44 protein-coding genes (1 of these 44 cut by a window edge) are annotated in these 40,483 nt (G+C 66.3%); 15 read left to right on the top strand and 29 right to left on the bottom strand.

The window, feature by feature from the left end; genetic code table 11:
* The coding region (locus ACQR2C_RS29730; protein ID WP_434882711.1) for a hypothetical protein at nucleotides 1-313 on the top strand (313 nt) is incomplete at its 5' end.
* 89 nt (nucleotides 314-402) lie between these two features.
* Here ACQR2C_RS29730 and ACQR2C_RS29725 read toward each other — a convergent pair.
* On the bottom strand, nucleotides 403-693 hold the full coding sequence (locus tag ACQR2C_RS29725) for a hypothetical protein (protein ID WP_410051985.1): 291 nt from the start codon (nucleotides 691-693) through the stop codon (nucleotides 403-405).
* 208 nt (nucleotides 694-901) lie between these two features.
* On the opposite strand from ACQR2C_RS29725, the gene ACQR2C_RS29720 reads away from it, so the two are divergent.
* A complete protein-coding gene (locus ACQR2C_RS29720; protein WP_434882710.1) occupies nucleotides 902-1,249 on the top strand; it encodes a hypothetical protein in 348 nt (115 codons plus the stop codon).
* Between the two features lie 62 nt (nucleotides 1,250-1,311).
* Here ACQR2C_RS29720 and ACQR2C_RS29715 read toward each other — a convergent pair whose 3' ends face one another.
* Nucleotides 1,312-1,491: a hypothetical protein gene (locus ACQR2C_RS29715; RefSeq protein WP_434882709.1), complete on the bottom strand. Its 180-nt coding sequence runs from the start codon at nucleotides 1,489-1,491 to the stop codon at nucleotides 1,312-1,314.
* A 316-nt stretch (nucleotides 1,492-1,807) separates the two neighbouring features.
* Here ACQR2C_RS29715 and ACQR2C_RS29710 point away from each other — a divergent pair, with 316 nt between their 5' ends.
* On the top strand, nucleotides 1,808-2,227 hold the full coding sequence (locus ACQR2C_RS29710; RefSeq protein WP_434882708.1) for an NUDIX hydrolase: 420 nt from the start codon (nucleotides 1,808-1,810) through the stop codon (nucleotides 2,225-2,227).
* A 51-nt stretch (nucleotides 2,228-2,278) separates the two neighbouring features.
* Here ACQR2C_RS29710 and ACQR2C_RS29705 read toward each other — a convergent pair whose 3' ends face one another.
* A complete protein-coding gene (locus ACQR2C_RS29705) occupies nucleotides 2,279-2,488 on the bottom strand; it encodes a PRC-barrel domain containing protein (protein WP_315805163.1) in 210 nt (69 codons plus the stop codon).
* Between the two features lie 140 nt (nucleotides 2,489-2,628).
* Entirely contained in the window at nucleotides 2,629-4,296 is a 1,668-nt protein-coding gene (locus tag ACQR2C_RS29700) for a tannase/feruloyl esterase family alpha/beta hydrolase (RefSeq protein ID WP_434882707.1), read from the bottom strand.
* Between the two features lie 210 nt (nucleotides 4,297-4,506).
* Here ACQR2C_RS29700 and ACQR2C_RS29695 point away from each other — a divergent pair, with 210 nt between their 5' ends.
* Nucleotides 4,507-5,865, top strand: coding sequence for an LLM class flavin-dependent oxidoreductase (locus ACQR2C_RS29695; RefSeq protein ID WP_434882706.1), 1,359 nt, complete (start codon nucleotides 4,507-4,509; stop codon nucleotides 5,863-5,865).
* Between the two features lie 19 nt (nucleotides 5,866-5,884).
* On the opposite strand, the gene ACQR2C_RS29690 is transcribed toward ACQR2C_RS29695, so the two are convergent.
* The gene (locus tag ACQR2C_RS29690; RefSeq protein ID WP_434882705.1) at nucleotides 5,885-6,535 is read right to left on the bottom strand and encodes an aspartate/glutamate racemase family protein; all 651 of its coding nucleotides are present in this window, start codon (nucleotides 6,533-6,535) and stop codon (nucleotides 5,885-5,887) included.
* A gap of 115 nt (nucleotides 6,536-6,650) precedes the next feature.
* Nucleotides 6,651-7,313, bottom strand: coding sequence for an O-methyltransferase (locus tag ACQR2C_RS29685; protein WP_434882704.1), 663 nt, complete (start codon nucleotides 7,311-7,313; stop codon nucleotides 6,651-6,653).
* 92 nt (nucleotides 7,314-7,405) lie between these two features.
* On the opposite strand from ACQR2C_RS29685, the gene ACQR2C_RS29680 reads away from it, so the two are divergent.
* Complete coding sequence (locus tag ACQR2C_RS29680) at nucleotides 7,406-8,056, top strand: TetR family transcriptional regulator (RefSeq protein WP_316238627.1); 651 nt, start codon at nucleotides 7,406-7,408, stop codon at nucleotides 8,054-8,056.
* A 313-nt stretch (nucleotides 8,057-8,369) separates the two neighbouring features.
* Here the strand turns inward: ACQR2C_RS29680 and ACQR2C_RS29675 are convergent, their stop codons facing one another.
* Nucleotides 8,370-10,205 (bottom strand): hypothetical protein, encoded by a 1,836-nt coding sequence (locus ACQR2C_RS29675; protein WP_316238628.1) that lies wholly within the window; start codon nucleotides 10,203-10,205, stop codon nucleotides 8,370-8,372.
* Between the two features lie 1,153 nt (nucleotides 10,206-11,358).
* Here ACQR2C_RS29675 and ACQR2C_RS29670 point away from each other — a divergent pair.
* The 6 genes from ACQR2C_RS29670 to ACQR2C_RS29645 all read left to right on the top strand — a co-directional run bounded on the left by ACQR2C_RS29670 (nucleotide 11,359) and on the right by ACQR2C_RS29645 (nucleotide 16,435).
* Nucleotides 11,359-12,357: an aliphatic sulfonate ABC transporter substrate-binding protein gene (locus ACQR2C_RS29670; RefSeq protein WP_434882703.1), complete on the top strand. Its 999-nt coding sequence runs from the start codon at nucleotides 11,359-11,361 to the stop codon at nucleotides 12,355-12,357.
* An 81-nt stretch (nucleotides 12,358-12,438) separates the two neighbouring features.
* Nucleotides 12,439-13,059, top strand: a complete 621-nt coding sequence (locus ACQR2C_RS29665) for a nitroreductase family protein (RefSeq protein WP_315805157.1) — start codon at nucleotides 12,439-12,441, stop codon at nucleotides 13,057-13,059.
* Between the two features lie 92 nt (nucleotides 13,060-13,151).
* Nucleotides 13,152-14,447 carry an O-acetylhomoserine aminocarboxypropyltransferase gene (locus tag ACQR2C_RS29660; protein WP_315805156.1) on the top strand — a complete coding sequence of 432 codons (1,296 nt, stop codon included), beginning with the start codon at nucleotides 13,152-13,154 and terminating at the stop codon, nucleotides 14,445-14,447.
* A 3-nt stretch (nucleotides 14,448-14,450) separates the two neighbouring features.
* Nucleotides 14,451-15,233: an alpha/beta fold hydrolase gene (locus ACQR2C_RS29655; protein WP_434882702.1), complete on the top strand. Its 783-nt coding sequence runs from the start codon at nucleotides 14,451-14,453 to the stop codon at nucleotides 15,231-15,233.
* 123 nt (nucleotides 15,234-15,356) lie between these two features.
* Entirely contained in the window at nucleotides 15,357-15,755 is a 399-nt protein-coding gene (locus tag ACQR2C_RS29650) for a BA14K family protein (RefSeq protein ID WP_434882701.1), read from the top strand.
* Nucleotides 15,756-15,895: 140 nt separating this feature from the next.
* Nucleotides 15,896-16,435: a hypothetical protein gene (locus ACQR2C_RS29645; protein WP_434882700.1), complete on the top strand. Its 540-nt coding sequence runs from the start codon at nucleotides 15,896-15,898 to the stop codon at nucleotides 16,433-16,435.
* A 316-nt stretch (nucleotides 16,436-16,751) separates the two neighbouring features.
* Here the strand turns inward: ACQR2C_RS29645 and ACQR2C_RS29640 are convergent, their stop codons facing one another.
* The 12 genes from ACQR2C_RS29640 to ACQR2C_RS29585 form a co-directional block, all read right to left on the bottom strand.
* On the bottom strand, nucleotides 16,752-17,660 hold the full coding sequence (locus ACQR2C_RS29640; protein WP_315805152.1) for a flagellin: 909 nt from the start codon (nucleotides 17,658-17,660) through the stop codon (nucleotides 16,752-16,754).
* 15 nt (nucleotides 17,661-17,675) lie between these two features.
* Complete coding sequence (flgK, locus tag ACQR2C_RS29635) at nucleotides 17,676-19,433, bottom strand: flagellar hook-associated protein FlgK (RefSeq protein ID WP_434882699.1); 1,758 nt, start codon at nucleotides 19,431-19,433, stop codon at nucleotides 17,676-17,678.
* A 27-nt stretch (nucleotides 19,434-19,460) separates the two neighbouring features.
* A complete protein-coding gene (locus tag ACQR2C_RS29630) occupies nucleotides 19,461-19,913 on the bottom strand; it encodes a flagellar protein FlgN (protein WP_315805150.1) in 453 nt (150 codons plus the stop codon).
* A gap of 15 nt (nucleotides 19,914-19,928) precedes the next feature.
* Nucleotides 19,929-20,198, bottom strand: coding sequence for a hypothetical protein (locus ACQR2C_RS29625; protein ID WP_316218470.1), 270 nt, complete (start codon nucleotides 20,196-20,198; stop codon nucleotides 19,929-19,931).
* Between the two features lie 2 nt (nucleotides 20,199-20,200).
* On the bottom strand, nucleotides 20,201-21,439 hold the full coding sequence (gene flgE, locus ACQR2C_RS29620; RefSeq protein ID WP_315805148.1) for a flagellar hook protein FlgE: 1,239 nt from the start codon (nucleotides 21,437-21,439) through the stop codon (nucleotides 20,201-20,203).
* 22 nt (nucleotides 21,440-21,461) lie between these two features.
* The gene (locus ACQR2C_RS29615; RefSeq protein WP_316218472.1) at nucleotides 21,462-22,127 is read right to left on the bottom strand and encodes a flagellar hook assembly protein FlgD; all 666 of its coding nucleotides are present in this window, start codon (nucleotides 22,125-22,127) and stop codon (nucleotides 21,462-21,464) included.
* Nucleotides 22,128-22,492: 365 nt separating this feature from the next.
* Nucleotides 22,493-22,765, bottom strand: a complete 273-nt coding sequence (locus ACQR2C_RS29610; RefSeq protein WP_315805146.1) for a hypothetical protein — start codon at nucleotides 22,763-22,765, stop codon at nucleotides 22,493-22,495.
* Nucleotides 22,766-22,997: 232 nt separating this feature from the next.
* Entirely contained in the window at nucleotides 22,998-23,423 is a 426-nt protein-coding gene (gene fliS, locus ACQR2C_RS29605) for a flagellar export chaperone FliS (protein WP_316182785.1), read from the bottom strand.
* On the bottom strand, nucleotides 23,423-25,135 hold the full coding sequence (gene fliD, locus ACQR2C_RS29600; RefSeq protein WP_316218473.1) for a flagellar filament capping protein FliD: 1,713 nt from the start codon (nucleotides 25,133-25,135) through the stop codon (nucleotides 23,423-23,425). Before fliD ends, fliS begins: the two co-directional genes overlap by 1 nt.
* A gap of 61 nt (nucleotides 25,136-25,196) precedes the next feature.
* Nucleotides 25,197-26,021, bottom strand: coding sequence for a flagellin (locus tag ACQR2C_RS29595; protein WP_315756400.1), 825 nt, complete (start codon nucleotides 26,019-26,021; stop codon nucleotides 25,197-25,199).
* Between the two features lie 138 nt (nucleotides 26,022-26,159).
* A complete protein-coding gene (locus tag ACQR2C_RS29590; RefSeq protein ID WP_315805142.1) occupies nucleotides 26,160-26,867 on the bottom strand; it encodes an RNA polymerase sigma factor in 708 nt (235 codons plus the stop codon).
* The gene (locus ACQR2C_RS29585) at nucleotides 26,864-27,073 is read right to left on the bottom strand and encodes a hypothetical protein (RefSeq protein ID WP_316182783.1); all 210 of its coding nucleotides are present in this window, start codon (nucleotides 27,071-27,073) and stop codon (nucleotides 26,864-26,866) included. The genes ACQR2C_RS29590 and ACQR2C_RS29585 overlap by 4 nt, the downstream gene beginning before the upstream one ends.
* 734 nt (nucleotides 27,074-27,807) lie before the next feature.
* Here ACQR2C_RS29585 and ACQR2C_RS29580 point away from each other — a divergent pair.
* Both ACQR2C_RS29580 and ACQR2C_RS29575 read left to right on the top strand, forming a co-directional pair.
* The gene (locus ACQR2C_RS29580) at nucleotides 27,808-29,139 is read left to right on the top strand and encodes a hypothetical protein (protein ID WP_434882698.1); all 1,332 of its coding nucleotides are present in this window, start codon (nucleotides 27,808-27,810) and stop codon (nucleotides 29,137-29,139) included.
* An 18-nt stretch (nucleotides 29,140-29,157) separates the two neighbouring features.
* Complete coding sequence (locus tag ACQR2C_RS29575) at nucleotides 29,158-29,883, top strand: formyltransferase family protein (RefSeq protein WP_434882697.1); 726 nt, start codon at nucleotides 29,158-29,160, stop codon at nucleotides 29,881-29,883.
* A 64-nt stretch (nucleotides 29,884-29,947) separates the two neighbouring features.
* On the opposite strand, the gene bluB is transcribed toward ACQR2C_RS29575, so the two are convergent.
* Nucleotides 29,948-30,604 carry a 5,6-dimethylbenzimidazole synthase gene (bluB, locus tag ACQR2C_RS29570; protein WP_316182780.1) on the bottom strand — a complete coding sequence of 219 codons (657 nt, stop codon included), beginning with the start codon at nucleotides 30,602-30,604 and terminating at the stop codon, nucleotides 29,948-29,950.
* Nucleotides 30,601-31,941 (bottom strand): cobyrinate a,c-diamide synthase, encoded by a 1,341-nt coding sequence (locus ACQR2C_RS29565; RefSeq protein WP_434882696.1) that lies wholly within the window; start codon nucleotides 31,939-31,941, stop codon nucleotides 30,601-30,603. Before ACQR2C_RS29565 ends, bluB begins: the two co-directional genes overlap by 4 nt.
* Nucleotides 31,942-31,988: 47 nt before the next feature.
* Between ACQR2C_RS29565 and ACQR2C_RS29560 the strand changes: the two genes are divergently transcribed.
* Complete coding sequence (locus tag ACQR2C_RS29560) at nucleotides 31,989-33,119, top strand: cobalt-precorrin-5B (C(1))-methyltransferase (protein ID WP_434847700.1); 1,131 nt, start codon at nucleotides 31,989-31,991, stop codon at nucleotides 33,117-33,119.
* On the opposite strand, the gene cobM is transcribed toward ACQR2C_RS29560, so the two are convergent.
* The 3 genes from cobM to cbiE are packed head-to-tail and all read right to left on the bottom strand — an operon-like array spanning nucleotide 33,089 to nucleotide 35,483.
* Complete coding sequence (gene cobM / locus ACQR2C_RS29555; protein ID WP_316218478.1) at nucleotides 33,089-33,850, bottom strand: precorrin-4 C(11)-methyltransferase; 762 nt, start codon at nucleotides 33,848-33,850, stop codon at nucleotides 33,089-33,091. The two genes, ACQR2C_RS29560 and cobM, sit on opposite strands and share 31 nt — an antisense overlap.
* Complete coding sequence (locus ACQR2C_RS29550; RefSeq protein WP_316238640.1) at nucleotides 33,847-34,251, bottom strand: cobalamin biosynthesis protein; 405 nt, start codon at nucleotides 34,249-34,251, stop codon at nucleotides 33,847-33,849. The genes cobM and ACQR2C_RS29550 overlap by 4 nt, the downstream gene beginning before the upstream one ends.
* Nucleotides 34,248-35,483: a precorrin-6y C5,15-methyltransferase (decarboxylating) subunit CbiE gene (gene cbiE, locus ACQR2C_RS29545; protein WP_434882695.1), complete on the bottom strand. Its 1,236-nt coding sequence runs from the start codon at nucleotides 35,481-35,483 to the stop codon at nucleotides 34,248-34,250. Before cbiE ends, ACQR2C_RS29550 begins: the two co-directional genes overlap by 4 nt.
* A 14-nt stretch (nucleotides 35,484-35,497) precedes the next feature.
* Here cbiE and ACQR2C_RS29540 point away from each other — a divergent pair, with 14 nt between their 5' ends.
* Nucleotides 35,498-36,271, top strand: a complete 774-nt coding sequence (locus ACQR2C_RS29540) for a cobalt-precorrin-6A reductase (RefSeq protein ID WP_316238642.1) — start codon at nucleotides 35,498-35,500, stop codon at nucleotides 36,269-36,271.
* Here ACQR2C_RS29540 and cobJ read toward each other — a convergent pair.
* The 5 genes in view from cobJ to cobN are tightly spaced (each overlapping or abutting the next) and all read right to left on the bottom strand, a layout consistent with a single transcriptional unit that may run on beyond the window.
* The gene (cobJ, locus tag ACQR2C_RS29535; RefSeq protein ID WP_434882694.1) at nucleotides 36,235-37,002 is read right to left on the bottom strand and encodes a precorrin-3B C(17)-methyltransferase; all 768 of its coding nucleotides are present in this window, start codon (nucleotides 37,000-37,002) and stop codon (nucleotides 36,235-36,237) included. The genes ACQR2C_RS29540 and cobJ overlap by 37 nt on opposite strands.
* Complete coding sequence (locus ACQR2C_RS29530; protein WP_315805130.1) at nucleotides 36,999-37,757, bottom strand: precorrin-2 C(20)-methyltransferase; 759 nt, start codon at nucleotides 37,755-37,757, stop codon at nucleotides 36,999-37,001. Before ACQR2C_RS29530 ends, cobJ begins: the two co-directional genes overlap by 4 nt.
* Nucleotides 37,754-38,386, bottom strand: a complete 633-nt coding sequence (locus tag ACQR2C_RS29525; protein ID WP_315805129.1) for a precorrin-8X methylmutase — start codon at nucleotides 38,384-38,386, stop codon at nucleotides 37,754-37,756. Before ACQR2C_RS29525 ends, ACQR2C_RS29530 begins: the two co-directional genes overlap by 4 nt.
* Nucleotides 38,379-39,650, bottom strand: a complete 1,272-nt coding sequence (gene cobG, locus ACQR2C_RS29520; RefSeq protein ID WP_434882693.1) for a precorrin-3B synthase — start codon at nucleotides 39,648-39,650, stop codon at nucleotides 38,379-38,381. The genes ACQR2C_RS29525 and cobG overlap by 8 nt, the downstream gene beginning before the upstream one ends.
* Nucleotides 39,647-40,483, bottom strand: the 3' portion of a protein-coding gene (cobN, locus tag ACQR2C_RS29515) for a cobaltochelatase subunit CobN (protein ID WP_434882692.1). The gene runs 2,586 nt beyond the window's last position; the window shows 837 of its 3,423 coding nt (coding positions 2,587-3,423); its start codon lies off the right edge, out of view; its stop codon occupies nucleotides 39,647-39,649. The genes cobG and cobN overlap by 4 nt, the downstream gene beginning before the upstream one ends.

Below are 40,483 nucleotides of genomic sequence, written 5' to 3'. Positions count from 1 at the left end.
CTCAGAACCAAAAGCCGAAGCTCTCAACCCCGAGACCCGCAAGGACTCCGCCGTCCACGTTTCTCTTTCTTCATCTTCACTTGTCAAACAGCCCGCACTTGTTAGTTCGCTCGAACTACTTAGTGCATCATCTTCGATCGTCTGTTTCGCCGAAGAAGTCCCGATGTCCGGGGCGCTTCACATAGCCGATTTTCAGAGACCGTCAAGAGCATTTCTTGAAGAAAAACTCAGGAGCCAGTCAGACGAAAAGCAACGTCGGTCCCGAAAGTCGGGGGCCTCAGTCATCAGTGATGTCCGGCTGGCGTGGTGGTGAGATAGTGCGATGCCGCATCCCGCGCAAGAACTTTTTGCGACGGCTGTGCAGAAATGTGGATAGCGCTGTCGCCCCCACGCTCGAACCCCTCACACGCGGTTTCCGTTCCATTTTGGAACGGTGGGCGCGCGCAGCGTCGGGAATTGCCCGCCTTCGGTTGCACCGGCGCACGATACGAGCGCGGCATGGGCATGCAGGACGACATCCTTCCGCCGGACAAGGTTGGTCGAACAGACGCTGTCGAGATTGCGGGTGTCGATTTCGACGGTCGCGATACCCTCCCCGCCTGCGACGATCGCGGCGCGGACGCGGAAACGCCAATGGTTCCGCACCGAACACGCCGCTGAGCCCGGGATCGAAATTCGCGGCGTCGCACGCATTTGCGAATGCGAACTGGCATTGCTCTCGCCACCGCGAACACCGAAGTGACGCCGGTGATACGGATCGGCGATATCCGCAAAGCCTGGCGGTGACGCGGCCGGGAATTGGCTCGCCGTCTCGGCCGGATTCGGTCAGCCCTGTTGCCGCAAGCTCCGGAAATACCACCAGCCCGGCGCTCTCGCCTTCGCGGCCGCAGCCAGATCAGCGATGCGCGCGACGACGCCGGACGGAGACGGTCGTCGAGAGCCTCCCCAACGCGACACGTCGTCCGTCCCGCGTCCCAAAAAAACGCCCGTCGGCCGTGAAGCCGAGGGCGCCCTCGCCACCAACCAAACATTCTTCAATCCGCGCGGCCTTGGAAATGGTTTGATCGTGCTCGCGTCTCTGGACTGCCTTGCCCAACGCATGGTCGTTGCGGTCGCTCAGGACGTCGATCCTGTCGAGCGCGTTGCTGCAGCGATGCCTGCATCAATTCGAGTCCGCATGCCGCAAAAGCAGCCGCGGCATTGTGGCTCGCTCAACATTTGTTGCTCGGTCGACATTGCTGCTTGGTGACCTGCTGCGGGGTGACCTCCGCGGCGCCGCGCCACGTCGTCCGAGGCCGGCGCGAGACGGCGTCAACGCGATCGCGGCGGCGTGCTGCGTGCTGGAGCCGTCAGGAAGCGATCGAGCTCGACGATCGCTTCGGCCTCGCGGGCGCGCCGCAGCTGCCTGGCCTGCTCGATGCCCGGAGGCAGACGTTTCGCCCTGTCTCGCGCCTCGCGCGCCATCTCCAGCAACCGCTCACCCAGCGACATCGTCTGCTTGACACGCCGGCGCCGCTTCTTTTGACCTTCTAATTCCATGCGGGATTGCATCCAGTTTCATTGATGCGCATCGACAACTCTAGATCAGGCGATGCCGCGCGCATCAACATAGGTGAATCGGCCGTGACCAACGTCGTCCCGGACGGCAGACCAGCAGCGGCCGGCCGCGCCGGGAGCATCGACGGTAGCCGCGGCGCCGGCCCGCTCTCGGATCATTTGATATGCAGCGGCCCAGGTTTTCCGGCAGCTCTCTCAGGAACCAATCGAGCCGGTGTATGGTTCAAGGCATTCGACGAAAGGGGGTCTCATGAAAAACAAGCAATTCGCCGCCCTGCCCTTTCGTATCGAGGCCGCGCAGCTCAGCATCCTGCTGATCACCACCCGGCGCAAGCAGCGCTGGTCGGTGCCGAAGGGCTCGCCGATCCTTCGCAAGGATCCGCATCGGGTCGCGGCGATCGAGGCGTATGAAGAGGCAGGCTTGCGCGGCAAGATCGGCCGCCAGCCGCTCGGCCGTTTCAAGCACAGCAAGCGCAAAGGCAAGCGGAAGATCCCGTGCGAGGTCAAGCTCTACCCGCTGAAGGTGACCAAGCAGCATGGACGCTATCCCGAACGCGGGCAGCGGAAGCCGGCCTGGCTGCCCGCCGCGGAAGCCGCACGTCGCGTGCACCGGGCCAAGCTGCGGCGCCTCATGGAGAGCTTTGCCAGCGGGCACGCCAAGCAGCGTTGATCGAGCCGCTCGATCGCTTGAGCGCTCCAGATCCGAGACCAACGCCGCCGCTCAGGATTGCGTGAACTTGATGGTCGACACCGGCCAGCGCCCGTCATGACCGCTGAGGGTGATGCGCAACCCATGCAGCTCGTCGAGATACACCTGCTCGACGGTTCCCGCCTTGCCGTCGCTCAAGGCCACGCATTTCCCGATCAGCTCGGTCTGGGCGTGCTCGAACTCGCACAGAATGGTGAAGGCTCGCGTCTTGACGGCAACCATGATTGAACGGTCTGAGGGCTGATGGGAGCCGCAACGCTGCGGAGACAGGCCGGCGCTGGCGGATAGATCGGCTCGTCCCCGTCCCGGGTCAACCGCTCATCAAGTGATCGTGCACCGCGCAGACGACATGCACGACCGGTTCAGCGGCACTCGAAATTCGCCGCATCCTCGAGGCTGCCGCTGCCCTTGTAGGTCAGCACCTTCGGGAACGCGCAGAGATCGCGTGTGCGCCCGGGCCATGGCACATCGGGCGCGCGCCGCGCGGTGGCCCGGATCGCCTCGGGCGCCGCGGCCGTGCCCTCCACCCATCGGTCCAGCGCGGTCAGCAAGTCGAACTGATCGGTGGCGGGTCCGCCGCCGCAATGGTTCATGCCGGGAACCAGGAACAGCCGCGCGAAGCCGTCGGCATCAGGGCCGTATCTGGTCTTGAGCTGATCAAGATAGTCGACGGTGTCCAGCGCCGAGAAGATCGGGTCGGCGGTGCCGTGATAGAACAGCATCTTGCCGCCCTTCGCCTTGAACGCGTCGAGATCGGTCGAGGTCGCGGCCTCATATTCCATGCCGGCGTCGAAGCCGCCGGCGCCCTTCATCACCTTCCGCGGATCGCGGTCGAGATCGAAATTGCGCACCCAGGCGACGAGATCCTCCGGCGTCTCCGGCGGGCTCATGAAATCATAGGCGACGCCGCCGGGAATGAGCGTGAGGTTGCGCGCATTGGGCGGACTCGCTTTGGGCGTACCGAGCTTCCAGGCGCGCCAGCCGGGCGCGGCGAGCCCGGGATCATACGGCCAGCGCGCATAGATCAATCCGCCCATGGAATTGCGGCTGCCGTCGAACATCAGCTTGACGGCCTTCAGCTTGGGAGCGGACAGGCATTGCGCGCTCTCGCCCTCCTTGCAGGCGAGCACGGCCGGATCGAAGCGGCAGGCCATGACATCCTGCACCATGCCGTCCTTGGCGCCGTCGGCGCCGTCGCAAGAGGCGGTCACGGCATCGGCGACGAGCTTCAGGTCGTCGTCGGTCAGCGCGCTGCCCACATCGGCCTTGCCGTCAGGTCCCGGAGGCGCGATCGCCAGCAGCGCCTGCTCCTGCGCGATCACGTCGATGCCGGCCAACGGCACGCGATAGGCCGGCGCGCCGGCGATGACGCCGTCGAACAGCTCGGGGAAGCGCTGCGTCACCGCCATCGCCTGGCGGCCGCCGTTGGAGCAGCCGGCGAAGTAGGACCGGCGCGGTGCCTTGCCGTACAGCTTCTCGGCCGCGGCCTTCGCCGCCGCGGCCACCGGCGGGATCGAGCTGTAGCCCTTGTCCCGCCGCGCCTGCGGATCGAGGCCGAACAGATACGGCCCGAGCGGCCCCGGCTCCTCGAGATGGCCCGAGTCGGTCGAGGCGACGGCATAGCCGTTCGAGAGTCCGTTGGGCGGCGTCGCGCCGGTGAGCAGGCCGAGTGCCGGGCGCAGCACGCCGTCGACGCCGCCGCCGCCCTGGAAGACGAACTTGCCGTTCCACGTCGCGGGCAGTCGCAGCTCGTAGCCAACAGCGTAGGGCTTGCCGTCGATGCCGGTACGCTCGTTGATCTTGCCCCGGATCAGGCAGTGATCCGGCGCGGGTGCGGTCGCGCCCGCAGGCGCGGGCGGCGCCAGTTGCACACCGCCTGCAGCGACGAATTCCGCCGTGACGATGCGGCCGCTGCCGGAGAAGCCTTGCGCCAGCGTGGCGCAGCTCGCCTTGAACTCCTCCGCCTGCGCGGCCGCCATGGCGGACGTCGTCAGCAAGACCGCGGTCAGCGCCGTCACACGGATCGTCATCACGGTCGTCCTCACGATCGTCCTCACAGTCGTCCCCACACCTGCGGGCCAAAGCCCGTCACGCATCGTCGTTGCTTCGCGGCGCGCTCGATCGCTTCCGACCATAGCCAAGCCTGCGCCCGCCGCAAGCGGCCGTGCGCAGGGGTGCGATTGAAAACGTCGGCCGAAGCGTGCCATCTGATGGGCGTCGAGGAAGCGCCGAGGGACATCATGGCTGCGGACATCAGGTTGAATGCGTTTGCGATGAACTGCGTGGGGCACCAGTCGCCCGGCCTGTGGCGGCATCCGCGCGACCGGTCCTCCGACTACAATCGCCTGCCCTATTGGCTCGACCTCGCCAAGACCTTGGAGCGCGGCCGCTTCGACGGACTGTTTCTCGCCGATGTGCTCGGCGTCTACGATGTCTATGGCGGCAACCCCGACGCGGCGCTCCGTCACGCCATCCAGGTGCCGGTGAACGATCCGATGATGCTGATCTCGGCCATGGCCGCCGTGACCGAGCATCTCGGCTTCGGCGTCACCTGCACGCTGTCCTATGAGCCGCCCTACCCGTTCGCGCGGCGGATGTCGACGCTCGATCATCTGACCGAAGGCCGCATCGGCTGGAACATCGTCACCGGCTATCTCGACAGTGCCGCGCGTGGCATGGGCAAGGACCGCCAGACCGCGCATGACGACCGCTACGACGTCGCCGACGAGTACATGGAGGTGGTCTACAGACTGTGGGAAGGCAGCTGGGAGGACGACGCCGTCAAGCGCGACCGGACCAGCGGCGTGTTCACCGATCCCACGAAGGTTCACCGCGTCAGCCATCGCGGCGAGAACTACCAGCTCGACGCCATCCATCTCTGCGAGCCGTCGCCGCAGCGGACGCCGGTGCTGTATCAGGCCGGCACCTCGCCGCGCGGCCGCGTGTTCGCCGGCCGGCATGCCGAATGCGTGTTCATGTCCGGCCCGTCGGCCAAGATCATCGCGCCGCGCGTCGCCGCGATCCGCCAGGCCGCCGCCGACGCGGGTCGCGCGGGCAGCGACATCGTCATCTTCAGCATCGCCACCGTCGTGCTCGGCGAAACCGATGCGGCGGCCGAGGCGAAGTTCGCCGACTATCGCCGCTACATCGACCACGAGGCGTCGCTGACCCTGATGTCGGGCTGGACCGGCGTCGACTTCTCGACCTACGACCTCGACCAGCAGGTCCGCCACGTGCTCAACGATGCCGGCCGCAGCGCGATGGACAACGTCACGCGGGCCGATCCGGACCGGGTGTGGACCGTGCGCGAGGTTGCCGAGCATGTCGGCATCGGCGGCATCGGCCCGGTGTTCGTCGGCTCGCCGGCAAAGGTCGCCGATCTCATCGAGAGTTGGATCGAGCAGACCGGGGTCGACGGTCTCAACCTCGCCTTTGCGCTGTCACCAGAGAGTTTTGCCGATGTCGCCGACATGCTGGTGCCGGAGCTGACCAGACGCGGCCGCTACAAGAAGGCCTACCAGCCGGGGACGCTGCGCGAAAAGCTGTTCGGCCGTGCCCGGCTCGCGGTCCCGCATCCCGCGGCAGGCTACCGGCCATAGCACAGCGGCATTGGACTGCTCACGCGGACAGCCGCTGCAGCAATTGCGAAACCGCTGCCGCGATCGGCTTGATGATCGGCACGGCGAATTGCGGCTGCAGCTGATCGGCCGCCTGCGCCAGCGGTCCGCCGCCGATGATCACGGCCTGCGCACCGTCCTCCGCGATGCTGGCGCGCGTGGCTGCGGCCAGAGCCGACGCAAGCCGCGCCGGGTCGGCGGCGAGCGCGGCCGGATCGCCCTCGATCAGCCGCGTCCCGGTGAACTGCGCCGACAGCCCGAGTCTCTCTGCGAGACCCGCGATGCTCGCGACCAGCGCCGGGGTCACCGTGGCGACGCCGAAGCGCCGCCCGCCTTGCGCAGCCTCGCGCATCGACGCCTCGCCGATCCCGGCCACCGGCATCGGGCAGAGCCCGCGCAGCTCCGCGGCGCCGGGATCGCCGAACGCCGCAACGATGATGCCATCGCAAGCATCGCGATGCGCGCAGCCGATGTCGACCACCTCCGCAGCCGATGCCGCCAGCGCCTCGGCATCGACGATCATGGCCGGCGCCCGCATCGCGGTCGCGCCGACCACCTCTGCCCGGCCGGCGCAGCAGGCGGCCGCAATCGACACCATCATCGCGGTGGTCGCGGCCGAGCTGTTGGGATTGATCAGGAGGATACGAAGCATGCAGGTCGGTCGCTCACGATGAGGGGACTTCCTCGTGACCAATCGCCGGTGGAACGTCAACTCCCGATCCCCTCGTTTTTGAGGACGACAGGCATCGCCGTTCGTCGCGCGCCGCTCACCCAAGCCGCATCGACAGCTCGACATCGTCGCCGAACGGCACCGAGAGGTAGCCGTTGGCCGGCGAACGGATGTAGGCGAGATAATCCGGGCTGTCGTCGGCGTTGTCGGCCATGATGAACGCGCCCGCCCTGAGCCGGCTCTCGAGCAGCGCCAGGATATCGCCGTACAGCGGCTTGGCACCGTCGAGCAGCACCAGATCGATCGTCTCCGGAAGATCGGTGCTGAGCGTCCGCAGCGCGTCGCCTTCGCGGATCTCGACGAGATCGAGCAGACCGCCGGCGGCCAGATTGCCGCGCGCACGCGCGATCTTCGACGGCTCGAACTCGGTGGTGATCAGCCGGCCGCCGCCATTGTCGCGCAGCGCCGCGGCGAGGAACAGGGTCGAGATGCCGAACGAGGTGCCGAACTCGACGACGGTGCGGACCTCGAAGCTGCGCGCCAGCATGTAAAGCAGCACGCCGGTCTCGCGCGAGACAGGAAGCGGAAAGTCCTTCAGCTGCGTGTACAGCTCGACATGGCCGGACTTGCTGCGCATCAGCTGCTCGCCGCGTTCGGTCATGCCGGCAAACATCGGGCTCGTCTCCGGCCGCAGCAGCGTGGCCTCGGCGAGCAGGCGATCCAGCAGCGATGCCACTGGTTGGGTGGTGAGGGTGATCATGTTCGTTCTCCGTCCTCTGAGGTGGGTCGTTTGCGTCCAGGTCAAAATACGACTAATCATTCGCATTCGCTAATCGCATTCCGGACCACGCCATGGCCCCTGCTCGAAAAGCCCAGATTTCCGCGAGAAAACAGCCGCAACAGGCGCGCTCGGCCGACCTCGTCGCGGCCATTCTGCAGGCCGCCGTTCAGGTTTTGACAACCGAGGGCGCGCAGCGCTTTACCACCGCGCGCGTCGCCGAGAAGGCCGGCGTCAGCATCGGCTCGCTGTATCAGTATTTCCCGAACAAGGCGGCGATCCTGTTCCGGCTGCAGAGCGACGAGTGGCAGCAGACGACGCAGCTGCTGCACGGCATTCTGGAGGACACCAGCCGTCCGCCCTTGACGCGATTGCGCGCCCTCGTTCACGCGTTCCTGCAATCGGAGTGCGACGAAGCCGCGGTGCGTGGCGCGCTCGACGACGCCGCCCCGCTCTATCGCGATGCGCCCGAGGCGCGCCGGGCCAGGACAAGCGGCCACCGCGCCATGCTCGCTTTCATGCGCGAGGTGCTGCCCGATTCCGGCCAGGCGGAACGCGTGCGGGCCGCCGACCTGATCAAGACGACGCTCAGCCAGGTGGGCAAGCACTTCTCGGAAACGCCGCGCAGCCGGGCCGAGATATCAGCCTATGCCGATGCGATGGCGGACATGTTCTGTGCGTATCTTTCCACCGCGAATAAGCCTCCCAGACGTAAGGCCGGGTAGTCCCGCAGCCGGCGCGTCTCCGCCTCTCCTTAGCGAAACTGAGTACCTCTGCACGACCACGGGCTGCCGCGACGCGACGTTGACGTGATGCCGCCGTATCCCAGATACGCCGCTGACTTGATGCAGCGCCGCAAGTCGGCAGCCGCAGCCAACGACAGACCTCCAGAGTCCGGGAGTGCCTGTAAAGGAGATCTCGGGACATGACAGAGGCGCCCGACCGTGTCGCGAAATACCTAACCGGAAAGTCGCGCAAAACAAGAGAATGGGGTGATCTCGTGCAATGTGTTCATATACCGATCGCGGACCTGCAAGTTCAGTTCGATAGTCGGCTCGCAATCTTCACGAGGGCATCGGCCGTCGTGTTCTTGTAAGGCTGCGCGTACGCGATCTGCATGGCCTCGGCGAAGCTCGCCAGAGCATCGGCCATGAGGCCCGCCTTCGCCTGCGCGCCGCCGATTGACGCTAGGGCTTCGACCTGATCGCGCCCCCAGGTGACGTGTTGCGTCACCTGCTTCGCCTGGTCGATCCTGCCGGCTTCAGCCATGGCCTTGGCAATCGATGCGAGCAGCTCGGAGCGACGATGGAGATTGTCCTCGGCCGCGGCGGCATCGATCGCTTCGGCGATCCGTCCAGCCTCGGCGAGTTCTTCGGCGACGACGCCGAGCCCTGGGGAAATGATATCAGGACCCAGCCTGAGCGCCGACGCGTTCTGAAAGGCGTCCACCGTCCTGCCGGCTCTTGCTTGCGCCTTGGCGATCGCGCGCAGTGCATAGCGACGGTCATAGTCGACGTTGGCGAGCTTGCCATCGCTCATGACCTTTGCGACAGATCCCGCCGTAGCCATGGTACCGCCGATCAGTCGGGTGACATGGAGGGCTTCATCGATCTGATCGGCATCCGCTTGTGAGACGGCGATTTTCGACAAAATCCCGTCGTTCGGTTGGAACGACAACGCAGCCTGGACGGCCCGGTCGAAGGACGCGATCGATTGTGTGGCCATGCCTGCCTTCGCTTGCGCCTTGGCAATGGCGTGCCAAGCGAAGGCGCGTGGTTTGTCCTGATCGATTGGCTCCGCGAGCGCGATGGCTTCGTCCAGGCGGCCGTTGTTCGCCAACGTCATCGCGATAAGGCAGAGCACGGTGGCACGCTGCTCGCGATCTGTGAAGGCGGCGACGAAATCCCGGACCTTGTTAGGGACCTCCGCTTTCACAGGCGAGCCGGACGTAGTCGCCTCATCGGCGATGAGATCGGGCGTCAGCCGAGGCTCGAGAATGTACCCGAGCACGATGCCGCGCTCCCAGCGGTCGTCGATCGATCGCGCAACTTCCAAGGCCGAACCGACCGCACCGGCCCGCGCTAGCGCGACGCCAATGGCTGCAAACGTCTGGGCGCGCTCCATCGAGCGCGAGACCAGTCTCGCAACCCGCATGGCGTCGGTGACTTTTCCCGCGCGGGCCTGCGCTTGCGCGATGATGGCGAGCGCCGGGATGAATTCCGAGGGGTGATGAACGCCCGTAATCACTATGGGCGGCGGATACCGCTGTTCGACCGCTAGCACTGTTTGAAGCGCGGCCACGATCTTGTCGTCCTCTCCCCGCGCCACTGCGCTGGCGCGCAGCTCCCAGGTCACCCGGCGTATGATGAGGGCACGATCCGGCAAGTCCTCGATCGCCTGCACCCGTCGAAGCGCATCTTCCAGCCGGCCGGCGTTCCCCTCTGCAATAGCGATCGCCCCGAACGCCGCGGCCTGTACGTGGCGGTTCTCGATCGATTTGGCGGTCTCCAGCGCGTCGGCGAGCTTGCCGGCCTGCGCCTGAACCTGCGTGATGGTCTCGAGTGCGTCGTCGCGATCATAGCTATCCTTGGCGATCGACTTCGCGACCTGCAAAGCCAGATCGATCGTCGTGGCGGCCTCAGTGAACAGGCCGGCCTTCAACTGTGCCTTGGCAATCTCGCCGAGTTCGCGCGCAGACAAATGCGGGTCGCCGATGGTGCCGGCGACTTCTGCGGCCTCACGTAGGACGCAGGCCCGTCTCGGGGCTATGAGGCATTTATCCCAACTGGCGTCGGACGCGTTCGCGACCGATTGAGCGGCTGCACCGCATGCCAAGGCGAGGATAAACGGGCGGATGATGATCGTCCAGATCATGACGTTCCTGACTCCTGCCGCACTTTTGCACCATCGTGCTGTGGCCGGGAAATGGCAATGACTGGATGAGTTCCTGATGTCCGGTCAGTCGGTGTGCTCGACTTCTCCTTTGGGCTGAATCGGACGCCGCTGACTCGGTCGCTGAGGTTTGCTTTAGTCACGGCTGTCCTCCGAATGCGCCTGCTCCGCGGCTACTGCCCCCAATGGCTGCCGGTTTGCTGCACGGAGCAAGTCGCAGACGTCAGGCCAAATCCGCTCATGAGCTCCCGCGCTTCATTTCGGCCGGCAGTTGTAGGGACGTTCGATCGGACAACCCGCCCAAACCTCCGCGGAGAGTTACCAAAGATGGCCGGGACGACGCCCGGCCATGACGTGGAGGCAGAGGGGCACAAGCCGATTGTCATACGCCGAAGCTCCAGATCTTGCGTGACGAGCCTATTGCTTCTCCTCGCGCTTGCGCGAAAAAACGAAATTCGCCCGCATTCTCAGGCTGATTTGCCCTGTCCAGTCCCGCGACGAAAAATATTCTTGTTTCTTTTTTTCAGAATTCATGATTGAATAGCGCCATCCCGCCCGATCGAGAGGGGCGCTTCGCGAACGTCACGAAACGTTGGTGTGGGATGCGATGGCCGGTTCTCGTCGCAGCGTGCGTCAAGCGCGCGGACGAACGAGGGGAGCCGGACGGCGAAATCGCGTGGTCCTGATACTCCGACGCTAGTATCAAGTTCGCGAAGATGCTTGCGTGTCTCGCGGATGACGGTGGCCAGAAAGCCCGGCGCACCGGGGAGATCGCGTATAAGCCGTAAGCCCATTGCGCAGGGAAGGCCGGATGTCCGGCTGATCCTGTGGTAACCGCCGCGTGCTTCCTTTTTGCACGCGGGCCATGGGTGTCAGTCGACGCCCGGCCTTCCCTGTGCCCTCTCATCGAAAGAGGGACAAACGGCAGACACATCTCGGACGCCATGCGCGCCGCGAGGATGCGAGCGGCTGTCCACCGGGTCTCTCACGCGCCAAGAAAACAAACTTCTCGCGACGCGGCCACATGAAGAACTTTCCTCTCCATCCGAACCGATCTGCAAAATTGCGCAACACTCCCGATCCTGCGAATGATCCGGGACAAGTGCACGCCATCGCCTGTTTGGGAGATTTCCGAATGACCCCGTCCTTCAGCGGACTGCGCCGCGCGCGATCCTCGCATCTCGCCCGCCGCGGCGTCCTGGTGATGGCGCTCGCCCTGCTCGGCGCGCTCGCCACGCCGCGAGCCGACGCCGCCGAGACGCTGCGCATCGGCTATCAGAAGTCCTCGACCCTGATTGCTCTCCTCAAGAGCAATGGCGAGCTGGAGACGGTGCTGGCGCCGCTCGGCATCAAGGTGTCCTGGCACGAATTCTCCAGCGGCCTGCCGCTGCTGGAAGCGATCAACATCGGCAGCATCGATTTCGGCGCCGATGTTGCCGACACCGTCCCGGTGTTTGCGCAGGCCGCGGGCGCGAAGCTCGCCTATGTCGCGGAGGAAGCCGCCTCGCCGTCGGCGCAGGCGATCCTCGTGGCGACGGCATCGCCGACCAGGACGCTGGCCGATCTGAAAGGCAAGAAGATCGCGGTCACCAAGGGCGCGGGGAGCCACTATTTGCTGCTGTCGGCGCTCGCCAAGGCTGGTCTGACCTTCAAGGACATCACCCCGGCCTATCTGCCACCCGCCGACGGCCGCACCGCTTTCGTCAGCAACAATGTGGACGCCTGGGTGGCGTGGGATCCGTTCCTGACCAGCACCATCCGCCAGTCCGGGGCGCGCGTGCTCGCCGACGGTAGCGACGGGCTTGCCAGCTACAAGCGCTATTATCTCGCCGCTGCCGACTACGCTGCCAAGCATGGCGACGCGCTCGACGTCATCTATGGCAAGCTGGTCGAGACCGGCAAATGGGTGAAGGCCAATCCGGCCGCCGCGGCCGGCCAGCTCGCGGCGCTCTGGGGCATCGATGCCGCCACCGTCGAGGAGGCCAACAGCCACCGCTCCTACCAGGTCGGCGCGGTCACCGCGGCCGGCCTCTCGGAGCAGCAGAAGATCGCGGACGCTTTCCTTGCCGAGCGCGTGCTGCCGGTCAAGGTGGACACATCTGCGTTGGCGATCTGGACTCCCAAGGCGCCGTGAGCCACACAGGGGCCGAGGATTGTGCTCCGCAGCGAGGCGCGGCACGAGGCCCGACGACGGGCCTGAACGAAGGAGACCACCGTGACTGCCCATCTTCCCCCGCCGACCGATCGCATCACCGAGCATCCGGCGCATCGCATCTTCGTCGATCGCTGGTCGCCGCGCGGCTTCAGCGACGAGGCGCTGCCCGAAACGGAGCTCCTGACCTTCATCGAGGCGGCGCGCTGGGCCCCCTCCTCCTACAACTCGCAGCCCTGGCGCTTCCTCTACGCGCTGCGCGGCTCGGCCGAGTTCGACACCTTCCTGGCGCCGCTGGTCGAGTTCAATCGCGGCTGGGCGCAGCATGCCGCGGCGATCGTCTACGTGCTGTCGAAGAAGACCTTCATCCCGGCGGGCAAGACCGAGCCGGCACCGACGCGGACGCATTCCTTCGATGCCGGCGCGGCCTGGGCCAATTTCGCCAACCAGGCGGCGGTGTCCGGCTGGGTCACCCACGGCATGAGCGGGTTCGACGTCGCCGCCGCGCAGACGGCGCTCGGCGTCCCCGACGGTTTCGCCGTGGAGATCGCGATCGCGGTCGGCCGCAAGGGCGATGGCGACAAGCTGCCGGCCATGCTCAAGGAGCGCGAGAAGCCGAGCGCACGTCTCTCCATCGCCGAGATCGCCTCGGCTGGCCTTTTCCCGCAGCGCTTCGCCGGCTGATCGATGCGTCAGGGGCGGCGTGCCGCGCCGCCCCTGACGGACGGCGAAATCTGTGGCAGAAGACGCGTTCTGCTTGAGGAGAGTTGATCCGCATGCCGCCGCCGAAACCGCCCGCCTTCGAGACCCTGAGCCTGCACGCGGGCCAGCACCCGGATCCCGCAACCGGCGCCCGCGCAGTGCCGATCTACCAGACCACGTCCTACGTGTTCGACGACACCGAGCACGCCGCGGCGCTGTTCAATCTCGAGCGCGCCGGCCACATCTATACCCGCATCTCCAACCCGACCACGGCCGTGCTCGAGGAGCGGCTTGCCGCGCTCGAGGGCGGCGTCGGCGCCGTCTGCACCGCGAGCGGCCAGGCGGCGCTGCATCTCGCCATTGCCACGCTCTTGAATGCGGGCGATCACATCGTCGCCTCCTCCTCGCTCTATGGCGGCACCATCAATCTGCTCGCCCACACGCTGCCGCGCTTCGGCATCACCACGAGCTTCGTCAAGCCCAGGGATCACGACGGTTTCCGCGCCGCGATCAAGCCGAACACGCGGCTGCTGATCGGCGAGACATTGGGCAACCCCGGCCTCGAGGTACTGGACATTCCCAAGGTCTCGGCGATCGCGCACGCGTCCGGCGTGCCGCTCCTGATCGACAACACCTTCGCGACGCCCTTTCTCAGCCAGCCGATCACCCAAGGCGCCGACATCGTGATGCACTCCGCCACCAAATGGCTCGGCGGCCATGGCATCGCGATCGGCGGCGCGATCATCGATGGCGGCCGGTTCGACTGGCGCGCCTCGGCCAAGTTCCCGCAGCTCACCGAGCCCTATGCCGGCTATCACGGCATCGTCTTCGACGAGCAGTTCGGCGCAGCCGCCTTCATCATGCGCGCGCGCACCGAGGGCCTGCGCGATTTCGGCGCCTGCCTGTCGCCGACCAACGCGTTCCACCTGCTTCAGGGCGTCGAGACCTTGCATCTGCGCATGGAGCGGCATGTTGCCAACACCGCCGCGGTGCTGGCGGCGCTGACGGCCAACAAGGCCGTCGACTGGGTGCTGCATCCCTCGCTGGAGACGCATCCGGACCATGCGCTCGCCAAGGCGCTGTTGCCGCGCGGCGCCGGCTCGATCATCTCGTTCGGCATCAAGGGCGGACGTCCCGCAGGACGCAAGTTCATCGAGAGCCTGAAGCTGATCAGCCATCTCGCCAATGTCGGCGACGCCAAGACGCTGGTGATCCATCCCGCCTCGACCACGCATCAGCAGATGGACGCAGCCCAGCTCGCCGCGGCAGGGATCGGCGAGGAGCTGATCCGGCTCTCCGTCGGCATCGAGGCGGCCGGCGACATCATCGACGATCTCGGACAGGCGCTGCGCGCCTCGCAGAAGGTGTGAGCCATGCAGCTGTCGATCGGAGATCATGAGGTCTTCGCCGCCACGGGCGGCCGCGAGTTCGATTCGTCCTTGCCCGCCGTCGTCTTCATCCATGGCGCCGGCTTCGATCATTCGGTCTGGGCGCTGCACAGCCGCTGGTTCGCCCATCACGGCTTTGCCGTGCTGGCGCCCGACCTGCCGGGCCACGGCCGCTCGGCCGGCCCGGCGCTGCCGACCATTGCTGCGATGGCCGACTGGATCGTCGCGCTCTTGCAGGCGGTGCACGCCAAGCCTGCGCACCTGATCGGCCACTCGATGGGCTCGCTGATCGCGCTCGATGCCGCGGCCCGCCATCCCGATCGCGTGTCGGCGCTGAGCCTGATCGGCACCGCGGCCACGATGACAGTCGGGCCTGACCTCCTGAACGCCGCCGAAGCCAATGATCACGCCGCCATCGACATGGTCTCGATCTGGGGCCTCGGTTTTGCCGCCGAGCTCGGCGGCAGCCGCGCGCCGGGGCTGTGGATGCATGGCGGCGCGCAGGCGACCCTGGAGCGCTGCGCGCCAGGCGTGCTGTTCAACGATCTCTCCGCCTGCAACGCCTATCAGGATGCGCTGGCGGCGGCGGCCAAGATCAAGGTGCCGGCGCGGCTGATCCTCGGCGAGAAGGACATGATGACGCCGCTGAAAGCCGGCAAGGCGCTGGCGGCTGCGATCGCGCAATCGCGCACCATCGTGCTGCCCGGTGCGGGGCATACGATGATGACAGAATGTCCGGATGCGCTGCTCGATGCGCTGATCGCGTAGCTTGCGGTCACGGTTCCCCTCTGGGATGCGACCTCGTGCCGCCGACATGCTCCGTCGCGGCGCGGAACGGAGGACGGCGGCGAGCCGTTGCCCTCCGCATAACGAACAGAAAGGAGCACGCAGATGGATCTGCGCAAACTTTTCACGGTCGCCACCATCGGAACGATGACGCTCGCGACCGCATCGCCGCTCGCCGCCGCGCCGTTGCTTCCGAACCATCCGGCGCCGGCCGCCGCCACGCAGAACGCGACCGAGCTGCAGCAGGTGCAGTATCGCCACTGGCGCGGCGGCTACGGTCATCACCACGGCTATTACGGCCATCGCTATGGCGGGCACGGCTACGGTGCGGGTGCCGCGGCCCTGGGCGGTCTGGCGGCCGGCGCGATCATCGGTGGCGCGATCGCCAACAGCCGCGCCGAGGCAGCCAATGCCCAGGCCTATTGCGCCCAGCGCTTCCGGTCCTACGACCCGGCCTCCGGCACCTATCTCGGCAATGACGGCCTGCGCCATTCCTGCCCGTAACGACACCAGGGTCGATGCCGGTCCCCGGCATCGACCGCCCCCTGGACCAATGGCGCGCGACAAAACGTCCGTCGCGACGACTGCAACGAAGATCGTCTCTTCCGGTTGAGCATGACCCAGAATCAACGGGAGACACCAGGATGGTCACCTTCAAAGCCGCCGCGACGCTCGCCATCGCCGGCGCACTTTCTCTGTCCACGCTGCACTCGGTCTCGGCTGCGCCGCTGACGTCGCTGTCAGCAGCCGCCAAACCGGGCGCCGAAAGCGCGCATGCCGTCCAGGTCCGCTACGGCGGCTGGCATGGCGGCTGGGGCGGCGGTGCCGCGATCGGCGCGGGGCTGCTGGCGGGGGCCGTGATCGGATCAGCGATCGCCGCGCCCTCCTATTATGGCGGCTACGCGCCCTATCCCTATTACGGCGGGTATCGCTACGCCGCCTATCCCTACGGCTATGGCGGCTACTACCCGGCCTACCGCCCCTATTACGGCGGCTATGGCTACAGCTACGCGCCCCGCCCGATCTATCGCAGCTACGGCTATTCCTATGGCCCGCGGCCGTGGCGGCACAGCTACGGCTATTACCGCGGTCCGGGTTGGGGTCATCATCATGGCTGGCACGGCGGTCGTCATTTTGGACACGGCCACGGCCATGGCGTGATCCGCACCCATCATCGCTGGTGACGTGAGTTCGCCGGTGCGTGGGGATCGCCCGACGCACCGGCACGTCAATGCGCAACCTCCGCCGCGCGGATGACGGACTCGTCATGATCGCGCCACGGCAAATGCTGCCAATGCCTCATTGCGCCGAGCGCCATCACCCACCAGATCTGCTCGAGACCCATGACCGTGGCGACGAAGTCGCAGACGACTCCGGCGCGGAATTCCTCGGCAGCTCGACGTCCGGATCATCCTCTTCCCGCAGATGGAGCTGCTGAACTTTCGCGTTTTCCTTGATCCGCCCATGCCCATCCCGCCGACCGCAATCGGTGCCGCTGTCTCAGCGCAGGTAACTGGCGAGGTTCAGGCTCTGGATCTTGGAGATGGCGGTATAGCTCGCCGTGAGCTGGGCCTGATATGTCGAGAGCTGGGCGGTGACCGCAGCGACGTCTACGCTGGTCAGGTCGGTCGCCAGGCTCTCGGCATAGCTCTTGTAATCGGTCTGCTGCGACTTCGCGCTCTCGATCCGGGACGCCGCATCGGAGAGCTTGGCCTGCACCGTCGCGACGTCGTCCACCGCCTGATCGGCAAGCGTCAATGCGGAGGTGACGTCGGTTCCGGAGAGGGTCGAGCTGTTGGCGACGAACTTCAGGACCCGCATGACCTCCTCAAACGCCGGGTTGTCGGCGGTGACGCCATAGGTGACCGACTGCCCATCGGAAACCCGGACCGAGGCCAGCTCGCCGTCGCCCCGATAGTAGCTGCTATCCGTCGTGGTCAGCGATCCCGTGCCGGAGGCGAAGCTCGACGTGTCGACCGCCGCCGTCGCGGTTCGTCCGCCGCCGAACAGATACTGCCCGTCATACTGGGTGTTCAGAATGCCCGCCATCTGCTGCAGCAACTGCTGCGCGCTGCTGATCGCGGACGTGGTTCCCGTGCTGCTGCCGGAGCTCGCAGCACTCAGCGCCGTGCGCAGCTGACTGACGATGTCCGACACCTGTCCCACGGCGGAATACATCACCTGCACCTTGCTGTCGGCCAGGGTCGCGGCATCGATATAGGACTGCGCCCGCGTGACCGACACCTGCAGATTGACGACGTGCTGGGTGTCGGCGCCATAACCGGCGAGATACTCGGTCTTCAGCCCCGAGGCCTCCTGCACCTGGAGGTTGGCCATGGTCGCCTGCGTCCGCAGCGCGCTCGCGATCATCTGGTCGGAGTTCGAGAATGTCGCAATCCGCATCGTCATGATAGGCGCTCCGGACTAGGTCGACTGCACGGCAGTGAGCAACGACGAGAACATGCTGTTGATCACGGAGATCAGCTGCGAGGCGGCAGCGTATTTGTTCTGCAGCGAGCTCAGCCGCGCCGTCTCCTCGTCGAGGTTGACGCCCGACTGCGAGGACAGCGAGCTCGCATAGCTCGACTGGGCCGTCGATTTCGCGGTGTAGGCCGTCGCGGCCTGCGACGCCTTGCTGGCCACATTGGCGACGATCGCCGCGGCATAGTCGGCAAACGAACCGCTCGTTGCGCTCAGGCCGCCGGCCGAGGCGAAGCTGGTCGAGCCGGTCAGCTTGTCGATGAGCGCGTTGATGACCGTCGCCGAGCCGGCCGTCAGCACCTGGCTGCCGGTCGTCAGGGTCGCGGAGCCGTCGAGCGTGCCGGTCGGAAGACCCGCAGCGCCGCTCAGGATGCTACTGTTGACGGCAAAATTGGCCGCGCTCGTGCCGGTGACGAGGTCATTCATGCCGAAATAGCCGGCGAAGCCGCTGCCGCCGATCGCGCTGGTCATGTCGTTGATCGCGATGCCGTTCGACGACGACGTGGCGCTGATCGACAGGTGCCCGCTGGAATCGATCGAGGCGGAGACGCCGGAGATGCCGTTGAGCGCTGTGACCAGATCGCCCACCGTCGCATAGGACGACAGGTCGAGATCCTGATACGAAACGAGATTGCCGCTCTGGTCAGCCACGGCGATGCGGACCGTTCCGGATGCCGCCAGGGCCGTCGTGCTGCTGACGCTCGCCGATCCGGTCAGGGTAGTCGGAGGTGGAACGGCCGACGCGCTATCAGTGATCGAATTCAGCGCCGATTTCAGCTGCGTGGCCAGTTGATCGAGCTGGGTCTGCGCGGCCGGCAGGGTTTCGTCCCGCAACGTGACCAGCGAGCCGATCTTGCCCGACGTGATCTGGGACGTGACGTCGACGCCGTCGACCGTGATGCCGCTGAAGCCGCCGGACGCATAGCTCGACGCCGCCGAGACATTCGCCGAGGCCGTATAGCTCAGTGTGTGCGCCGAGCTGTCGACCAGAGCCCGCCCCGACGAGGTATAGACCTGAAGATCGCCGTTCGACGCCGTGTAGTAGCTGACGTTCATGTAGGACGACAGGTCCTGCAGCGCCGCGTTGCGCTCGTCCTCGAGATCCGCGGTCGATTGGCCGGACGCCGCCATCTTCCGGATCTCGACGTTGAGATCGGCGACCTGCTGCAGGTCGTCGTTGACGCTCTGGACCGACGACGCGATGTCCTTGTCGGCATTGGCGCGCAGCGTCTGCACGCCGCTCGACGTGCTGCGCAGCTGGCTGGCGAAATCGTCCAGCGCGCTGACCACGGCCGATTGCAGCGACACGCTGCTGGGCGAGCTCGCCAGCGACGACAAAGCGGACTCCAGCGAGGCCAGCGAGTTTGCCAGCGACGTTCCCGTCGTCGAGGTGCCGGACGTGGACGCGCTGCCGAACAACTGCTGGAGTTGCGTCAGGTAATTGTTCGTGGTGTCGGCCGCGCCGAGCTCGGAGTTGGCTCCGATCAGGGATTTCAGCAGCAGCTTGTCGACATTGCTTGAAATGCCGGTAATGGAAACGCCGGTTCCAACTCCCCCGGTCACGTTCGTGACCTGGTTGGCCGTCTTCTGCGTATACCCCTTCGTGTCGGCGTTCGAGATGTTCGACGACGCCACGCTGATCTGCAGCTCCGTGGCCGAGATGCCGCTGAAGGCGACCAACCGTGCTATGTCGAGCGACATTGCCCTACTCCCGCTGCTGGCTGGCCATCACGCCCTCACATTGGTTCCGCACGATGTCGCACGCGCGGTACGACGTCCACCGGCTCCATAGGGGGAGGCATTTGCGATTTGCTCGCGGATCGCCTGCATGACCGCCTCGATGCGACGATTGCTGGCTTCGATCGCGGCCCGCAGCCGCACGAGGTTCTCATCCATCGCGCCACGCAGGTTGAGGATGTGCTCCATGAGCTGCTCGCGCAGGACGCGGTCGCGGACGTCGAGGCTTGCCGTCTGCCTGGCGCATTCGGCCACCCGCTGCTCGAACAACCCGGCCAACCGGTTCTTGTCGTCGAGCTGCTTCGAGCGCGAGGCCGGCAATCCCTTGGCGAGCTCCACATTCTCCTCCGACACCACCGCGATGAGTTCGTCGATCAGCGCGATCAAGGTCCGCACCTCGTCCTCGCTTGCGGGCCGTCGATCGGCCTGAATTGCGTGTTTCATCCTGTCGCTCCCCTCTTACTGTTCACGCTGCGGTCGGCGACTGATCTGCGCGACGCGGGCATAGGTATTCAGCGCCGTCACCCTCACGGTGGCGACCTTGAGTTCCTCGTCGAGCAGCGCACATTCGCGAAGCAGCTTTCGTCGGACCGTTTCGATATCGTCGATCAAGGCCAACAGTTGCACGCGGTCGTCCTTGCCGGCGGTCGCGGCGCGCAGTCTCAGCCGCCGCAGCTTCTTCAGCAGAACCTCGCCCTCGCCGAGCCGCTCCCTCTTGAGGTCGACCATGATCACCTCATCGACGAGATCAGGGTGTCGTACATCTTGTTGACGGCCGAGATCACCTGCGACGCCGCCGAATAGGCCTGCTGAGCCGAGATCATGCTGCTGAACTGGCCCGTGGTATCGGTCGTGCTCGACTCCAGCTCGCTACCGTAAATGGTCCCTGCACCATTCTCGCCGGATGCCTGCAGGGTCGCGTTGCCCGATGTCGCCGTCGACGTGTACATGCCGCTGCTATGCGCCACGAGGCCATTGGGATCGGCGAAGGTCGCCACCGCGATCTTGTAGATCGGAACCGTCTGGCCGTTGGAATAGGTCGCCTCGACAAGACCGTTCTTGCCGACCGAAATGCTGCTCAGCGTTCCGAACGAGATGCCGTCGGAATTGGCGCTGAAATTGGAGACGCTCGGCGTCGTGCTGCCGGACGACAATTGGGTCAGACCGTCGGTGCCGCCGCCGGTGGTGCCGAAGCTGAGCGTGATCGAGCTCGCCGCGGCGCCGTTGTTCCAGGTGATGCCGAGATTGGTCGAGGAGACCGTGCTCAGCGAGCCGTCAGAGTTGAAATCGATCGTATAGGTGCCGCTCGTCACGGTGCCGTCCGACGCCGTGGCAGGCGCGACATCGGCAGTCCATTCGTTCGCCGTCGCCGACTTGGTCCAGGTCACATTGAGCGTATGCGACTGGCCAAGCGAATCGTACACCGTCATCGAGCTGCTGAAGGTGTCTCCGCTCGCAGCATCGGCCGGCAGGTTGGCCGCAAGCGACGTCTTGGTCGTCGCCCCACCATTCGTCAGCGCCACCTTGGTATTGACCGGCTCGAGGCCGTTGCCGACCACGTTGCCGCTCGCATCTGTGCGCCAGCCTTCGAGATAGTAGCCGTCGTTCTCGAGATAGCCGGCATTGTCGGTCGTGAACGCGCCGTTGCGCGTGTAGAAGGTCTCGCCTCCGGCCGAAGTCGAGTTGGTCGCGACGAAGAAGCCCGAGCCCTGGATGGCGACGTCGGTCGCGTTGGTGGTGGCGGCCAGCAGCCCCTGCTGCGTGATGTTGGCACGGCCGGAGACCGAGACGCCCCCCGAGGAATAGGCTTTCGAGCTGCTCGATGCCGTCACCAGCTGCTCGAACAGGCCGGACGTGGTCTTGTATCCGGTCGTATCGGCGTTGGAGATGTTGTCGCTGATCATGGCGAGCGACGAGCTCTGCGCGTTGAGCGCCGAGATCGCCGATGACAGGGCTCCAGAAAGACTCATGATTGTACTCCGGGTAATGCGGTCAGGAGGTGACGCCGATGATGTTGCTGGCGCTGACAGGAACGCCGCCGACGGTGAGCGACGGCGTGCTGGTCGAGGTGTCGATGCCGGTTACGGTCCCGATGACCGTCGTGTAGTTGAGGACCGAGGTGCCCGCGGAGTCCGTCGCCGTCACGGAGATCGTGTACTGGCCGCCATTGCTGAGCTGATTGCCGCTGGAATCGGTGCCGTCCCAGGTGATCGAATTGGCGCCCTTGTTGCCGGTCCCGGTGCCTGTCCAGACCGTGCTTCCGGAGGAATCCTTGATCGAGATCGAAACGTTTGACGCTGCTGACGACAGCGAATAGCCGAACGTCGCCGAGCCGTTCGAGAGGACGGCAGTGTCACTCTTGGCCTCGACGGTGTGGCCGATGTAGTTCACCGAATTCAGCGTCACCAGGCTCGAGAACGAGCCGGCCAGCGAGGTCATGCTGCTGTTGAGCGACTGCTGCGAGGTGAAATTGGCGTAGGACGTCATCTGGTTGATGAAGTCGGTCACGCTGGTCGCGTTGAGCGGATCCTGGTTCTGCAGTTCGCTCACCAGCAGCTGAAGAAAGTCGGTCGAGCTGAGCGTCGTACGCGATGTGTCGCTGGACGATGATGTCGATGAGGTGGTCGCGGTCGACGAACTCGCGGCGGTGACGGTCATGGCAGAACTCCGGCTCGCGCCGCGAGCGGCGGCGGGACACAGCACGACCACGCGGTCGTGAAGGCGTTTGCTGATCAAACGGCCAGAGCGCCGATTCCAGGCGCACAATTAGTCGATCGAATTAGTTGATCCGACGGCAGAATTTGCCGCCGCGCTGTTGCGCAGAGGCGGCAAAAATCGCCTGGTGCGAGGCCCCGATCTGCATCGGCGCCACGGCTCGCCGTCGTCGCACTCGGGCGCCCTCGATTCGCGCGCAAGCGAGCTCAAGAAACTGAGCGAGATGACAGTTGCGATGGTGTTGCGGTTCCAGCGGCGAGGTCCGACCGGCCGAAGCGCAGCCGCGCAAGCGCGGTCCTGGCTAAGGCTCAGCCGGGCTGATGGGCGTCAGCCGGCGGGGTTGCCGCTTCCTCTTGGGCCAGGCGATGGGCCGCAGCAAGGATACGCGACGTCAGGCCGGCGGGTGCACGAACCGGCGGCGACGACAGCGCCTCACGAACGAGACGTGCCTCGGATAGCAATCGATCGGCTTCGGGGGAGGACGCAAGCAGATCAGCAGCGGATTGACGCTGCTCCGCCGGCCAGCGCGAGAGGTCCTCACCCAGCCTGCCGATCAGATCCTCGAATTCCCTGACGTCCATCGTCCGCCCAATCCAGCGCTTCCAGCTTGGTCATAAAGCATTCAGCCCGCGAACGAAATTGATATCGGCAATTGTGACGATCGACCGCAACCAAGCTCTGGAAACTCCGTACTTTTCGGGAGTCGTATGCACGCGAGGCCGCACTGGATACCGAAACGGGAGACAATGCAGCCCATTTCTGATCGATTTCTCAAGATTTCCGCAGCGCGGCGAGTGCCCGATTCGGCGAGATCTACCGACGGTTGGCCGAATCAGCAGCCGCTCGCTTTCCCCGGGCCGCCACATCGACAGCCTCCCACGCCTGCCGCAGTTCCAGCAGGCTTTCGGTGATCCGCTGGAAATTCTCGCGCATGTGAGGTCGACCATAGGCCCGCAGCGCGGCCACGATCAGGGCGTTGTAGGTTCCGAACAACTGGTCGGCGACCGGTCCGCCGCGCGTGGAATCGAGGTGCAAGCTCAACCCGCGCAGGATCGCCGTTGCCCGGGTCAGGTGGGCATGCCCCTCCTCGAAGCGACGCACCTCCTGCGCTTGCACGGATTTCTGCAGGCAGGTGACCGCGCCGTTGAGCAGCATGATCACGGCCCGCAGCGGCGGAACCGCGACGGCCGTGCCGCGGTAGGCCTGACTTGCAAATTGCGCCATCGAACTCTGGGTCATCAGTTACTCGAACTCGAATTGAGGAGGGCTTTCAGATAGGTCAGCGTATTGTTGGCGCTCTCGATCGCGGCCTGGTACTTGGCGTATTGCGCCGTGAGCTGGGTCTGGAACGTCGCAGCCGAGCTCTTGATGTCGTTGACCTTGGCCTGCATCGTCTCGTCCTGGGACGTCAGATTGTCGATCAAAGTCTGCAACGAGCCGGTGCTGGACGATGCGGTCTTGGCGATCTGGTAGATCTGGGTTGCAAGCCCCTGGGTCGAGGTCACCGTGATCGATTGCGAGGTCGAGCCGGTATAGGTGAAAGCCATGCCGGCATAGATCGTCCCGGAATTGCCCACGATCGTGTTGCCGCTGACCGTGAACAGCGAACTGTCGCCACCGACGGATGCGGCCGAGAGATTCCCCGAGGCATCCACCGTCAGATCCAGGGTGAACGACTGCGGCGACGACCCGGTATTGACGACGCTGAGCTGGCTCGACGAGGTCTTGGTCTGCGCCGACAACAACGTCGTCACACCGCTCAAATTGGTGCTCAGGATCGTCGACAGCGTGCCCGTATCGAGTTCGAGTTCGTTCTTTTCGTTGAACGAGAGACCAAGGTCCGCCATCGTCAGCCCGCCGACGGACGTTCCGAGCACGGCCTGAAGCGAGTTCATGATGTCGCGCATGGTGCCGTCGCCGAACAGCACCGAGCTGGATGAGGCGGTTCCGTCGGAGTTGGTGGTCTGCTGCGCAATCACGGCATCGCGGAGCGCATTGTAGTCGGTGACGAAGGTCTGCAGCGCCGACGAGATCTGGCTCGTATCGGCGCCGATGGTGACGGTCAGCGTCGTTCCGGAGGGTGTCGCCTGCAGCAGATCGAACGTGACGCCGCTGAGCACGTCGGTGATGTCGTTTGTGTTGCGGGTCAGGCTGATCCCATCGAGCGTGAACTCCGCGGCCTGGGCCGTCTGCAGCACCGTCGCGAAGGCTCCCGAGCTGTCGGTCACCCCGAGCTTGTTGAGGATGTCGTCCCCGGACGAGCTTGCATAGGTGATGTCGGCGGCATCCTGGGTCCCCGTCAGCACCAGTTGATAGGACCCGCTCGATACCTGGACGATCGACGCCTCGACATCGGTCGTGGAGGTCTGCGCGTTGATCGCGTCGACGACATCCTGCAGCGACATGCCGCTGGTGATGGTGATGTCGGCCGTGCTGCCTCCGGACAGGCCGAGCGAGAACGTGCCGGAATAGCCGAGGGCCGCGGTCTGGCTCGACTGCGTCGTGCCCGTCACCTTGTGCGCCGTGGCGACCTGGCCGATCGTCAGCGTGTGGCTGCCGGTCGCGGCTCCATTGCTCACCGACATCGACAGCGCCGATGAGGCGCTGACGTCGCCGGTCGCGCTGATGGTGGCGGCCCGCGTGGCGAAGGCGTTGGTCGCAAGCGAGTTCACCATCGATGTCGCCAGCGACGACAATCCCGATGACAGTGTCTTCAGTGCGGTCTGCAGCGTCTGGTACGCCGTGATCTTGGCTTCATTGGCGGTGATCTTGGTCGAGATCTGGGTCGCCTGGGTGAGCTTGGCATTGACGGCGGACTCGATCAGCGCGGTCCAGTCGATCGTGCTCGTGGTGCTCGTTCCCGACGTCGTGAGCGAGCTGCTCGAACTCGTCGATGATGAAGAAGACGATGTCGTGCTGCTCGTGCTCGAGGTTGCGCTGCTCACCGTCATCCGTCGTCGTCCTCCGAGGAAAAAGCCGGACCGGCGAGGCGCCGGCCCGGCAGATCACGGCTCAGCCCAGCAGCTTCAGGAGGTACTGCGGGATCTGGTTGGCGGCGGCTTCCGCCGATACCGCGGCCTGGGTCTTCACCTGCGCCGACGACAGCTTCGCCTGCTCCGAGGCGATGTCGACGTCCTTGATGGCGGAATTGGCCGATTGCAGGTTCTGCGTCTGCGTCGAGATCGAATCGGCCGAGAAGTTGAAGCGCGACTCCTGCGCGCCGATGTCGGCACGCGCCTTCGACACGGTGTCGATCGCGGTGTCGAGAGCGGTCAAGGCTGCGGTCGCGCCGGTCTGGGTGCTGACGTCGAGCGACGAGACGCCGAGCGTGCTCGCGGTGAGATCCGACAGCGTGATGTTGATGGTGTCGGACGCGGACGATCCGACCAGAACCGAGACGCCCGACGAGAACGTGCTGGTGCCGTCGAGCAGGCTCTGACCGCTGTAGCGCGTTCCGGTCGCGATCGACGAGATTTCGCTGATGAGCTGCGAGAATTCCGACTGGATGTAGGTGCGGCTGGTTCCGACCGTGGTGCCCGATGCGGACTCGGAGGCCAGCGACTTCATGCGCGCCAGGATGTCGCTGATGTTCGACGCGCCGCCATCCGCGGTCTGCAGGATCGACGTCGCCTGGGCGGCGTTGGTCGCGGCCTGCTGCAGCGTGGTGATGTCCGAGGAGATGCGCGTGGAAATGGCGAGACCGGCCGCGTCGTCCGAGGCCGACGTGATGCGCGAACCGCTCGACAGCTTGGAGAGCGAGCTCGTCTCCTGGTTGGAGTTGATGTTCAAGTAGCGGACGGCGGAGTTGGCGGCGATGTTGGTGGAAATTGCGGGCACGGTGAGGACTCCTGAGTGATCGGCAAAGCACGCCGCATCGTGGAAGGACTGACGGTGCGGATCGGCCCCGTCTGACCGATCAAACGGAAGCGCCTGCGGGAATCAGGCGGGAATTCTCCCGCGCCGGGAATTTTATGGTTAGCAATCGGTGAAGGCGCCGCGAATGTCGCGCTCGTGACGCCGCAGCATGTCGCGCAGATGCTGGCGACCCCGCTTCAACAGCGACTCCACGGCGGCCACTGTCGTGTCCATCACCTCGGCGATTTCGCCGTTGCTCATGTTCTCGTGATACGACAGGATCACGGCGATCCGTTGCTGCTCCGGAAGCCGCTGCATCGCTCCTTCCAGGAGGTCGCTGAGCTCCGCACGCTCGATGACGCTCACGGCATCCGGCTTGCCGTCCGCAACCTCGGGCACCACATCGACATTCTCGGTCCGCGGCTTGCGGCGGATGTCGATGCAGCGGTTGCTGACGACGCGATAGAGCCAGGTCGAGAATTTGGCACGGCCGTGCTGCCACCGCCCGCGATGAGTCCAGACCTTCAGCATCGTATCCTGAACGACGTCCTCGGCGTCGGCGGCATTGCCGACGATGCGCAACGCAATCGCATAGGCGCGGTCGATGTGGCGCTCGACGAGAAGGCGAAATGCGAGCTCCTCTCCGGTGGCCAGCCGGTCGAGCAGATCCTTGTCCTCGTCGAAGACCATGGTCTCGCCCGGCGGCGCAGAGTCTGGAACGGTGCTGACCGACTCGCTCGACGGCAGCACCACCGCGACGTCCGGGGACCCCGGCTCCTTCGAAGATACGCCATCGGCCGGGGCCCAGACGTCCAGCGCGTAGCTCATTTCCGCATCTCCAACCCGCAATGCCGAATGCGGTATTCGCAGACGGCTTCCGATCGTTGAACGCTGTGATCGAGAGAAGCAGGCGAAGATTCTTCGTGATTTTTCAGGTAGTTAGATGGAATGTTTTGCCTAGGGACAGGCAAATTCTGCCGCACGCGGATCGAGCGCTCGACGATCATTGAGAAGGAGAGGCCGATGTTCGGCATGGCGCGGGTTCATTCCGGAAGACGAGTTCAGCAGAAAACGCGGGCTGCAACGCTTACTAACAGCATCCCTGGATACGGACCGCGCACACCAAATCTGCGGTCGCTCAAGATCCGGAGTTCTTGCGAAACGATCATCTCGCCCGGCAATTTTTTCCGAATCACCTCGACGAAATTATCGCATTTTTCGACTCTGTCAGTTTCCGCAGACGCGATTTTTGAATCTCATGACGATTTTTGCGACAAGGCGCGCCTGATCTGTCGTGCTCGTACGTTGTAGTTGCTGATGGAACGACAAATGAAGCGATCGACGTGATGCGTCGCGCGCCGACGACGCACGCGTAGGTGTCAATCGATGTCTGTAGCGTCACCGAATGTTGCTCAATGTTTCGATCGACGTCGACTTTCGTGAGTATCGTCGCGTTCGATATCTCAGCGCGAAGCGCGCGATCCGCGCCCGCGACTGCTTTTTAATGCCCGATTTCGTACTTCGGCGTCGACCAAGCGCTATCAGATCGAAAGCGAATGCCCGTACGTCTTCTTACGCATCCACGATGTTGATTCATCTGTGCGGGCTTCGCGCGGCGCGCCGGCAACATTGCGAAACGAAGTTCGCGTTTTCCGTGTCGAGAGCTTCGTCCTGCTCGCATCATCGCAAGTGACCGACGCCGGCGCATGCGTGATCGACGCGCCTGATTGGCCGACGTGGTCCGTTTGATTGTGCAGGAGGACCCGGCATGATGCGACAAGACCCGAAAGCCATCGACGACGACCCGACGCAAGCCTTGCGCGCTCGAGGCGTCAAGCTCGGTCAGCAGCAAGGTCTTCGTCTGCAGTGGCTGTCGCGGACATTCGGGCCGCTGGTTCACTGCGACGAACGTCCATCGCCTGGCCGCGGCCGCACGATCGTCCTGCTCGATCCGCCAACCGGCGCGGGTGCGGAGCTGCTGTACGGCACGCTGACCTCGCACGATGCCGTGGCGATCCCTTTCGGCGAAAACCCCGCGTTCGATTTCCTGAAATCCAAGTTGACGGCGTTCGGCACCGTCGGCACCTCGGCCGACGGTCCGCATGAATTGTGGTGGGGCGGCCGCGACTGGCCTGCTCCGGAGACGGCACCCGCAACTACGATGCGTGTCGTGTCCTGCCATCCGACGACGGTCGGCGACTTGCACGTCTATCATCTCAGACGCTCGCTGCAGCGGCTCGGGCTCCCATTCGACATCGAGGCGATCGATTGCCGCCCCGGCGAACGCCTGAGCGCTGCCGACAAGGCCGACTTCGTCGCGCGGATGTGGCAGCGGCACCGCGAGCCGCTGTTGTACGTCGAGGCGGACGTGATGTTTCAAGCCGCCCCGGGCCTTCCTCATCTGGCCGGCTGCGACTTCGCCGTCCATAAGTGGAACGGCTGGGAGATGTCGCCGCGCACTCTCTATTTCGGCCGCTCCAAGGCGGCCGAGACCATGCTGACGACCTGGCGCGAGATTGCCTCGTCATATCCCGATGTCTGGGACGGCTATCTGATCGACCAGGCCTGGAGTGCGGTGACGTCCCAGATCGCACTCGATACGGTCTGGCTTCCCCGCAGCTACCATGCCGTTGCAGGGGAAGCCGGAGTCGGCAACGCGACGATCGTCCACAATCTGAAGCCGACAAACGCTGATCTCGGCCCCGACCCGGACTTCGCCGAAGTGGCACGCTCGCCGCGGCGGGCGGGGCGCGTCGGCGCGCTGGAGTCGCTGCTCGTGGTGCGCTCGAAAGTAAAATCTGGCCGGGGCGTCACGGTCATCCTGCGCGATGTCGAAGGTAGCAGCGCGCGCGCAACGGCCGACAGCATCGAGCGGCTGACGAGCGCCTTCGTCGCCGATTGCGGCGGCTTTGGCCGCCTCGAGCTTTCGCTGTGCTCGTGGGCGCCGGAGGTTCGCATGGCGCGGCAGGCCGCTTTGCTGGCCGACAACATGGTACTCGAGATCGTCCCCGGTCAGGAGCTGCCGGCCGATCTGTTCGCCGCCACCGCCGCCTCGGAAGCCATGCGCCGGCCCGCCAGCTTCAACGCCCATCGCCACTGACGCCAGCCAGGACAAATCATGTTCGACACCATCATTCTTCTCACCGGCAGCCGTGACCAGCAGCTCGCGTTGTCCGAGCTCCTGCGGGCGCACAACCCTGCCCTCGCATTCCGTTGCGCGGTCAGCCTGCAGGACCTCGAAGCCATCGAACGCGACGTGCTCGGCAGATCCCGCCTGCTTGCGTTCACGACCGGCGTCGTCGTGCCTGCCGCCATCCTTCAGGCGCTCGGTTACGGCGCCTACAATTTTCATCCGGGCCCACCGGATTATCCCGGCTGGGCGCCGGCCCATTTCGCAATGTACGACGGTACGAAGCGCTTCGGCGCGACGGCCCACGCGATGGAGACCCGGGTCGACTGCGGCGCGATCGTCGGTGTCGAGCCGTTCGACATCCCCCAAGGCGTGGATGTCCGCGGCCTGGAGCAGATGGCGTTCGTGCGGCTCGCCTATCTGTTCTGGCGGATGTCGCGCGACCTCGCCTGCCATGCCGGCCCGCTGCCGGCGCTCGGCACCGCTTGGAGCGGCCCGAAGAGCACGAGGCAGATGTACGCCGCCCTATGCGACATGCCCGCCGACATCGATCCCAGCGAAATGGCACGCCGCATCCGCGCTTTTCACGACGACTTCCGCGGCATCCCACTGACCGTCAACCTGCGAGGCACACGGTTTCAGCTCATGCGCGCCGAGGCCCCGGTCGGCGAGCCGATGACGGTTGACGCGCCGGCGCTGGCGTCGGCGTCGTGACATCATCTCTTTGTGTGAGCATGATCTCATCGGAAAGCCGGTTTCCACTTTTCCGGATCATGCTCTAACGCTTGAGCGGCTTGATCACGGTCTGGTCGAGCCGCGTTTCCCAGCCGTGACGTTCCAGCTCGGGATCGTCATGCTCCTCCTGCGGCCAGCCGACGCAGAGATACGCAATCAGGCTCCAGTCCGACGGCAATTCGAGCGCGCGACAGACAGCCTCCGGGTCCAGGATCGACACCCAGCCAACGCCGAGACCTTCCGCGCGCGCCGCCAGCCAGAACGTCTGGATCGCTGCGACCACCGAGTAGCGGAGCGTTTCCGGCATCGTGGCGCGGCCGAGACGATGCCCGGTGGCAGCGCCTTCGTCGGCACAGACGGCGAGATGGACCGGCGCCTGCGTCAAGCCTTCCAGCTTGAGGCTTGCATAGAGCGCGCGCCGCTCACCATCATAGCCGGCGAGCGCCGCCTGGTTCGCATGCTGGAAGTTCTCGATCACCGTCGCGCGGCGTTCGGCGCTCTCGACGAGCACGAACCGCCAAGGCTGGCAGAAGCCGACGGACGGCGCGTAGGACGCGAGAGCGAGCAACTGCTCGATCAGCTCAAGGGAGACCGGATCGGCGCGGAAACGGCGGACGTCGCGACGCCAGCGCACCAGCTCGGCAAAGCGCTGCCGGAATGTCGCGTCGAACTGCGGAGGGCTTCGGCCTGGCTCGCTCATGCGCCCTCCCCGCTCAGGACGTGCAGGAACGATCCGGTCACCGACCCGCGCCGGGCGCCGCGCTCGGCGATGACGCCGCCCGACGCATCGCGGCACGCGATCAGCGGATCGTCTGCCTCGCTCAGGATGGTCGCATAGTGGAATTCGTGGCCGCGAACGACAGCCCCTCTCGGGCCGAGGCTGCAGTCGGCCGCCAAGGTCGCATGACGATAGCCGAGATGCAGGCGGCGTCGCGCGAACGACGTTTCCAGTGACAGCAGCCCAGCCATCGCATGCCGGACACCATGGGCATCTTCGAGTCCCGCGCCTAGCGTCATGTAGCCGCCGCACTCGCCGTGGATCGGCACGCCGCGCGAGGCCATCGCGCGCAACGCGTCGAGGAACGACCGCGCCGAGGCCAGCCGTCCCGCATGCAATTCGGGATAGCCGCCTGGCAGCCACACCGCGTCGGCTGCTGGATCAGGAGCCTCGTCGTTCAACGGCGAGAACGGGATGGTCTCCGCGCCCTGAGCGCGCCAGTGCCGCAGCAGATGCGGATAGCTGAACGAGAAGGCCGCATCTGATGCGAGCGCGATGCGCTGTCCGGGCGGTTTGATGCCGAGGCTGGAGCTCAGCGCGGCGAGGCCAGGCGCCCGAATCGGATTTGCGAGAGCAAGCACCGCGTCGAGATCGACCGACCCGGACACGCTTGCCGCAAGACGCTCGAGATGGGCCTCGATGGCCGTGATCTCCTGGGCCTGGACCAGCCCGAGATGGCGTTCGGGCAAGGTCAGTTGCGCGTCCCGCGCCAGCGCGCCGAGCACCTCGATTCCGACGGTCGCAAACGCCGGCTCGATGAGCGCCCGGTGCCGCTCGCTCGCGACCCGATTGAGGATCACCCCGGCCACGTGGACATCGTCGCGAAAACGCGCGCAGCCGAGCGCGACGGCGGCGGCCGTCTCGGTCTGCCCGCTGACATCGAGAACGAGCACGACCGGCCAGCCGGTCAGGGCTGCAAGATCTGCGGCCGAGCCCCTGCCCGCGCGCCCGGGATGCGACGCGCCATCGAACAGGCCCATGACGCCCTCGACGATGGCGATATCGGCGTCGGCGGCGACGCCGCAGGCAAGCCCGAGCAGCTGCGGCGCGGACATCGCCCAGCTGTCGAGATTGTAGCTCGTCCGTTGTGCCGCAGCCGTGTGATAGGCGAGATCGATATAGTCCGGGCCGCATTTGAAGGGTTGCACGCGCGCGCCGCGCCGGCTGAGTGCACGCAACAGCCCGAGCGTGACGGTCGTCTTGCCGGCGCCCGAACGCGGCGCGGCGATGATGATTCCGCTGGGCGCCGCCTTGCTCATGGCCGTAACGCCGCCGAGGCATGGCAAAATGTGCTATGCGAACCGACATGATGGACATCGCGGATCCGCCGAACCGACCGCTGAAGCGTGGCTGGACGACCGGCAGCTGCGCCACGGCTGCGGCGCGCGCCGCCTACGAGCTGCTGATCACGGGCAACTGTCCTGCCATGGTCGAGATCGCCCTTCCGGGCGGACGTCGTGTCGGCTTTGCGATCGCGATGCATGAGGCCGACGGCATCGAGGCCACCGCGGGCGTGGTCAAGGACGCCGGCGACGATCCTGACGTCACGCATGGTGCGCTGGTCAGAGCAACCTTGCGGCGCGGTGCAGACAATTCCGGCGTAACGTTCCGCGCCGGCCCCGGCGTCGGCACCGTGACACGACCGGGATTGCCGCTGCCGCCGGGAGAGCCTGCGATCAATCCGGTGCCGCGCGAGATGATCACGGCGGCGATTGGCGAAGCCTCGGCAAAGCTCGGTGCGACAGGCGACGTGGCCGTCGAGATCTCCATTCCCGGCGGCGAGGAGCTCGCCAGAAAGACGCTCAACCCGCGGCTCGGCATCGTCGGCGGCCTGTCGATCCTCGGCACCACGGGAATCGTGGTGCCGTTCAGCTGTGCTGCCTGGATCCACTCCATCTATCGCGGCATCGACGTCGCGCGCGCGGCCGGCCTGCCGCACATCGCCGGCGCGACGGGAAGCACATCCGAGAAGGCCGTGCAGCGGCTCCATGGCCTGCCGGAGACGGCGCTGATCGACATGGGCGATTTCGCCGGCGGCATGCTGAAATATCTGCGACGGCATCCGGTCGCTCGCGTCACCGTGGCCGGCGGCTTCGCCAAGATGACCAAGCTCGGCCAGGGCCTGCTCGACCTGCATTCGCGCGCCGGCGAGGTCGATCTCGGCTGGCTGGCGAACACGCTGCATGACGCGGGTGCGCCGGCCACGCTGGTCACGAGCGCACGCACGGCCAACACCGCGCTGCAGGTGCTGCAGGAGTCCCAGCGGGTCGGGTTTCCTGCCGGAGAGGTGGTCGCGCTCGCCGCCTGGACGACGGCGCGGCGTGCGCTGGGCGACAACGACATGGCCCTCGACATCGCCGTGTTCGACCGCGACGGCCGGCTGGTCGGACAAAGTCATGGACCGGCTCACTCCCCTCTCCCGCGGAAGCGCCGCTGATAGTCGGCATCGTACAGCGCGCTGTTGCGAAAATCCTCGGTTGCGAGTGCGCGGCCCACCAGGATCAGCGCGGTCCGCTCCACGGCGGAAGCCGCGGCCTGGCCGACGATGGTCGCCAGCGTGCCGGTCAGGACCAGCTGGTCCGGCCAGCTCGCGCGATAGACGATCGCGACCGGACAGTCGTCACCGTAATGCGGCCGCAGCTCCTCGACGACCTTGTCGAGAACGTGGATCGAGAGATGGATGGCGAGCGTGGCGCGCGACTGCGCGAACAGCGAAAGCTGCTCCGTGTCCGGCATGGCCGACGCGCGGCCGGAGGTCCGCGTGAGCACCACCGATTGGGCTAATCCCGGCAAGGTCAATTCGCGGCCAAGCGCGGCCGCCGCCGCCGCGAACGACGGCACACCGGGTGTGATCGTGTAGGGAATCCGCAATGCATCCAGGCGCCGCAATTGCTCGCCGAGCGCGCTCCAGATCGAGAGATCGCCGGAATGCAGCCGCGCCACGTCGTCGCCCGCGAGCGTGGCGCGTTCGATCTCGGCCACGATCTCGTCGAGCGACATCGGTGCTGTGTCGACGATACGTGCGCCGGGCGGGCAATGATCGAGCAGCGCGCGAGGGACCAGCGAGCCCGCATAGAGACATACCGGACAGCGCGCGATCAGGTCACGGCCGCGCAAGGTGATCAGGTCCGGGGCGCCGGGACCGGCGCCGATGAAGTGCACCGTCATGGCGCACGCTCCGCATCGATGGCCGCCTCGCCCTCCGCCAGCGCGCAGGTCGCTACGGCGTTTGCGACGCGCGCCAGGACCAGCCGGGCATTCGCGCCGGCGGCAGCCAGCGCCGCCGTCTCGGCGACCGAAGGTACACCCTTCAGGCGCCTGACGCGATCGCTTCGCGTGATCGCGCGATCGGCGACAGCCGCCATGTCAGCAGAGGCCACTCCGACGAGCGGGCGGCCAAGCCGGCGCGCGGCGCTGATCACGCCGGGTTCGCTGACCTTGTCCGCCGCTGTGGCGAGCACCGCCACGTCTGCCGGGGCGAGGCGTGCAAGCGAGAGCGCCTGTGCGATCACCGCCTCGATGTCTGCGACGCTGGCGGCACGCCGGCAACCGATTCCGAGCGCGATCATGGTTTCGTCACCCGCCACTGCGTGATCGGCAGGGCCTGCCGCCAGCCGTGCATGCGGCCGACCGGCTCGATGCGCGAAACCGCGATGCGGATCAGTTCACCGCCATGCTGGCCGAACAACGCGCTCAGCCGCGCCTCGCCTTCGAGCGACACCACGTTGGCGACGAGGCGGCCGCCGGGTTTCAGCCGCGACCAGACCGCTTCGAACACACCCGCTTCAGAAATGCCGCCGCCGATGAAGACCGCATCGGGCGCTTCGAGATCCGCCAGCATCGCCGGCGCGCTTCCGATCACCAGCTTCAGCTCGGGAGTGCCGAGCGCCAGCGCGTTGCGCATCGCCCGGTCGGCCCGGTCCTGCCGCGCCTCGATCCCGATCGCGCGCAGCGAGCCGTGCCGCAGCAGCCACTCGATTGCCACCGCGCCCGAGCCCAGCCCGACGTCCCACAGCAGTTCGCCTGGACGCGGCGCCAAGGCCGACAACGTCACGGCGCGAACGTCACGCTTGGTCAACTGGCCGTCATGCTCGAACAGGTCATCGGCAAGACCGGCGGTCAGCGGGATCACGGGCGCATCAACCTCCGCGTCGACCTCGATCGCGATCGTCGTCAGCGGATGGATATCGGAGAGATCGAACGCGTCAGCTGGCGCGCCTCGCACCCGCTCGTGTGGGCCGCCGATCGCTTCCAGCACCGTCAGGCGCGAACGTCCCATGCGGCGCGAGGTCAGCAGCGCGGCGAGCCTTGCGGCAGTGGATCCATCCCAGGCCAGCGCCAGAATGCGCGTCCCCGGCGCAAGATGGCGGATGATCCCTTCCAGCGGGCGGCCGTGCAGCGTCACCTGCGCCACGTCCTGCAGCGGCCAGCCGAGCCGTGCCGCCGCGAGGCTGAAGGCCGAGGGCTGCGGGACGCACAACATCTCGGCGGGCGCGAAACGCTGCATCAGCTGCTTGCCGACGCCGTAGTTGAAAGGATCGCCGCTTGCGAGAACGACGACGGGCTGTCCCCGTCGCGCCGCGATCTGATCGAACGCGAGCTTCAACGGGCTGGGCCAAGCCAGCCGTTCCCCCGCGATCAACGGCGCGGCAAGTTCGAGATGGCGCGCGCCTCCGACCACGAGCGCCGCCTGCGCGATGAGACGTCGTGCAGATACCGAGAGGCCGTCGACACCATCCTCGCCGATCCCGACGATGGACAGCCAGCGCTGCGCGTTGCAAGTTGCGGCCGAGTTCACCATGGACACTGCCCCGCATGCGTATTCTCATTCTTGGCGGGACGACCGAGGCTTCGGAGCTGGCGCGGCTGCTCGCCGGCGACGACCGGTTCGCAGCGACGCTCTCGCTCGCCGGCCGCACCGCCGCGCCCAGACCGCAGCCGCTGCCGACGCGCATCGGCGGCTTCGGCGGCATCGCCGGACTGGAAGCCTGGCTGCGGGATCATGCGATCGACGCCGTCATCGATGCCACGCATCCCTACGCCGACCAGATCTCGCGCCATGCGGTTGCAGGCTGCCATGCGCTGTCGGTGCCGCTGGCGTCGATCCGGCGGGTGGCCTGGCAACGCCAGGCCGGCGACCGCTGGATCGAGGTCGGCAGTGCCGACGACGCGGCTTCCGCGCTCGGAACGGATCCGGCGCGTGTATTCCTCAGTCTTGGCCGCCTGGAGCTCGCAGCCTTCGCAGCAGCCCCGCAGCACCACTACGTCGCGCGAACCATCGACCCGCCTGGCGACGTCGCGTTGCCGCCCGACATTCGCTTCGTCCACGATCGCGGGCCGTTCGACGAGCCGACAGAGCAAGCCTTTCTGACCCAAGAGCGCATCGCGTTTGTGGTATCGAAGAACTCCGGAGGCGCGGCCACGTATCCGAAGATCGCAGCCGCGCGGCGGCTCGCGATTCCCGTGGTGATGATCGCAAGACCCGACAAGCCGCATGGCATCGCGCTGGACGGCGCGCGAGCCGCATTGCAGTGGCTGGAGGCACAACTGACTCATGCGCCGCCCTCGACCTCACGGCGCAGCGTATAGACAAACGGCGACTTTCCCTCGCGCGCGATCAGGCGCGTGGCGGTCGATCCGATCAGCACGAGCGTGCGCATGTCCGCCTTGCCGGGATCGACCTCGCCCAAGGTGGTGATGATCCGCCCGACATCACCACTGCCCGCGGCCCGCACCATGACCACGACGGTCGAAGCCGGCTTGATCTGGCGCAGCAGCGCGAACGCCTCGCCCAGCTGATGAGGCCGCGCCTTGGACAGCGGATTATAGAGCGCAATGACGAAATCGGCCGCGGCGGCCGCCTCGAGGCGGCGACGGATGGTCGTCCAGCTCTTGAGATTGTCGGACAGCGAGATCGCACAGAAGTCGCCGCCGAGCGGCGCCCCGACCTCAGCCGCGGCCGCCAGCATCGCGGTGACGCCGGGCTCGACGCGGACGTCGAGGTCGCGCCACGCCGCTGGTCCCGCCTCGACCGCTTCGAACACCGCCGCGGCCATCGCGAACACGCCGGGATCGCCGCCCGACACCACCGCGACCTGCCTGCCGTCGCGTGCGAGCGCGAGTGCGTGGCGGGCGCGGTCGAGCTCGACGCGATTGTCGCTGGCGTGCCGGATCTGGCCCGGACTCGTCGAGGTCACCCTGTCGAGATACGGTCCATAGCCGATCAAATCGGTCGCGCTTGCGATGGCGGCCGCGGCGGCGGGCGTGATCAATTCGGCCCGCCCCGGGCCGACGCCCACGATGGTCAGCGTGCCCGTCATAGCCGTCGCCCCTGCCCGGGGATCAGGATCATCGAGAAATAGGGACCGCGGTCCAGCTCCACCTCGGCCAGCGGCGCGACGCGCTGCGCCTCCATCGTGCCGCGCTCGACATAGAGCGCGCGATCGAGCAATCCGGCGCTGATGATCGCGCGCTTCACCTTGGCGAGGTTGCGCCCGACCTTCATGATCACGGCAGCCTCGCAACGCGTCAGCCGATCATGCAGGACGTCCTCGCCCAACGTGCCCGGCAGCACCGAGAGGACGTCGTCGCCCCAGGTGATCGGAACATTGGCCTTTGTCCAGCAGCCGGACATGCCGGTGACGCCCGGCACCACCTCGACCGGATGATCGTGCTCCAGTCGCCGCCACATATGCATGAACGAGCCGTAGAAGAACGGATCGCCTTCCGACAGCAGACCGACCGATCGCCCCGCCGCCAGATGCGCGGTGATGCTGTCCGACGCGCGCCGATAGAAATCGGCGATCTCTGACTGATAGGACGGGTCGGCGACGGGCAGTTCCTCCGTGACCGGATATTCGAGCCGCAGCTCGTGGCGGCCGGCTTCCATCAAGGGCGTCACGATCCGCCGCGCGTTGCCTTCCATGCCGCGCTTGGCAAAGAACGCCACCACATCGACGGACCGGACCAGGCCGGCGGCGCGCAAGGTCAGATAGCGAACGTCGCCCGGACCGACGCCGATGCCGTACAGCGTGCCGGGATGAGCCGAGCCCGCGATGGTGTCTAAGAGGCTCATTCGACGTCGCTCGCGATCGCATTCACCGCCGCGACCGCCATCGCGCTGCCGCCCTTGCGGCCCTTCACGATCAGATACGGCACCCGGCCATCGGCCGCGAGCGCCTCCTTGGACTCCCGCGCTCCAACGAACCCAACCGCCGTCCCGATCACCGCAGCCGGTCGCGGCGCGCCCTGATCGAGCATGTCGAGCAGATGAAACAACGACGTCGGCGCATTGCCGATCGCCACCAGCGCGCCGCCGAGATGCGGCCGCCACAGCTCCAGCGCCGCGGCGGATCGGGTGGTCCCAAGCTTCGCGGCAAGCGCGGGCACCTCGGGTGCCTCGAGCGTGCAGATGATCTCGTTCTTCTCCCGCAGCCGCGCCCGCGTGATCCCCTGCGCCACCATCTTGGCATCGCACAGGATCGGTGCGCCGCCATCGAGCGCCGCCCGCGCCTCCGCGGCGAAATGTTCGGACATCGCGATGTCGGAGGTGATCTCGACCATGCCGCAGGCATGGACGATGCGCACGGCGATCTTCTCTTCCAGTCCTTGAAAGCGCGACAGGTCGGCCTCGGCGCGGATGGTCGCGAACGAGCGGCGGTAGATCTCCGCGCCGTCCTTGATGTAGTCGCGGAGCTCAGACATCGGCCTTTTCTTTCGTTTCGAACAGCCCGCCGCCATCGATCTCGGCGGGATCGAGCATGCCGCAGGGCTCGCTCTTCACCGTGCCGTGGCGGACGATGTGATAACCTTTGGCCTCGCCGACCAGCACGATGTCGGCAGCCGCCGACCGTGCACAGCCCTTGGCGCAGCCGGAGACGTGCAGCGTGCCGTTGAATCCCGTCCGGGCCATCGCATCGGCGATCATGCGGGCATGCTGCCGCGTCGCCAATTCCGTGGACGGACAGCAGCCGGCGCCCGAGCAGGCGTCGATGCGCATCAGTGGATCGGCGTCGTCGACGACCAGGCCGAGCCGGGCTGCGTCCGCCACCAATTGCCCTGCACTCACGGCGCCCGCGACGACATATAGCGCGCGCCATGGTGACAGGCGGACCTCGGCGACATCATGTGCCGCGAGCACGGCCGTAAGCCGCGCCAGCGCGTCGCTATCGATGCGGCCGAACGGCACGCCGAGACCGACGGCGCAGGTTTGATCCGTGAGAGCAATGACGCCGCAATGTCGCTGCCCCATGGCGGCTGACGGTGGCGCGATGTCGGAAACGTCAAGGTTCAGCTCTGCGCTGACCGCGGCGATCGCGGACGGCGGCAACGTCGCGGAGCGGCGCGTGGGGCTAAGTTGCAGCACCAGCCGCGCGAGGTGAACGGCCGTCGATGCCGCGTCGATCACGGCTGTCGTTCCGAGCCACACGGGATCATCGGAACCCGCAATGCCGACGGCGACACGCCTCCCCCGAGTGCCGCCACAGGCGACGAGACGAACATCCGCGGCGAGCTCCGTCAGCGGCAGCCGGCCGCCGCCGTCCAGCGCAAAGCCGAACTTGGGCGGCAGCGCATGGAGCGTCTGATCCGAGGCCAGCAACGTCTCCAGCTCGGCCGCGACGGGTCGCATGTCGGCCCGTTCGGCCGGGTCGTGTCCCACCAGCGGATTGACGACGATGTTGCGGATGGCTTCGCGCTCGGCGCTGTCATCGAGCAGGCCGAGTGATGCCATCAGCTCCCACAGCGGCACGAGCGTCTCGGACGATACGCCACGTATCTGCAGATTGGCGCGGCGCGTGAGGTCGATCTCGCCGTTGCCGTAACGCCGCGCGGCCTCGGCAAGCTCGCGCAGCGTCGACACCGGCAGCGCGCCGCCATGCGGCCGGACGCGAACGATCAACCCGTCGCCGCTCGGCATCGGACGCCGCGCGCCCGGACACCAGCCCTTGATCTCGACCGCGGCGCTCACGACACGCTCTCCTTTTGCGTGAGGCGCGCGCGAGCCTGCACGATCTCGTCAGCGACCGCATTGCGGCGCGGCACCCAAAGCCGCCGGCGCAGCGCATCCTCGAACCGCGAGACGATCGCGGCGACGGCCGCAGGATTGCGCGCGACCATGCCGTCCAGCACGGCCTCGTCGCGCAGCAGCGCGCCATGCGCCAGATCGAACAGGTGCTCGGCGACGGCATCGGAGGTGGCCGCAAAGGCATAGAGCGCGTCGACGCCCTGCGCGATCTCGGCCACGCCGCGATAGCCGTGAGCGAGCATTCCGTTGATCCACCGCGGATTGGCGAGACGGCCGCGGACCACGCGGGCAATCTCCTCGCTGAAGCTCCGCGCCGTCGGCGCCTCTGGACGGCTGGTGTCGAGATGCAGCAGCGCGGGCGACGCGCCAAGCGACGCTGCGGCGGCGGCAAAACCTCCGGCGAAATCGGCGACCTCCTCGCCATCGAGCAGGTCGCGCTCACGATCGTCCTGCGGATGCACGAGGGCATCGGCGCTGCGGACGCGGGCGCGAAACGTGTCGGAGGCCGACACGCCGTCATGCGCTCCGCCGAAACTATAAGCGGTGCTCTCAAGATACGCCTCGCCGAGCTGCGACCGGCTCGTCCAGTCCATCCCGAGCGCGAGATCGGCGGCAACGGCGCCGTAGCTGCCGGGCGCGCCGCCGAACACGCGCGCCAGGCTCTCGCCGCGCCGCCGGGCCGCGGCCAGCGGATTGTCGGCATCGTCCTCGTCGAGCGCCGCCACCTTCTGCACGGCGAGATCGAACAGCGCGATCTGCGCTTCGAACAGGTCGCG

Source organism: Bradyrhizobium sp. HKCCYLRH3061 (assembly GCF_051168015.1).
In the GTDB taxonomy this organism is placed as follows: domain Bacteria; phylum Pseudomonadota; class Alphaproteobacteria; order Rhizobiales; family Xanthobacteraceae; genus Bradyrhizobium.
The sequence above is the reverse complement of the archived record's forward strand: the minus strand, read 5'-3'. Positions and strand labels throughout refer to the sequence as shown.

Excerpts from the sequence above, each read along its gene's own strand:
- ACQR2C_RS29660 (WP_315805156.1), top strand. The coding sequence starts at position 13,152 with ATGCCGCCGCCGAAACCGCCCGCCTTCGAGACCCTGAGCCTGCACGCG.
- bluB (WP_316182780.1), bottom strand. The coding sequence starts at position 30,604 with ATGAGCGAGCCAGGCCGAAGCCCTCCGCAGTTCGACGCGACATTCCGG.
- ACQR2C_RS29530 (WP_315805130.1), bottom strand. The coding sequence starts at position 37,757 with ATGAGCCTCTTAGACACCATCGCGGGCTCGGCTCATCCCGGCACGCTG.
- ACQR2C_RS29700 (WP_434882707.1), bottom strand. The coding sequence starts at position 4,296 with ATGACGATCCGTGTGACGGCGCTGACCGCGGTCTTGCTGACGACGTCC.
- ACQR2C_RS29575 (WP_434882697.1), top strand. The coding sequence starts at position 29,158 with ATGTTCGACACCATCATTCTTCTCACCGGCAGCCGTGACCAGCAGCTC.
- ACQR2C_RS29640 (WP_315805152.1), bottom strand. The coding sequence starts at position 17,660 with ATGACGATGCGGATTGCGACATTCTCGAACTCCGACCAGATGATCGCG.
- fliS (WP_316182785.1), bottom strand. The coding sequence starts at position 23,423 with ATGACCCAGAGTTCGATGGCGCAATTTGCAAGTCAGGCCTACCGCGGC.
- ACQR2C_RS29525 (WP_315805129.1), bottom strand. The coding sequence starts at position 38,386 with ATGTCTGAGCTCCGCGACTACATCAAGGACGGCGCGGAGATCTACCGC.
- ACQR2C_RS29615 (WP_316218472.1), bottom strand. The coding sequence starts at position 22,127 with ATGACCGTCACCGCCGCGAGTTCGTCGACCGCGACCACCTCATCGACA.
- ACQR2C_RS29685 (WP_434882704.1), bottom strand. The coding sequence starts at position 7,313 with ATGATCACCCTCACCACCCAACCAGTGGCATCGCTGCTGGATCGCCTG.
- cobM (WP_316218478.1), bottom strand. The coding sequence starts at position 33,850 with ATGACGGTGCACTTCATCGGCGCCGGTCCCGGCGCCCCGGACCTGATC.
- flgE (WP_315805148.1), bottom strand. The coding sequence starts at position 21,439 with ATGAGTCTTTCTGGAGCCCTGTCATCGGCGATCTCGGCGCTCAACGCG.
- ACQR2C_RS29705 (WP_315805163.1), bottom strand. The coding sequence starts at position 2,488 with ATGGTTGCCGTCAAGACGCGAGCCTTCACCATTCTGTGCGAGTTCGAG.
- ACQR2C_RS29645 (WP_434882700.1), top strand. The coding sequence starts at position 15,896 with ATGGTCACCTTCAAAGCCGCCGCGACGCTCGCCATCGCCGGCGCACTT.
- ACQR2C_RS29630 (WP_315805150.1), bottom strand. The coding sequence starts at position 19,913 with ATGAAACACGCAATTCAGGCCGATCGACGGCCCGCAAGCGAGGACGAG.
- ACQR2C_RS29715 (WP_434882709.1), bottom strand. The coding sequence starts at position 1,491 with ATGTCGCTGGGTGAGCGGTTGCTGGAGATGGCGCGCGAGGCGCGAGAC.
- ACQR2C_RS29610 (WP_315805146.1), bottom strand. The coding sequence starts at position 22,765 with ATGGACGTCAGGGAATTCGAGGATCTGATCGGCAGGCTGGGTGAGGAC.
- ACQR2C_RS29560 (WP_434847700.1), top strand. The coding sequence starts at position 31,989 with ATGATGGACATCGCGGATCCGCCGAACCGACCGCTGAAGCGTGGCTGG.
- cobJ (WP_434882694.1), bottom strand. The coding sequence starts at position 37,002 with ATGACGGGCACGCTGACCATCGTGGGCGTCGGCCCGGGGCGGGCCGAA.
- fliD (WP_316218473.1), bottom strand. The coding sequence starts at position 25,135 with ATGACGGTGAGCAGCGCAACCTCGAGCACGAGCAGCACGACATCGTCT.
- ACQR2C_RS29690 (WP_434882705.1), bottom strand. The coding sequence starts at position 6,535 with ATGCTTCGTATCCTCCTGATCAATCCCAACAGCTCGGCCGCGACCACC.
- ACQR2C_RS29580 (WP_434882698.1), top strand. The coding sequence starts at position 27,808 with ATGATGCGACAAGACCCGAAAGCCATCGACGACGACCCGACGCAAGCC.
- ACQR2C_RS29650 (WP_434882701.1), top strand. The coding sequence starts at position 15,357 with ATGGATCTGCGCAAACTTTTCACGGTCGCCACCATCGGAACGATGACG.
- ACQR2C_RS29550 (WP_316238640.1), bottom strand. The coding sequence starts at position 34,251 with ATGATCGCGCTCGGAATCGGTTGCCGGCGTGCCGCCAGCGTCGCAGAC.
- ACQR2C_RS29625 (WP_316218470.1), bottom strand. The coding sequence starts at position 20,198 with ATGGTCGACCTCAAGAGGGAGCGGCTCGGCGAGGGCGAGGTTCTGCTG.
- ACQR2C_RS29675 (WP_316238628.1), bottom strand. The coding sequence starts at position 10,205 with ATGATCTGGACGATCATCATCCGCCCGTTTATCCTCGCCTTGGCATGC.
- ACQR2C_RS29720 (WP_434882710.1), top strand. The coding sequence starts at position 902 with ATGCGCGCGACGACGCCGGACGGAGACGGTCGTCGAGAGCCTCCCCAA.
- ACQR2C_RS29590 (WP_315805142.1), bottom strand. The coding sequence starts at position 26,867 with ATGAGCTACGCGCTGGACGTCTGGGCCCCGGCCGATGGCGTATCTTCG.
- ACQR2C_RS29725 (WP_410051985.1), bottom strand. The coding sequence starts at position 693 with ATGCGTGCGACGCCGCGAATTTCGATCCCGGGCTCAGCGGCGTGTTCG.
- flgK (WP_434882699.1), bottom strand. The coding sequence starts at position 19,433 with ATGTCGCTCGACATAGCACGGTTGGTCGCCTTCAGCGGCATCTCGGCC.
- ACQR2C_RS29585 (WP_316182783.1), bottom strand. The coding sequence starts at position 27,073 with ATGCCGAACATCGGCCTCTCCTTCTCAATGATCGTCGAGCGCTCGATC.
- ACQR2C_RS29540 (WP_316238642.1), top strand. The coding sequence starts at position 35,498 with ATGCGTATTCTCATTCTTGGCGGGACGACCGAGGCTTCGGAGCTGGCG.
- ACQR2C_RS29655 (WP_434882702.1), top strand. The coding sequence starts at position 14,451 with ATGCAGCTGTCGATCGGAGATCATGAGGTCTTCGCCGCCACGGGCGGC.
- ACQR2C_RS29565 (WP_434882696.1), bottom strand. The coding sequence starts at position 31,941 with ATGAGCAAGGCGGCGCCCAGCGGAATCATCATCGCCGCGCCGCGTTCG.
- ACQR2C_RS29680 (WP_316238627.1), top strand. The coding sequence starts at position 7,406 with ATGGCCCCTGCTCGAAAAGCCCAGATTTCCGCGAGAAAACAGCCGCAA.
- ACQR2C_RS29695 (WP_434882706.1), top strand. The coding sequence starts at position 4,507 with ATGGCTGCGGACATCAGGTTGAATGCGTTTGCGATGAACTGCGTGGGG.
- ACQR2C_RS29670 (WP_434882703.1), top strand. The coding sequence starts at position 11,359 with ATGACCCCGTCCTTCAGCGGACTGCGCCGCGCGCGATCCTCGCATCTC.
- ACQR2C_RS29710 (WP_434882708.1), top strand. The coding sequence starts at position 1,808 with ATGAAAAACAAGCAATTCGCCGCCCTGCCCTTTCGTATCGAGGCCGCG.
- cbiE (WP_434882695.1), bottom strand. The coding sequence starts at position 35,483 with ATGGTGAACTCGGCCGCAACTTGCAACGCGCAGCGCTGGCTGTCCATC.